This is a genomic window from Candidatus Poribacteria bacterium, from assembly GCA_021295715.1.
GTDB lineage: Bacteria > Poribacteria > WGA-4E > WGA-4E > WGA-3G > WGA-3G.
Genome location: JAGWBV010000009.1, coordinates 1 through 56,890, shown reverse-complemented (window position 1 = coordinate 56,890; position 56,890 = coordinate 1). Strand labels below are relative to the sequence as shown.

50 protein-coding genes are annotated in these 56,890 nt (G+C 48.3%); 27 read left to right on the top strand and 23 right to left on the bottom strand.

The window, feature by feature from the left end:
• Positions 1 to 205 precede the first annotated feature (205 nt).
• The 12 genes from moeB (at position 206) to J4G07_04660 (ending at position 12,664) form a co-directional block, all read left to right on the top strand.
• On the top strand, positions 206 to 1,393 hold the full coding sequence (gene moeB, locus J4G07_04715; GenBank protein ID MCE2413282.1) for a molybdopterin-synthase adenylyltransferase MoeB: 1,188 nt from the start codon (positions 206 to 208) through the stop codon (positions 1,391 to 1,393).
• Between the two features lie 49 nt (positions 1,394 to 1,442).
• Entirely contained in the window at positions 1,443 to 1,685 is a 243-nt protein-coding gene (locus J4G07_04710) for a zf-TFIIB domain-containing protein (protein ID MCE2413281.1), read from the top strand.
• A gap of 143 nt (positions 1,686 to 1,828) precedes the next feature.
• Positions 1,829 to 2,533 carry a hypothetical protein gene (locus J4G07_04705; protein MCE2413280.1) on the top strand — a complete coding sequence of 235 codons (705 nt, stop codon included), beginning with the start codon at positions 1,829 to 1,831 and terminating at the stop codon, positions 2,531 to 2,533.
• A 224-nt stretch (positions 2,534 to 2,757) separates the two neighbouring features.
• Positions 2,758 to 4,461, top strand: a complete 1,704-nt coding sequence (locus tag J4G07_04700) for a CRTAC1 family protein (GenBank protein MCE2413279.1) — start codon at positions 2,758 to 2,760, stop codon at positions 4,459 to 4,461.
• Between the two features lie 262 nt (positions 4,462 to 4,723).
• Entirely contained in the window at positions 4,724 to 5,341 is a 618-nt protein-coding gene (cysC, locus tag J4G07_04695; GenBank protein ID MCE2413278.1) for an adenylyl-sulfate kinase, read from the top strand.
• Between the two features lie 60 nt (positions 5,342 to 5,401).
• Entirely contained in the window at positions 5,402 to 6,220 is an 819-nt protein-coding gene (locus J4G07_04690) for a phytanoyl-CoA dioxygenase family protein (protein MCE2413277.1), read from the top strand.
• A 154-nt stretch (positions 6,221 to 6,374) separates the two neighbouring features.
• Positions 6,375 to 7,328 carry a fumarylacetoacetate hydrolase family protein gene (locus J4G07_04685; protein MCE2413276.1) on the top strand — a complete coding sequence of 318 codons (954 nt, stop codon included), beginning with the start codon at positions 6,375 to 6,377 and terminating at the stop codon, positions 7,326 to 7,328.
• Between the two features lie 155 nt (positions 7,329 to 7,483).
• The gene (locus tag J4G07_04680; protein ID MCE2413275.1) at positions 7,484 to 8,608 is read left to right on the top strand and encodes a DSD1 family PLP-dependent enzyme; all 1,125 of its coding nucleotides are present in this window, start codon (positions 7,484 to 7,486) and stop codon (positions 8,606 to 8,608) included.
• Positions 8,608 to 8,928: a YbjQ family protein gene (locus J4G07_04675; GenBank protein MCE2413274.1), complete on the top strand. Its 321-nt coding sequence runs from the start codon at positions 8,608 to 8,610 to the stop codon at positions 8,926 to 8,928. The genes J4G07_04680 and J4G07_04675 overlap by 1 nt, the downstream gene beginning before the upstream one ends.
• Before the next feature lie 102 nt (positions 8,929 to 9,030).
• Entirely contained in the window at positions 9,031 to 10,215 is a 1,185-nt protein-coding gene (locus tag J4G07_04670) for a hypothetical protein (GenBank protein MCE2413273.1), read from the top strand.
• 29 nt (positions 10,216 to 10,244) lie between these two features.
• The gene (locus J4G07_04665; protein MCE2413272.1) at positions 10,245 to 11,804 is read left to right on the top strand and encodes a PQQ-binding-like beta-propeller repeat protein; all 1,560 of its coding nucleotides are present in this window, start codon (positions 10,245 to 10,247) and stop codon (positions 11,802 to 11,804) included.
• A gap of 14 nt (positions 11,805 to 11,818) precedes the next feature.
• Positions 11,819 to 12,664 carry a hypothetical protein gene (locus tag J4G07_04660; protein ID MCE2413271.1) on the top strand — a complete coding sequence of 282 codons (846 nt, stop codon included), beginning with the start codon at positions 11,819 to 11,821 and terminating at the stop codon, positions 12,662 to 12,664.
• Between the two features lie 129 nt (positions 12,665 to 12,793).
• Here the strand turns inward: J4G07_04660 and J4G07_04655 are convergent, their stop codons facing one another.
• A complete protein-coding gene (locus tag J4G07_04655) occupies positions 12,794 to 13,825 on the bottom strand; it encodes a DUF3500 domain-containing protein (GenBank protein MCE2413270.1) in 1,032 nt (343 codons plus the stop codon).
• 335 nt (positions 13,826 to 14,160) lie between these two features.
• Here J4G07_04655 and J4G07_04650 point away from each other — a divergent pair, with 335 nt between their 5' ends.
• The 3 genes from J4G07_04650 to J4G07_04640 all read left to right on the top strand — a co-directional run bounded on the left by J4G07_04650 (position 14,161) and on the right by J4G07_04640 (position 17,566).
• Entirely contained in the window at positions 14,161 to 14,742 is a 582-nt protein-coding gene (locus J4G07_04650) for a sigma-70 family RNA polymerase sigma factor (protein ID MCE2413269.1), read from the top strand.
• Positions 14,743 to 14,762: 20 nt separating this feature from the next.
• On the top strand, positions 14,763 to 15,383 hold the full coding sequence (locus J4G07_04645; GenBank protein ID MCE2413268.1) for a zf-HC2 domain-containing protein: 621 nt from the start codon (positions 14,763 to 14,765) through the stop codon (positions 15,381 to 15,383).
• Positions 15,384 to 15,487: 104 nt separating this feature from the next.
• Entirely contained in the window at positions 15,488 to 17,566 is a 2,079-nt protein-coding gene (locus tag J4G07_04640; protein MCE2413267.1) for a tetratricopeptide repeat protein, read from the top strand.
• A 98-nt stretch (positions 17,567 to 17,664) separates the two neighbouring features.
• Here the strand turns inward: J4G07_04640 and J4G07_04635 are convergent, their stop codons facing one another.
• The 20 genes from J4G07_04635 to J4G07_04540 all read right to left on the bottom strand — a co-directional run bounded on the left by J4G07_04635 (position 17,665) and on the right by J4G07_04540 (position 39,799).
• Positions 17,665 to 17,925, bottom strand: coding sequence for a hypothetical protein (locus J4G07_04635; protein MCE2413266.1), 261 nt, complete (start codon positions 17,923 to 17,925; stop codon positions 17,665 to 17,667).
• Positions 17,926 to 18,112: 187 nt separating this feature from the next.
• Positions 18,113 to 19,591, bottom strand: a complete 1,479-nt coding sequence (pncB, locus tag J4G07_04630; GenBank protein MCE2413265.1) for a nicotinate phosphoribosyltransferase — start codon at positions 19,589 to 19,591, stop codon at positions 18,113 to 18,115.
• The gene (locus J4G07_04625; GenBank protein ID MCE2413264.1) at positions 19,588 to 21,957 is read right to left on the bottom strand and encodes a VCBS repeat-containing protein; all 2,370 of its coding nucleotides are present in this window, start codon (positions 21,955 to 21,957) and stop codon (positions 19,588 to 19,590) included. The genes pncB and J4G07_04625 overlap by 4 nt, the downstream gene beginning before the upstream one ends.
• A gap of 320 nt (positions 21,958 to 22,277) precedes the next feature.
• Positions 22,278 to 23,675 (bottom strand): PD40 domain-containing protein, encoded by a 1,398-nt coding sequence (locus tag J4G07_04620; protein ID MCE2413263.1) that lies wholly within the window; start codon positions 23,673 to 23,675, stop codon positions 22,278 to 22,280.
• Positions 23,676 to 23,868: 193 nt separating this feature from the next.
• Positions 23,869 to 25,764: a CRTAC1 family protein gene (locus J4G07_04615; GenBank protein MCE2413262.1), complete on the bottom strand. Its 1,896-nt coding sequence runs from the start codon at positions 25,762 to 25,764 to the stop codon at positions 23,869 to 23,871.
• Positions 25,761 to 27,119, bottom strand: coding sequence for an acetyl-CoA carboxylase biotin carboxylase subunit (gene accC, locus J4G07_04610; protein MCE2413261.1), 1,359 nt, complete (start codon positions 27,117 to 27,119; stop codon positions 25,761 to 25,763). Before accC ends, J4G07_04615 begins: the two co-directional genes overlap by 4 nt.
• 135 nt (positions 27,120 to 27,254) lie before the next feature.
• The gene (locus J4G07_04605) at positions 27,255 to 27,773 is read right to left on the bottom strand and encodes an acetyl-CoA carboxylase, biotin carboxyl carrier protein (GenBank protein MCE2413260.1); all 519 of its coding nucleotides are present in this window, start codon (positions 27,771 to 27,773) and stop codon (positions 27,255 to 27,257) included.
• A 125-nt stretch (positions 27,774 to 27,898) separates the two neighbouring features.
• Complete coding sequence (gene efp / locus J4G07_04600; GenBank protein MCE2413259.1) at positions 27,899 to 28,456, bottom strand: elongation factor P; 558 nt, start codon at positions 28,454 to 28,456, stop codon at positions 27,899 to 27,901.
• Positions 28,457 to 28,653: 197 nt separating this feature from the next.
• A complete protein-coding gene (gene rdgB, locus J4G07_04595) occupies positions 28,654 to 29,298 on the bottom strand; it encodes an RdgB/HAM1 family non-canonical purine NTP pyrophosphatase (protein ID MCE2413258.1) in 645 nt (214 codons plus the stop codon).
• Positions 29,273 to 30,031 (bottom strand): ribonuclease PH, encoded by a 759-nt coding sequence (gene rph, locus J4G07_04590; protein MCE2413257.1) that lies wholly within the window; start codon positions 30,029 to 30,031, stop codon positions 29,273 to 29,275. Before rph ends, rdgB begins: the two co-directional genes overlap by 26 nt.
• A 135-nt stretch (positions 30,032 to 30,166) precedes the next feature.
• Entirely contained in the window at positions 30,167 to 30,379 is a 213-nt protein-coding gene (locus J4G07_04585; protein ID MCE2413256.1) for a hypothetical protein, read from the bottom strand.
• Positions 30,369 to 31,286 carry a phytanoyl-CoA dioxygenase family protein gene (locus tag J4G07_04580; protein MCE2413255.1) on the bottom strand — a complete coding sequence of 306 codons (918 nt, stop codon included), beginning with the start codon at positions 31,284 to 31,286 and terminating at the stop codon, positions 30,369 to 30,371. The genes J4G07_04585 and J4G07_04580 overlap by 11 nt, the downstream gene beginning before the upstream one ends.
• Positions 31,287 to 31,345: 59 nt before the next feature.
• Entirely contained in the window at positions 31,346 to 33,505 is a 2,160-nt protein-coding gene (locus tag J4G07_04575; protein MCE2413254.1) for a BatA domain-containing protein, read from the bottom strand.
• An 88-nt stretch (positions 33,506 to 33,593) separates the two neighbouring features.
• Positions 33,594 to 34,583: a DUF58 domain-containing protein gene (locus tag J4G07_04570; protein ID MCE2413253.1), complete on the bottom strand. Its 990-nt coding sequence runs from the start codon at positions 34,581 to 34,583 to the stop codon at positions 33,594 to 33,596.
• 139 nt (positions 34,584 to 34,722) lie between these two features.
• The gene (locus J4G07_04565; GenBank protein MCE2413252.1) at positions 34,723 to 36,690 is read right to left on the bottom strand and encodes a SpoIIE family protein phosphatase; all 1,968 of its coding nucleotides are present in this window, start codon (positions 36,688 to 36,690) and stop codon (positions 34,723 to 34,725) included.
• A 108-nt stretch (positions 36,691 to 36,798) separates the two neighbouring features.
• A complete protein-coding gene (locus tag J4G07_04560) occupies positions 36,799 to 37,140 on the bottom strand; it encodes an STAS domain-containing protein (GenBank protein MCE2413251.1) in 342 nt (113 codons plus the stop codon).
• 199 nt (positions 37,141 to 37,339) lie between these two features.
• Entirely contained in the window at positions 37,340 to 37,771 is a 432-nt protein-coding gene (locus J4G07_04555) for an ATP-binding protein (protein ID MCE2413250.1), read from the bottom strand.
• 148 nt (positions 37,772 to 37,919) lie between these two features.
• The gene (locus J4G07_04550; GenBank protein ID MCE2413249.1) at positions 37,920 to 38,474 is read right to left on the bottom strand and encodes a hypothetical protein; all 555 of its coding nucleotides are present in this window, start codon (positions 38,472 to 38,474) and stop codon (positions 37,920 to 37,922) included.
• Between the two features lie 54 nt (positions 38,475 to 38,528).
• Positions 38,529 to 39,119, bottom strand: coding sequence for a 4Fe-4S dicluster domain-containing protein (locus tag J4G07_04545; GenBank protein ID MCE2413248.1), 591 nt, complete (start codon positions 39,117 to 39,119; stop codon positions 38,529 to 38,531).
• A gap of 47 nt (positions 39,120 to 39,166) precedes the next feature.
• The gene (locus J4G07_04540) at positions 39,167 to 39,799 is read right to left on the bottom strand and encodes a transcriptional regulator (GenBank protein MCE2413247.1); all 633 of its coding nucleotides are present in this window, start codon (positions 39,797 to 39,799) and stop codon (positions 39,167 to 39,169) included.
• A 213-nt stretch (positions 39,800 to 40,012) separates the two neighbouring features.
• Between J4G07_04540 and J4G07_04535 the strand changes: the two genes are divergently transcribed.
• The 11 genes from J4G07_04535 (at position 40,013) to J4G07_04485 (ending at position 53,654) form a co-directional block, all read left to right on the top strand.
• On the top strand, positions 40,013 to 40,819 hold the full coding sequence (locus J4G07_04535; protein MCE2413246.1) for a phytanoyl-CoA dioxygenase family protein: 807 nt from the start codon (positions 40,013 to 40,015) through the stop codon (positions 40,817 to 40,819).
• A gap of 161 nt (positions 40,820 to 40,980) precedes the next feature.
• Positions 40,981 to 42,375: a sulfatase gene (locus J4G07_04530; GenBank protein ID MCE2413245.1), complete on the top strand. Its 1,395-nt coding sequence runs from the start codon at positions 40,981 to 40,983 to the stop codon at positions 42,373 to 42,375.
• A gap of 251 nt (positions 42,376 to 42,626) precedes the next feature.
• Positions 42,627 to 43,448: a phosphoenolpyruvate hydrolase family protein gene (locus tag J4G07_04525; GenBank protein ID MCE2413244.1), complete on the top strand. Its 822-nt coding sequence runs from the start codon at positions 42,627 to 42,629 to the stop codon at positions 43,446 to 43,448.
• 160 nt (positions 43,449 to 43,608) lie between these two features.
• Entirely contained in the window at positions 43,609 to 45,987 is a 2,379-nt protein-coding gene (gene purL / locus J4G07_04520) for a phosphoribosylformylglycinamidine synthase subunit PurL (protein MCE2413243.1), read from the top strand.
• Between the two features lie 179 nt (positions 45,988 to 46,166).
• Entirely contained in the window at positions 46,167 to 46,955 is a 789-nt protein-coding gene (gene purQ / locus J4G07_04515; GenBank protein ID MCE2413242.1) for a phosphoribosylformylglycinamidine synthase I, read from the top strand.
• 129 nt (positions 46,956 to 47,084) lie between these two features.
• Positions 47,085 to 47,519: a hypothetical protein gene (locus tag J4G07_04510; protein MCE2413241.1), complete on the top strand. Its 435-nt coding sequence runs from the start codon at positions 47,085 to 47,087 to the stop codon at positions 47,517 to 47,519.
• Between the two features lie 197 nt (positions 47,520 to 47,716).
• Complete coding sequence (locus J4G07_04505) at positions 47,717 to 48,235, top strand: hypothetical protein (GenBank protein ID MCE2413240.1); 519 nt, start codon at positions 47,717 to 47,719, stop codon at positions 48,233 to 48,235.
• Between the two features lie 14 nt (positions 48,236 to 48,249).
• Complete coding sequence (locus tag J4G07_04500; GenBank protein ID MCE2413239.1) at positions 48,250 to 48,657, top strand: HNH endonuclease; 408 nt, start codon at positions 48,250 to 48,252, stop codon at positions 48,655 to 48,657.
• A gap of 90 nt (positions 48,658 to 48,747) precedes the next feature.
• Complete coding sequence (locus J4G07_04495) at positions 48,748 to 50,523, top strand: UvrD-helicase domain-containing protein (protein MCE2413238.1); 1,776 nt, start codon at positions 48,748 to 48,750, stop codon at positions 50,521 to 50,523.
• Positions 50,524 to 50,585: 62 nt separating this feature from the next.
• Positions 50,586 to 52,511 carry a hypothetical protein gene (locus J4G07_04490; protein ID MCE2413237.1) on the top strand — a complete coding sequence of 642 codons (1,926 nt, stop codon included), beginning with the start codon at positions 50,586 to 50,588 and terminating at the stop codon, positions 52,509 to 52,511.
• 126 nt (positions 52,512 to 52,637) lie between these two features.
• Positions 52,638 to 53,654 (top strand): Gfo/Idh/MocA family oxidoreductase, encoded by a 1,017-nt coding sequence (locus J4G07_04485; protein MCE2413236.1) that lies wholly within the window; start codon positions 52,638 to 52,640, stop codon positions 53,652 to 53,654.
• 249 nt (positions 53,655 to 53,903) lie between these two features.
• Here J4G07_04485 and J4G07_04480 read toward each other — a convergent pair whose 3' ends face one another.
• Entirely contained in the window at positions 53,904 to 54,122 is a 219-nt protein-coding gene (locus J4G07_04480) for a type II toxin-antitoxin system HicB family antitoxin (GenBank protein ID MCE2413235.1), read from the bottom strand.
• A gap of 182 nt (positions 54,123 to 54,304) precedes the next feature.
• On the opposite strand from J4G07_04480, the gene J4G07_04475 reads away from it, so the two are divergent.
• Positions 54,305 to 55,333, top strand: coding sequence for an SMP-30/gluconolactonase/LRE family protein (locus tag J4G07_04475; protein MCE2413234.1), 1,029 nt, complete (start codon positions 54,305 to 54,307; stop codon positions 55,331 to 55,333).
• Between the two features lie 14 nt (positions 55,334 to 55,347).
• Here the strand turns inward: J4G07_04475 and J4G07_04470 are convergent, their stop codons facing one another.
• Positions 55,348 to 56,748 (bottom strand): amidase, encoded by a 1,401-nt coding sequence (locus J4G07_04470; protein MCE2413233.1) that lies wholly within the window; start codon positions 56,746 to 56,748, stop codon positions 55,348 to 55,350.
• Positions 56,749 to 56,890 lie beyond the last annotated feature (142 nt).

Sequence of the window (56,890 nt, the reverse complement as noted above, 5' to 3'; positions counted from 1 at the left end):
GGGAAGAAAGAGACAGAAAGTATCGCCTTTTCTATCCCTATTTTACCACATTCTTATGGTTTACTCAATATGACTTCAAAATAAAACATTGACAATATCGCGCCATTGTGATATAATTGTGCAAATGCAAGAGGCAAAAAAATTAATGGAACAAGAATATGAAACTCGCAATCTTCATATTCCTTGTCGGCAGGAGAAAAATTTCATGAAATCCTATAGTCAAATCGTTGAGGAAGCGAAAACAGAAATCCCTGAGGTAACCGTCGACGAAGTAAAAGGCGAACAGGAAAAAGACAGCGATTTTGTGCTACTCGATGTGCGTGACGAAGATGAATATCGCGCCGGCTATATCCCGAACGCCGTGCACGTCACACGGGGAATGCTGGAATTCTCGGTTGAAAACTACATCCCAGATCGAAACCAAAAAGTTATCGTCTATTGTGCAGCAGGACTCCGCTCTCTTCTCGCTGCCAAATCCCTACGCGAAATGGGGTACACCGATACCATTTCTCTTGCGGGTGGATATCGCGATTGGATGGCAGCGGGTTACCCGACAGCACAAGATAAACCGATGAGCCATGAGCAACTCGATCGCTACAGTCGCCACTTTATGCTCACTGAGGTTGGGGAACACGGACAAGCAAAACTCCTCGATGCTAAAGTCTTAATGGTCGGGGCAGGCGGTTTAGGCTCCCCCGCAGGCGTGTATCTCGGTGCTGCCGGTGTGGGTCATCTCGGTATTATCGACTCCGATGTTGTGGAACTCAGTAACCTCCAGCGTCAGATACTTCACCGCACAGAATCTGTCGGCACACCAAAGGTTCAATCCGCGACAACGACAATCAAGTCACTGAACCCGGATATCGACATCACGCCGTATAACCTCCGCCTGACCGCAGATAACGTTGAAGAAATCTTCTCGGAATACGACCTCATTGTTGACGGATGCGATAACTTCGCGACACGTTATCTCGTCAACGATGCCGCTGTGTTGATGAACAAGCCGATTGTCCACGGCAGTATTTTCCAGTTTGAGGGACAGGTATCGCTCTTTAAACCGCACGAAGGACCGTGCTACCGATGCATGTACCCAACACCGCCCCCTCCGGGCATGGTGCCCAGCTGAAGCGAGGCTGGTGTCCTGGGCGTGCTCCCAGGCGTAATTGGCGTTATGATGGCAACCGAAGCAATTAAATACATTATCGGTATCGGCGAATCCCTCATCGGTAGGCTCGTCCTATACGAAGCACTCGGTATGACCTATCGTGAAATGAAAATCAACCGAGATGAGAACTGTCCACTTTGTGGGGATAATCCCGTCATTACAAAGTTGATTGATGATTATGATGCCGCGGCGGAAAATCCTGATACCTTTGCCCCCGCCGCTGATTAACCCTTAGCACTCGATCTTGTGATCGAAACGACTCCGCGGAGGGAAGTATATGCTACCTTGTCCTGATTGTAATAATCCGTTGACGCAGTTTCCGATTGAAAAAGATGATGTAGATCTCGTCAGTTGTGACGGCTGTTACGGTGTTTGGCTTGTGTATCCGGGTGATGATCTTGAGCGTGTGGATAACGTCACTTTTGATGACCTCGTTGAAGTCTACGGCACCGAATACCCCATTGATGTTGACCCAGGGACGGTCGAACTCCCTGAAGAAGTCGAAGACGCGCTCATGTAACGTACAGAATACACACTGTTTTCTATCACAGTGGAAGCGATTTTCAAATCATTTTACGAAACCAAATGTAGAAAAAAGTAGCATGTTTTTTTCTAATGTGCTATAGTAACTTTAATCCACTCTTCTAAGGAGGTTTGTTGTTAATGCGAACGATCATTTTATTGGCGATGCTGAGTCTCATTGTTTCACCGGCATTCGCACAAAAATATATTAGTTGGGAAGCGGAGAACTTCAACGATTCAAACGGCACAAAATTTGAAGTCTTTAATGTCCCGACCGATCACCCCGGTAACGCCGCTGAAGGTGTAGACGATTACAGTGTTACAGAAGCATCCGGTGGTGCTTACATCGGTTCACACAACGGCGTTACAAACGATGGTGGGGACTGGGTGAAATATGAATTCACAGTCGAAGCGGACGATTGGCACTTCTGGGGACGTGTAATTGCTCCGTCAGTCGGCGATAATTCTGCCTACTGGGCATTCGATACCGCTGATGGGGATATCGAATCTGCCAATAATGCCACGATGAATATCTGGGACTTCTTTGAAGTAGAGTCTCTCCGGGTTAACTATACAACCGATTGGGTCTGGTTCCGGTTGAATACGCGCGACGGTCCCTTTGAGGGAACCGAACTTGTCCAGCACGGTGACGATCCTGTCCCCGTGGAATTGGACGCGGGTGACCACACACTCCACATCGCGCATCGCGAAGACGGCACATACTTCGATAAAATTTTCGCGACAACGGATGTTGAATTCGATCCGAATGAAACCGATCCACAGACCGCTGTTGAAGCGCAAAACAAACTCACGACAACTTGGGGTGCGCTCAAAGGCGGATTCTAAGGTGAACAAACACTTAAAAGCACCCACTCGTTGGGTGCTTTTATTTTTAACAGGCAGAACTTACGCCCACTCCTCTTTTGTAGCACAAACTTTATGAAGTTTCAGAAAATATTTCGATATTTCGATGAGAGACGATTCTCAACCGCGGCGCGTCTGTAATCCTGAAAATCCTTGAATCCAGTAAATCCTGATTCAGACAATTACTATCGCACATTACGGAAAAATTGAAAAACGACTGTTATCTCTCGCCCGCTCCCAAAACAGGGACTCTCCCACTCATCTCCCTGATACTCATCTGCTATACTGTGAGTCCGTCCGCTGCTGAAACGACACTCCACTTCACTGAGCAGACGCAGCAAGCAGGTATCCATTTCAAACACACTAACGGCGTATCCAAAGAGAAATACCTACCGGAAACGATGGGATCCGGTGGACTCTTTTTCGACTACAATAACGATGGACACCTCGACATATATCTCGTCAATAGCGGCGCACTCAGCGGCGCGTCTCAACTTTACAGAGACCCTAACCACATGAACGTCCTCTATCGTAATGAAGGTGATGGAACATTCGTTGATACCACAGCAGCAGCCGGACTTCAGCAAAACTACGGTTACGGCATGGGATGTCTCGCGGCAGACTACGACAATGACGGCGATGCCGATCTGTATCTCACGAACTTTGGTCGGAATCAACTCTATCGGAACGATGGGGACGGTACCTTCACCGATGTTACGTCGCACGCCGGGGTTGGGGACGGCAACTGGAGTGTTAGCGCGTCCTTCGGAGATTTTAACCTCGACGGACACCTCGACCTTTATGTAACAAACTATTTGGATTATCAATTAGAGACCGCCCATGCGTGCTTTCTGGGAGGTGTTCATATTTATTGTGGTCCCCATGAATACCCGGGTGCGCGTGATACACTTTATCGGAACAACGGGGATGGCACATTCACAGACGTTACGACTCGCGCCGGCGTTCGCAACACCGGTAAAGGGTTAGGGGTGCTCTTTACAGACTATAACAACGACGGTTATCCTGACATTTTCGTTGCGAACGACGCTGTTCCCGATTTCCTTTACCAGAACAACAAGGATGGCACATTCACAGATGTCGCCATCACCGCAGGGGTCGCCTATAATTCAGAAGGTCGTGCAACAGCGAGTATGGGGATCGCTTCCGGCGATTACGATAACGACGGCGTTCAAGATCTCTTCGTTACGAATTTCTCTCTGGAAATCAATAGTCTCTTCCGCAATAATAATGACGGTTTTTATACGATGACAACCTTTGAAGCAGGACTCGCTGATCCAGGTTTCTCAAAACTCGGATTCGGGACCGAATTCATTGATGCAGATAACAACGGCTCTCTGGAACTTTTCGTTGCAAATGGGCACGTGTGGGACAACGTATCAGAGATTACGCCATCGCTCTCCTACAGGCAACACTGCCAGATTTTTGGGAACACAGGAACAGGAGAATTCAAAGATTTATCTGAGACAGCGGGTCAGTTCTTCAAACGTCCCATTGTTGGGCGCGGTGTCGCTGTTGGTGATTATAACAACGATGGCGCGATGGATATTCTTATTACCTGTTGTAATGAATCCCCTGTTTTGCTGCGGAACGATTCCCAAGTCCACAACTCTGTGAAAATTCGTCTCGTCGGGACCGGAAGCAACCGCGATGGAATCGGTGCGAAGGTGTGGGTTCATACAGATGAAATGACGCTCTTCAGAGAGCTAACGTGTGGTGGAAGTTACGCCTCTGGTAGTGAGCGAACGCTCCTTTTCGGCATCGGTGCCCAGAAAACGATTCAATCGATCGAAGTAAGATGGCAAAGTGGACACACCCAAAAGCTTGATTTCTCAGATGCCGAGAGTCCCGTAAACCAAATTATTCACGTTGTTGAAGATCCATTGAACTAAGTCCATTTCCATAGATATGAGTTCCCTTCATCGGATCAAATTTGGGTAGGACTTACGCATGCCATCCCTCGTCTTTAGCCCCAGATGAAGTTTAACAAAATTAGTAAAATCCGATTGGAATCGGAATATCGAGAGTTTCGGTGATTTATGTTGACTTTATCGATTTCTACGCGTATAATTGTACCGTAATTACCCTTGATTGTAGGGGCAAGTTCGGAACGCCTCAATTTTATGAATCCTAAAATATGTGAGGAATAATCGATTGGCTCAACAGAAAGCAACCAATATTACGTGGCACGACGCGAGTGTCACGGCAGAAGATAGAGAAAAATTGCTGAATCAGAAAGGCTGTGTGATCTGGTTTACAGGTCTCTCCGGTTCAGGTAAATCGACGTTAGCAAACGCCGTTGAACAGGTATTACATCAACAACAGCATCACACCTACGTCTTGGACGGCGACAACGTCCGCCATGGCTTGAATAAGAATCTGGGTTTCTCACCCGAAGATCGCGAGGAAAACATCCGACGCATCGGTGAAGTGGCGAAACTTTTTGCAGATGCCGGCACCATCGTTATGACAGCCTTCATTTCGCCCTATCGCGCCGATAGAGATCAGGCAAGAGAGTTGATTGCTGCAGGTAGATTCGTTGAAGTTTTCGTGGAGTGCCCGCTTGAAGTCTGTGAAGAACGCGATACGAAAGGCTTATACAAAAAAGCGAGGGCTGGAGAGATTAAGGAGTTTACGGGCATTAGTGCGCCTTACGAACCCCCTGTTGATCCAGAGGTCACGGTGAATACAGCTGAGCTTTCGCTTGAAGAATCCGCGCAGGTTGTTGTCTCATCTCTTGTGAAAGCCGGTTTAGTTCCGAGTGGAAATTAGACGAGAAACAGAGATAGACGGTTAACACGAAAAATGCCACGCAGAGAGGGAGACCTGAAAATGGAATCAGTTATCAGGAACTTCAATGAGAACGGGTTCGCTATCCTGCGCGGCGTTTTGGAACCCGTAACGCTTGAGGCTGTTAAACACGAGTGTGAGGCGTTAGTCGCTGAACTGGCATCGCGCCGGTATGCGGAAGGAAAATTGACAGACACCTATCCCGATGCCGCTTTTGAAACCCGTCTCATTCGGCTCTACGAAAACTATCCCGACGAAAGCCCAACTATTTTTCGCCCGGAACTCCATCGGGAAGGCTTTTTCGGTGTGTTCGCACACCCCGCCCTCCTTGAACTCGCTGGCATTATCCTCGGTCCAGAGATCCGATTATACCCTAACTACTCGGTGCGTCCGAAGCTACCGGAGAACAAACGAACAGAGGTCCTATGGCATCAAGATGCCGGTTATACCTCAAAAAAGGCGGATGTCTTGCGGATGATGAATGTCTGGACGCCTTTAGTGCCAGTCAACGTTGAAAACGGGTGTATGGAATTCATTCCCGGAAGCCATAAGTGGGGTGTCGTTCCACACGAAAAGGACGAGTACTATCTACGCATACAAGATGATTATATCAAACCCGTTGAGGCGGATGCCGTCCGTGTTCAAATTCTGCCGGGGGATGTCGTCATTTTCAGTAATCTTCTGTTCCACCGCGGGTTACCGAACCGCGCTTCACATATCCGATGGAGTTTAGATTGGCGTTATCAAGATGCCACACAACCGACGCTTCGGACGACCCAAGGGCATCTACTCCATTCACACACGATGCCGGATGCAATCGTTAAGGATGCAAAAGCTTGGGCACAACTCGAATTTTCCTAACCGCAAGGTAAAATTAAAAATCCGCAAGGGAAAATTAAAAATCTTTGAATCATGAACCGATGTGCGTAGTCCGTAACGAAGTGGAGGACGGATCTACGGAGGGGCGCGTTCCCCATCTAACCCTACTGACCGAACCGCAAGGTAAAATTAAAAAATGAAACTTATTCAATTTCATCTACCGAACTTAGGCAAGCGAGTTGGGATTGTCACCCGTGATGAAGAAGTGATAGACGTAACGAGCGAGGAATCACCCGGTGTCTTAGAGGTGTTAGAGCTTGCTGACAGGGAACAGATAAGCGTTGGTGTCATACTTGCCGACATCCAAGAGAAAGTGGCAACACCCCCACCGATGCAACTCCGTGCACTTCCAGAAGCAGGAAACGAACCGACCGAACCCGAAGGGCTCACGCTCAAAAAATTAGATGTCGCCCCTGATGAAAATGTCCCACATCTCCTATCCCCGATTGATTCGCCTGAAGTGTGGGGATGCGGGGTAACCTACAAACGGAGTGCGGACATGCGTGATGACGACAGTGAACAGGACATCTATAGTCGTGTCTATTCCGCTGACCGTCCAGAAATATTCTTCAAAGCGACCCCCACGCGATGCGTCGGACCCAACGGCTTTATCGGCATTCGAAGCGATTCTGCCTTGACAGCAACCGAACCAGAACTCGCCTATGTGCTTGGTAACAACGGTGAAATCATCGGTTATACCCTCTGTAACGACGTATCCGCATGGGACATTGAACGCGATAACCCGCTCTATCTCCCACAATCCAAAGTGTTCTATGGATGCTGTGCACTCGGTCCCATGTTCCTAACACCCTCCGAAGTGGACGATCCCTATAACCTTGAGATGCAGTGCACCGTTCTTCGTGATGGAGACGCTATCTATCAAGGTGAGGTCAACACGTCTCAAATCAATTGGAAGTTTGAAGAACTCACCGAATTCCTGATGCGGGATAACCCGATTCCGTTTGGCACTATCGTTTCAACAGGCACGGGCATCATCGTCCCGAACGACTTGCCGCTTGCTCCAGATGATACTGTCAAGATAGAAATTGATGGGTTCGGCACGCTGTCAAACCCTGTTAAGCAACTCTAAGAGTCTGCATAACGTCTGGGATTAATAGGCGCGGGGTATCTGCCTCGTCAAAATTAGCAAAAGAAAGCAGCCTGCAACACCGGCGCAGGCGGATATACGGAAAGACGCTTTATGCATCAAACCCACCTGACCGAACCGCAAGGAATAATTAAAAAATGAACACCAACACTGAACCTTTCATCGGCATGCACAAAACGGAATTAGACACGCCGGCGTTGCTCATTGATCTGGACAAAATGGAAGCCAACATACAGACAATGGCGGACTACTTCAGCACAGTAAACACAATGCTGAGACCTCACGTGAAGACGCATAAAACCCCTATTATCTCGCACAAACAGATTGCCGCGGGTGCCATCGGCGTTACCTGTGCGAAACTCGGTGAGGCAGAAGCAGTCATCCACGCTGGCGTTCGAGATGTGCTAATCGCGAACCAAATCGTCGGTTCACATAAGATTGCTCGGCTCATCAACCTCGCGCGGCACTCAGAGATTATGGTCGCTGTCGACAATCCTCAGAACGTGCAAGCCATCTCCGATGCGGCTGCCGCTAAAGGCGTAACCATCAGGATGTTAGTGGAAGTGAACGTCGGCATGAACCGATGTGGTGTTGAATCAGGTAAACCGGCATTAGAACTGGCAAACCAGATTCGCCAAAGTTCAAGCCTGAAGTTTGAGGGGTTAATGGGTTACGAGGGGCATACCGTTGCAAAGCCAGACCTGAAGGAACGAAAAGCAAACGTGCGGGAAGCCATGCAACATCTGATTGACGCGAAACACTACCTCGAAAAGCATGGTGTTGAGGTTTCCATCATGAGTGGTGGTGGCACCGGGACCTTTAACATCACGGGAAGTATCCCAGAGATGACAGAGGTCCAAGCGGGTTCTTACATCTTCATGGATTCCACCTACCGAAACGTAGAAGGTGTCGGAGATCAATTCGACTGTTCGTTGTCTGTATTGGCAACAGTTGTGAGTTGTCCAGACCCACATCGAATCATAGTAGATACAGGCTTGAAAGTGCTTGCAAAAGAGTTCGGGGTTCCGCAACCGATCGGTATAACAGGCGTAGAGATGACAGGACTCTCTGAAGAACACGGCACTTTAAAAACTGTTGGGCAGGGGTCCGATACCAATGTTTCCCTCACCCCGGGGGATAAACTTGAAATTTTACCATCACATTGCTGCACAACGGTGAATCTCCACGACAGATATTACGGCATCCGCAACGGGATTGTCGAATCTGTGTGGAACATCGCAGCGAGAGGAAAATCGCAGTAATGATTACGACAACCACAAACACCATTGAAGGCAGGCAGATTCGACAATATCTCGGACTTGTTACGGGTGAAGCTATCATGGGGGCAAACGTTTTTAGCGACTTTCTGGCAAGTATCACAGACTTTGTCGGTGGCCGTTCAGGAGCCTATGAAAGTAAATTCGGGGAAGCCCGTGAAACCGCTCTCCAAGAATTGGAAGCAGAAGCACAGCGCAAAGGTGCTGATGCTGTCGTCGGTATTGACATTGATTACCAGGTTCTTGGTGCCAATAACGGTATGCTAATGGTGACAGCGACTGGAACGGCTGTCAAAACGGAATGAACTTTCGTGGGAGGGGTTTGTAACGCCGATTTTCTTTGGGATACGCGTATCCCAGGAAAATATGGAGAAAAGCGATTCTTTACCGCAAGGAGAAATTAAAAAATGAGAACACCCCATTCTATCTTTAAATTAAACACCATCCAGAAATTTGGTTACCTTTCCAGTTTGCTTGTTGTGACTTTCCTCATGCTGATACAGGCACCAGTAGAAGGTTACATCGCAAAACGGTACACCATCAGGCAAATCGTTGCGGAAAGCACCAATGTCGTATTCGGGACGGTCTCGGAGGTTAACGTCGAACGAAAAACTGCGAAGGTTAAGGTCGAAGAAAACCTTAAAGGCACGAGCGAATTTCAGGAGATTCGGATTCGGTTCGATGTCTACAAGGGAGAGGCAGACCACAGAGACGAGATTATCCATTTCCTGAAAGCAGACGAACCGATTATTGTCTTTTACCTGAAAAAGGGTGGACGTATTGATAGTCTCGCACATACAAGAGGAAGATGGTTCCAAACCCAGGTCACGACGAAGAACAAGGAACGCACAGAGTGGGGCTGGTGGCTCTTTACGCACTTTGAGAAATACCTCAACAGAGACAAGGTCTCAAAGCGAGATTCAACATCCGATTTTCAAGAAGAATTGCGTAACTTACTCAGTGGCGACGCGTTGGAACTCCTGCTACTCAAAACGGATAGATATGACGCAGAACCTCGCGCGATCGGTGAACTTGATGCAGTAGCAGACTTCGATCTCGCTTATCATGCGACGACTGACCGGAATCTACCGACCCTCAGCGAAGCAGACATTCTATGGATCGGATTCCGCTCACTTTCCGAAGGGAGATACCGGCTTAACAAGAAACAGGAGAATCGGATTAAGGAATTCGTGAAAAACGGGGGTATTGTTATCGCCTCTGGACAGGATAGTGATAAGGAACGTCCCTGCGGTAGTGGTTGGCTACCCGAACCGCTTACGGGCGTGGAAAGCCCATCTCGGAACGATTTTCAAACCACCCGCTACGCTGGTGAACTCTTTAAGTCACCGAACCGTATCCGATCAGGGCAACTTTCACTTGATGATTCATGGAGGGGATGGAACGAAAAATATGAGATCCTCGCGACAACTAATGCCGGTAAAGAGATCGTCGTCGCTAAGTTGAAACACGGCAAAGGGATGTATCTCGTTACGAACCTCCGCAACCAGAGCGGGTCGCAGGTCTCTAAGAACCGTCGAATGCTTGAGAATTTGGTGCATTTCGCTGTCCGATTTTTGGAAGAATCCGAATAGCGGGGGGAAATCAAATGAGAAAAGCGAAATTGAAACAGAGAATAAAGAATAGCCATCGGTTTCCGATAGCCATTCTACTGGGTCTCCTCTTTATTTTCTTAGATACCTCTGCAAAACCTGCACACGCAGTCATTCCGCAGCTGCTGGGACCGCTCACAGCACTGCTAAGCATCGTCCCGCAGATCCTTGCTTTTGTTGGTGTTGCACTTATCACTGGACTTGTGTTCGCACGTGACACGACCAAAATGCTTTTCTATAAATTCCGGGACTTTGCAACTGCCCATAAAGTCACCGCCTCTGTTCTAAGTATAATTTTCCTCGTTGGATTTGGTTGGGGATCCTATACATTCGTTCGGATGACCTTAGTTCCAATCGCATCATCCCCTGAAGCAAAGGTGCACAGAACGGAAATAGGGAACACACAGGCGAACAGGTCTTGGTCAAGTTTCCGAGGTGGAAAAAGCCGAACTGGGCATGTGGATACCCTCTCAGGACCAACGATCGGAACCCCCGCATGGGTTTTCAAAGATGAAGAGCCGATGGCGGTTGACTTCTCCTCATCTCCAGCGGTTGTTGGCAACCGACTCTATATCGGTTCCGCGCACGGCTCAATTTTTTCGTTAGGCGGCGCGACTTACTGTATTGATACAGAATCGCAGAAGATTCTTTGGCGGTATACTTCTCCGACCCCAATATTTTCATCGCCTGCAGTCGCTGGTGGTAGGGTTTACATCGGTGAGGGGTATCACCACGACAGCGATTGTCACCTCCGATGTCTTGATGCCCGCACGGGTGAACTTATCTGGTCGTTCCAAACAACGAGTCACGTTGAATCAACGCCATTCATCAGTCAGGGGAAACTCTATTTTACAGCAGGTGCTGATGGGGTCTACTGTATTGATGCATTAGAGGGAGAACAAATTTGGCACTATCCAGCCGTTCACGCCGATATGTCGCCTGTTTTGCATAAGGACAAGGTTTACTTCGGCACAGGCTATGGGGATTATAAGATTTATGCTGTTGATGCGCAAACAGGGGCTGAGATATGGTCAAAACAGATGCCGTATCCTGTGTGGGGAAGTCCCAGTGCAGATGAAGATATAGTCTTTTTTGGGCTTGGAAGGGGTAACTTTTCGGATAGTGATCCGATACCCGCAGGTAAAGTTGTTGCTCTCGACACAGAAACTGGCGACATCGTATGGGAACATGAAGCAGAAGATGCCGTCCTAACGGCTATTTCCGTTCAGAACGGTTACATCTTCTTCGGTTCGCGTGATGGGTATGTCTATTCTCTCCAGTCAACAGATGGACAACTCAACTGGAAAACTAACCTCAGTGGACCCGTTGTTTCCTCACCGGCTGTAACGATGGATACTATCTATGCGGCAACGAAAAACGGATACATCTACGCGCTTTCCACTGACAATGGAAAGGTGCAGTGGGAATTTGATACGGGAATAATTAATAGAAACATAGAGCTGTATTCGTCCCCTGCAGTTGCCAACGGCTCGCTTTACATCGGCTCAAGCGACCGATATATTTTCTGTTTTGGCGACGATGATACTGATAAAATTATTGGTAATCGGTAATCAGGAGCAAGAAAATGAAAAAGTATATTTTAATCGCAACGGCTCTACTCATTTTAATCTCAAACACGATAACATACGCGCAGTGGCGTAGTAAAACTCATGACGTTTACAATGCGTTTACAATCCCACCGGGTGTTGACATTAAGATAGGTGATTTCAGCGAGTATTGGGAAGGGGTCTTTGAAACAGTTAAAGGGACCGATGGAACTATTTTCTGTGGTGTCGAATACTCTGGAAATGTGTTTGAAGAGCACAATGGTGGAAAGTGGAAAGGACCCGATGACCATCAAACCTGTTTCGCGATTCTCTGGAAACCCGAGGCAATTTATCTCGCGATCGCCGTTGATGATGACGAACACGAACACGCTGCTGCCGCCGCGTGGAACGGTGATGGTGCGCAACTTGCCTTTGAAATGAGTGGCAAACGAACCGCTGGACAGCAGATGTTTCTCTACAATGTCGGCTTAGATGATAAAGCGGAAAACATTATCCAAAATGCACTCAATGAGAATCCCGGCGGTGCAGGTATCGTCCCAGACGAAGATATCGCGGTTGTCCGAAACGAGGATGAAAAGGAAACTTACTACGAAATTAGATTCACAGCCGAGGAGCTGCAGGTAAAAGGTAAGAAATTCAGCGAAGGCTTTGAATTCGGACTCGGTATCTGCGTGAATGATGGGGATAGAGAAGCAGGACAAGAGGGACAGAAGGGATGGAGTGGGTGGTATACCCATTCTATTGTCTTCGGAAAGAACTCGGAGCATACGGGTTTGGTCGTCCTTACCGATGAACAACTTGCCGTTGAACCCGCCAACAAGTTAGCCACAACATGGGGGCAGCTCAAGGCGATTCACAATTAGCAAGCAGCAGTCAGCAAAGACGCAAGCGTTACAAAACGCCCTCTTTTCTTACCGACTGCTGAGAGGTTTTTCGCAGAAAAACCGACCTGACGGCTGACTGCCATTTCACCGACTGCCGATAGCCGATCTCTAATGATCGTGATGGTCGGATTTGTGATAGTGTAACCGCAACAGATCCACACCAAAATCGTCTGCGATGTGCCGCCACACGGAATGGATGTGGTTCGCATTGTTCTGCGTATTGTCATACTCTACAAAGAAGAATGGACCGTGTAGCCTATAGTAGTGTGGTGTCTTCGGAGACTCTCCTCCCGCCCAAGCGAAATGGATATCGTTAACACTCCCCTCGCGTAATTTTCGGAGTTCGATGTGCGCGACTTCATCAGGGAGTCTGTCGATGTATTCATGGACGAGGTTCATCAGGAGTTCGCGCTGGGATGTTTCCATAGATTCTGCGGCTAATCCCTCAACAGCCTCAAACTCAACTTTAGGCACGTCACGGGTCAAAATATCGGAGGGTGCATCTGCGTTGATGATTGTTTGCCCCTTCTGTGTATCATTCAGGCTTGTAAGGAGTTGGCGCGCCATATCTTCCTCGGCGGAAAGTACTCTTAATCCCTTTTTGTCACCTTGGGGTACCTCTGCCGGATTCGAGCCGAAGAAAGACGGATTCGGCGAAATAAGTTCACGATTGACAACGGTAAAATTGAGTGAGACATGGTGCCCCTCAGCACGCCATCCCCATGCGCCATTACCGGTCGGATCGCCGAAAACGGTGAAAAAATAGAGTCCAGGATCTCGGACCAATCGTGCCTCGCCAGCGGCTTTTTCAATCTCGCCAAGCGTTGTTTCCAAATTAATAATTGCACGGGCTTTCTGGTAACCCTTCACACTCAAGCCGCTTTGCATGAGAGCGAACGCCGCTTCCTGCTGCTTTGTATTGAGTTCATTGAGAGAAACGCCTTCCCGTTCCCACATTTCGATCGGAATGTAGTGCCACCGGAGTCGTTCATTCCCATCAAATGGAAGTGCTGTCTTTTGACGGAGTGCAGGCGTTAGTGTATCCAAAAAGTTGCCTGCTGCTTGTGCCATCTGTTCCGCTGTCGCCGAAGCGGGAATAAACAAAGGCTTATGTTCGGGATCGGTATGTGTGTGTGCCATTTTTTAATTTTTCCTTCCGGTTCGGTCAGATGAGTTCAGGATTTGACATGCCTTCTCGTAGACCCAGCGCGCCCGTTGATTGCACTTACGCGCTTTCGCCAAAGATTGTAACAGTCATAACGTCAACTGTAAATAGTATCGCAAAATCTACAAAAAGAGTCAATACCTTTTCTCGATAAAACTGAATGGCTCTGTAGCAGAATAAGATTCTTGACAATCGATCATAAATTTTGTAAACTTATTTAAACCGCTTCCGTTTAAGAAGTCAGAGAGAATAGAGATGTAGATTTGGGCGCATTTTAGCCCCAGCGGGCGGCATGTTTATAGCGGGAATTATGGACAAATTGATTGACGATGAAATGTTAGTTGCCCAGTTTCAATCCGGTCGCCAAAACGCTTTTGATGAGTTGATGAAACGCTACAAAGCCAAGATTTTCTCGTACCTTCTGCGCTCTGTCAGAAATTATGAGGATGCCGAGGATATCACCATCGAAGTTTTTTTTAAGGCATACCGCGCCCTTGACAATTGGCAACCGAAAGCCAAGTTTTCAACCTGGCTCTATAAAATCGCGTCCAATCTCGCTATTGATTATCACCGCACGAAAGGGCGGCATCCTGTCTATGCCTTGGAGGATATGGAAATCCCTGAAGCGAACCTCGTTGCCACCGATCTGCACAGCGACCCTGTCCAGCAAGTAGAAGAGCAGGAACGCGGACGTATCATCCGTGAGGCGGTCGATCAGCTCTCCCCGAAACAGAAAGCCGTCTTTATGTTAAGTCGATATGAAGGTTTACAACTTAAAGAAGTCGCTGAAACGCTGGATATGGCGGAAGGAACCGTAAAGATTCACCTTCACCGTGCAGTAAAACGTCTACAAACATTGTTGCGTCCCCTCTGGGAAAATAATGAAATTTAAAGAAAGGAGAAGCATTTATTATGCCTAAATGTATAAAATCCGAAGGGCAAGCGGTTGATTACGCTTCTAAACTTCTGCCTCCAGAAGAAGAAGAGCCCTTCGAAGTACACCTCAAGGACTGCCCCGACTGTACCGAAGCAGTTCAATCTTTTCGTGCTGTCCTACAATTGACAGACACGGCACAAGCAGAATTGCGTGTGCCTGAACTCGCTTTACAAGACATTGAAATGAATGTGTACAAACGTCTCGCCGCGGCACACGAACGAACGCTGCTTTCGCGGGTGCGCGCATCCATCCCTAACTTCGGTTCCTTCTTCCACTGGTATAGAACTGCTGCTGCGAGTACTGTTGTGATTGCCTTGATCACGATCGCTCTTCTATGGGGAGAACTCTTTTCACCAGAACCCGAGCAGTTGTTGCCTGATACGCAATCCGCTGTCGCCCGGATCGAACAGTATCGTCAGCAGGACATCCAACGGAATTTAGAAGAGGCGTTCATCACACATCATCTCCGAAATGATGCGTGGGAAACAGAAAGCCGGCTCCATCGGATGAAGGAGCACGCGCATGGGACCAATTGGCTGAAGGTTGCAGATGCCCATCTTCAGAACCTGCAATCCGGAACCTTAAACACGCCATAGCGGAATAACAAGAGCATTTTTAAATGATTAACACCTGGCCACCACTCCTTTTTAACGGCTCGCAAAGTGTTAGAGACAGCGGTTGGATCCATACCCGGAGGCCAATGAGAAAAAAATGTGGAAGCAGCTTCCTTGCTCCAGTGGAGCAACAGGTCTATAGAGGACTTATATTTCTCTCACACGTGCTGCTGGTTATTCTCCTCTGTCCGTTTGCTTATGCTCACTTTGAAGAGGTGCACGTCTTAATTCAGGCAGGAGACTACACCGAAGCCAATGATAGACTGGAGGCACTCGCGGAATCTGCCAAAGACATTACTGTAAAAAGTTGGTGCTACTCCCAGATTGGCGAGATCCACTATAACTATACGCACCAGTATACCAGAGCAATCGAGGCTTACGATAAAATTCTAAAACTGTCGGAGGCACGCCAGCACGATGATAGTGATGGCGTGACCTCCGAAGAGAAAAATGGGCTTGCTGCCGAGGAACTCTTCCTCGCCATTATCAAAAAAGGTGATGTCCATAGCCGTATGGGCAATTACCATGACGCTATCCAAACTTACGATAGATTGATTAAACTTGCACCTGCCTCGCATTTCGTGCATAAAACCGGTTTACGGAAGATACGTGATATTAACAACGCACTCTCTGACCTAAGGGAACAGCAGCGTATTGCGATCCAATATAATGGCACACCCCTTGCCGCCATCGCTCAATTTCAGATCGCTGAACTCTATCGGAATCATTCCCAACTCAATCAGCCCGAAAAGGCAATTGAGGAATATGCATCACTTCTACAAGCACATCCTGATACGATTATGGCACCAGAAGCGAGGTGGCGCATCGCACATTTACGGCATACCGTTCTGAACCAATCGGCTTTAGCAATGGCAACCTACAGAAAAGTCATTGAAGATTACCCCACGAGCAATTTCGCTGCGGAGGCACTCTTCCAAATGGCAAATATCCATCGCACAGCCGAGAAGCATTCCTTAGCAATCCCCATCTTTGAGAAATTGAAACAGAGATACCCGAACTTCTGGAATATGCATGCCGTTCTCTATTGGACAGGCGTTTGCTATGAAAAAACTTTGAATTATCCGAAAGCAATAGAGGCTTTTGAAACGTTTCTTCATGCCTATCTACCGCAACTCGATCCGGGGTATTTAGGACAGATCTCAATGCATGACAAAAGCATACCTGAGGTGAAAGCGCAGATCGGTAGGAAAATAGAGGAACTCGCAGAAGAGATGTCGGAAACGGAATTAGAGCGGTTGAACAAAGCGAGTGCAGATCGAGACTTCTCTGAAGCTTTAAGTATCGCTCGACATCTCATTGCCACAGCACCGCATACGCCGCAAGCAGAACAGGCGGCGGAACGACTGCCGACACTTCAGCAGCTTACAGCCATCGAAATTCTCCGTGAGAAACTCCAAGACCAAAACTTGGCACCCATAGAGGCTGCGCGTACACGGTTGCAAATTGGGACTATTTACGAGCGGAAGCCGTTACAGGACTATCCAAAGGCGATTGAGGCATATCAAGAGGTATCGAAACACCACGCTGATTTGACACATGCCGCCGAGGCACTCTATCGCAGCGGACTCATCTACGCTGAGCAACTCTCTATGCATAATGAAGCAATTCAGGCACACAAAAAAGTTATTGAAACGCATCCGAACACCTTGCAAGCAATGATGGCAAACTTTCAGTTGGGTGAACTCTACAGAAAACTGAACCGCTACAACGAAGCACTGCATGCCTACGAAACGACGATTGGATATCCAGAACGGGATCGCTACCTCGCGGGGGGATATAAGGACAGTTTCTCCGATAGGGCACAGTTTCGGATTGGACGTGTCCATTACGATGACAGACGCTATAGCGAGGCTCGTTTCGCTTTCGAGGAATTCATTCAAAACCGGACACAGTCGCCACGTCTCGCCGCCGCTTACGTCTATCTCGCCACTATTTGTGAAAATCAAAGTGAGCCTGCACAGGCAGCTTACTATTACAAAAGGGCAGAAAGTCTACTGACGGACAATCCTGTGCAAATGGCGATGCTCATAGAAGAAGCGAGTGCGATCGGAGATTTACATGCTACTGATTCGGATGCAGTGATGCGGTTTATCAAAGAAAATCGAAAACGGCTTGGAACAGAAAAAGCAGAACCTAATCAATAGCGATTAGCAGTCAGTATTTTGTTTTGGAATTGGCGGGTGTTGATTGTCTGAATCAGGATGAGTGCCTAAAGTTTTTAGCACGCCGCTGCTCGTGTTGGTTACTTCCATAGTGCCACTGCTATCGCGACCCCGAGAGCAACAAGAGCAATACCAGTGGCTATCCAATTTCGAGCAGACTCCCATCCGGCTTTACGTCCTTTGATTTCAGCGACATCTACCTCAACATTCAGAAGCCGACTATCAAGGGTCTCAAATTGCCTCGTGTGTCGTGCATCCATTTCAGTGAGTTGTTGCGTAAATCGGGCATCCATTTCAGTTATCTGCTTTGACAACAATTCGTATAATTCTTGAGGGGTCATTTTATTTTCTCCTTTCGCATGGAAATCCCGATGTTTATTCTATATGTTAAGGAGCATGCTTAATTATATGGGGGCGTTATCTTTCGATCCATATCCCATTATAACGCATTAACTACATTTTGGCAAATCCAAAGTTGTGAAATTATATCATCACATGAATTTCGACTTCCACACGGGGATATGCAAATCAACTCCTCAAAACCGAATCTAACTCGACAGGATAAGGTTTTGCCTCCGTTAAACCTTTATGGGAATCCAGCAATTTTTTGAGTTCTGCGGTTGTTCGTGTTTGGATGTCATGCAGATTCGGAAAATCATATACCAACGCCCCGTCTCGGATAATCGGAATTAGCAGGGGCTGCCCCTCAGAGATAGGTTCATCCCAGAGTGTTATGCAATCCCTAACGTAATTCCCATCTGCATCAGCACTGCGATAGATCTGCTTTTTGCCCGGTATCGTGGCTTTAGAGGGTTCATCAAGCGACTGTTTCCCGACAGGTCTGCCGTCACTTTCGACCAACTTGTAAACACCACTGAGCGCAGAGGTTCCGCCTTCACCAGTGATTGGATCGAAATTAGCACCCGTCGCGAGCCGTGTGCCTACGCCGAAACTATCGATCGGTGCACCGTTTTTGAGCAGCGTATCTATCTGGAATTCATCGAGTTCATGACTCGCGATGATTTGGACATAATCGAGTCCTGCAGCATCAAGGATACGGCGGACCTCTTTACTGAGCGTTAAGAGGTTGCCGCTGTCCAATCGGATGGCGCGTAATCTTGCGCCGCGTCCCTCCATCTCCTTTGCGACAACGCAAGCGTTTTTCGCTCCTTGAAGTGTATCATACGTATCAATCAGAAGAGTGGTATTGTTCGGAAAGGTTGTCGCGTAATCGCGGAAGGCTGCTAATTCGGTAGGACGTTCGGAGATGAACTTATGCGCCATCGTCCCAACGTAAGGTATATCGAAATATTGTCCAGCAAGCACTAACGATGTCCCGCTCGTGCCCCCGATGAAAGAGGCACGGGCGGCAAGGATTCCTGCATCTCTGCCGTGTGCTCGCCGCGCACCGAAGTCGAATACCGGTCTGCCTCGTGCGGCTCCTACAATCCGTGACGCTTTTGTGGCAATCAGCGTCTGAAAATTCATGACACAGAGCAGATATGTCTCAAAAAGTTGGACATCCCTGGAGCGACCCGTGACATTGATAATGGGTTCATTCGGAAAAACAAGCGTGCCTTCAGGGACAGCAAAAATGGAACCATCAAAGCGGAAGTCTTTAAGAGTGGCAAGATATTCAGGACTCAGATCACCCCGTCGTGCCAACCAATCAAGTGTGGCATCAGTGAAGCGTAAATTTAAAACGTAATGAATAACCTGTTCCAATCCAGCCGTTATAAGATACTCACCTTGCGGGATTTCGCGGACGTAATAGTTCGCCGTGCAAGTGTTAGACCTCTCTGGTGTATCGCTCTGGGCATTGAAATCTGCTTGCCCCATTGTGAGTTGATAGTAATCAACAAAAAGGGACATATTATCTTCTATGAGCAAGGCGGATCTCGGTGGGGAAGACTGGAAGACTGGAAGACTGGAAGATTGGGGGGCATCCATCCTTCCATCCTTCCCCTCTTCCAATTTTGCTCCTTCCTTCCGTCCAATGGATTTCATAGGTCCTCTCCCTCGGTGACAACGAGTCTCTGGTTGACAGACAGGTTCCGATGCGTATCCACTTGACCAGAGGGCCAGATAATCTCAAGAGTATCGACTTTCCTGTGGGTCCCAAGCCCGATCTCAAGTGATAGACTATTGGTCGATCCAAATCCACACCCGCCACTGACTTCTCGGTAAACTACATCATCACCCATGCGAAGGGTGACTTTAGCACCAATCCCGTCCCGATTACTTTTGGTCCCGACCAACTTTAGGGTGAGATAGTTGTTTCCAGTCCCAGTGTTGCGATAGAAGAGATTATGCCACTGGTCACCGATAAACGCGCCGCCGACAGGAACATAGATGTCAACATCACCATCCGTATCAATATCACCGAAAGTTACGCCGTGTCCTTTTCCGATGTTCCCTAACCCCAGAGCCACCGTCGCATCGGTAAAAGTGCCATCACCGTTGTTACGGAAGAGCGCATCCCGTTCGAGGCGTCCCATCTGTGGCGCGCCCGTGGCAAGATATATATCAAGATACCCATCACTATTGATGTCCCCGAAGTTTGCGCCCATCGCGCCATAAGCGTGATAGAGTCCAGATTCACGGGTGACATCTGTAAAGGTGCCATCACCGTTGTTGCGATAAAGCACTTGCCGATCAGCGTCGTGTGTGGCAGTTCCTGTGATTTGGCCCGCGATGAAGGCTTGAAAAGAGCCTGAGTTAGAGATGAAAATGTCCAGATCTGCATCGTTATCTACATCTAAAAAGAAGGTAACAAAAGCGTCCGTAACAGGGAGGTTCATACCTGTCGTCGGGGTGACATCGGTGAAAGTGCCATCGCCGTTATTGCGGTAAAGTACATTGGATTGTCCGTAGTTGATGACATGCAGGTCGATGTGTCCATCCTTATCGTAATCCCCCCAAGCGGTTCCAAGAGAATTGCCCGTATCTGCGACACCTGCGGCTTCTGCTGTATTTGTGAACGTGCCATCGCCATTGTTACGATATAAGACATTCGCCGCACCATCACCGATGACACCGTTAGCAATATAGAGATCGAGGTAGCCATCGTTGTCGTAATCCCCCCAAGCGGCACAGAAACTACTCTGCGGATCCGCAACACCTGCGGTGTGTGTGACATCGGTGAAAGTGCCATCGCCGTTGTTGTGATAGAGCGTGTTCTCTTCCGCACCCGACCAACCGCCACGCGTGATGTAGAGATCCGAATAGCCATCGTTATCATAATCGGCGAAAAGTGAACCCCAACCGCCTCTCGGATCAGCAATACCAGCTTCATTTGCAGTGTTCGTAAAAGTGCCATCGCCGTTATTACGGAAAAGCGCGTGTGGTTGATACGTGCCAACAGCGACGATGTCTAAATCTCCATCATTATCATAGTCCCCCCAAGCACTGCCGCGCCCGCCATCGACTTTGTCCATTTTTAAGTCGGGTGCCATATCGGTGAATTGGCTTTTGGATGGAAGATTGGAAGATTGGAAGACTGGACTTCCACCTTTCCCTTCTGCTTCCACCCTTCCCTCCTGCTTCCATTCCCTTTGGATTTTAAATTCCTCTGGCAATTCCTCTGGATAACCACCGAGTTGACTATATGCTGTCCATAAGTTCCATAAAGTTTCGGGATCGCGCGGTTTCAGGCGGAGCGATTCCTTGAAATTCTCAACGGCTTTTTCAGGCGCGCCGTGTCGGAGATGATAGACACCGAGATAGTAGTACGCACCCGAATGCCGACGATAATTTCGGATAATATTTTCAAACCGTTCAGCGGCTTTGTCTGCTTCACCGAGTCGAAATTCGGCTAAACCGAGTTGGAGCATCGCCTCCAGATTATTCGGTTCGAGTTCCAGTACCTTTTCAAACTGTCTTTTAGATGCAGAAAGATCCGGGACAAGCATCTGTTGTGGCGCGCCTAAGAAGTAACCGAGTCTGATACGCGCCTCGGTATCGTCAGGATTCACCTCCAACGCATTGGTGAGCGCAGTCGTAGAATCAGAAAAGCGTTGTTGATAACTGTAAACCTGTGCCAACGTTAGATACGCTTTGGAGAGTGTATCTTTCGCTTCGGGAACCTGTTTAACCAATTCTATCAGCGTCTGCAACGTATTTTCAGCACGAGCAAATTTTTGTTGTCTAACATAAGTCCGTGCGAGCAACATGCGTGCATCGTGGGCATTGGCATCAATCTGCAGACACGCCTGAAACGCTTTCTCCGCTTCCACGAAGTTATTCATGTCCAGCGCGTCTATGCCTTTCTGATAGTATGCCATGACTTGAGGATTCACATCACGCTGCGGTGCATCCGTATTGCATCCGATACTGATGAGGAAGATAAGGAAAATATAAAAAGTCGATCGCATATCTGTTTTCTTTTCTGAATCAGGATTTTCAAGCTTATTGAACCTACGTGGTTGAAAGTTCTCAGTGTCGCATTTGGAAGGTCTCATCTGCGATTGTTAGATTTCGCTATACATAGCACTCTGCTGGAGTGTGAGAGCTCGGAGCCTCGCTTTCTATAGGCATAGCACTCCACTTGAGCGCGGGAATTTGTCTGTCATCAGCTTAGCGTGCTGCTACAAGTGGTTGTTAAAATGATAACAAGTTTCAGGGGAAAGTCAAGGGGAAATGGAAATCGGGGTTTATGGAGAACCCACCGAGCGTGCCTACTACTTTTAAGAAACTATAAATCCGCCAGTCTCGCCTTCAACGCCTGTATTTGGATGGGTTTGGTTAAATCCATGCGATAGATCCGCATGTGATCCGAACGATCGGAACTAAACACAAGCGTTTTTCCGTCCTTTGAGAGACTCGGTTCAAAATGTGCCCCGATGTGATTCGTGAGTTGGGTCTTGTTTGTGCCGTCGGCATCCATCGTCCAGAGCGTGTAATGGTTATGCGCGTTCGAGACATAGATAATCCGTTTGCCATCCGGACCGAAAGTCGGATGGTAATGCGAACCTGTAGTTCCATAAGTCAATTGCTGGACGGTGCCTCCGTCTGCGTTAGCACTGAAAATGTGGTAGATGTCATCTACCATGCCCGTAAAAGCGATTTGCTTCCCATTGGGTGCCCACGTTGGATGCCCGTCATCTACATCGTTATGTGTGAGCTGCTTCATGTTTGTGCCGTCAATATGAATGACATAGATTTCTAACGTATCGTTGTTCTCGGTGCTTCCGGGTTCGCTTTCGGTTCCTTGCGCAGGTACTTTGGATTCAAAGGCGATTTGTTGCCCATCGGGTGAAAAGACAGGGGCGCGCTGCGCCCCCTCTATATCGATGAGCGGACGTTGGTTTCTTCCATCGACATCCATGAGGTAGATCGTCGCAGTCCTCGGGTCGGAACCACTCGCCTGGACAGATGGAAGCATCATACCGCCACGTGTGCGTTCTGAAACGAAGGCGATCGATTGACCATCCGGTGAAAAAGCAGGCATATACTCATCAAGTTCATCAGTATGCGTGAGCTGCTGTAGCGTGCGGGTCGTGAGATCCATGAGATACAACTCAGCGTTCTGGAGGCGATTTGAAGCGAAGGCGAGCCATTTTCCATCGGGTGAAATTGCGGGACTATAATCGTCGGTATACTTTGCAGTAAACGTCATCATATTCCCCTTTTCAGTGAAGGTCTGCTCGTAATCATCGCTGCCTTCGGTGCGAATACGTTGGACGTGGTAGGCATCTCCTGTGAGACCCGCTAACTGAAGGAGAATTTCCTTTTTTGGGGAACCGCTCAGCAGACTTTGAAATTCGGTGCGCGCGAGAGAACGGTTTCCGCTGTGCCAATAGACGCGCCCGAGTGCGAGTGCTATTTCCGAACGTTTCGGTGCCAACTTTGTTGCATTTTTGAATGCATTGACTGCTTGCGTAGCATCACCTAATCCTTCATGCGCTAAACCGAGCTGATAGTAAGCCTCGGCATTGGATGGACTTTGCTTAAGTGCCGCCTGAAACTGCTGAATGGCAGACGTAGCGTCGCCTGTTTCAAGAAACGCTTTGCCGCGCTCAATAGTGGGATCTCCACCACATGCGAGCAGGATTAGAAACATAGAAATGAATAGATAGAAATAGTTTCTCATTTTTTATGGCTATCGGCAAGGATGGCGGTCGGGGCGTTCTGCTGCGCTCCACTCTCAGCGGTCGGCTTTCAGCAAAGAGGGTTCTCTTAAACGATGAACTCTTTACCGATACCCGAGAGGTTTTTTCGGAAGAAAAAACCGCCCCAACTGCCGACTGCTATTTTTCTGACTGCTGACCGCCGATGGCTAATTGCTATTCCTGTGTTATATGGATTCTTTGGTTTGTTGGGACATTATGGAGTTTCTGCGTCTTCCCGTTCTGCCAAGTAACCTGTAACGTCTCAATCTGTGTGGCGTTTCCCACGCCGAATTCCGCGACGAGACTGTTGGAGGACATGTAACTCTCACCGGCGTAAATTTCTCGGATCTGCGTCTGATCTGCCGTTTTCACTCGAATTTTCGCGCCGATAGCATCCCGATTCGCGCCCGTTCCAACGAGCTTGACATAGACCCAATTGTTGCGGTTTCCGCCCTCATTACGCAGTAATGTCGGTGGGGCATGGTTGTTGACGATGAAAATATCGACATCGCCATCGTTATCATAATCTCCAAATGCTGCCCCGCGACCGACTCGGAGAGGGAGTGCCGCAATTCCCGCCTCTTGACTGACATTGCTGAATGTCTCGTCTCCATTGTTTCGGAACAACATATCAGGCTGAGGGATAAGCACCTCTGGTCGTCTGAGTTCTTGAAAGGTGCTACCGTTCGTTACAAAGATATCCAAGTCCCCATCGTTGTCGTAGTCAAAGAGCGTAGTGCCCCATCCGATCTGTTTGATGCTCTCTTCAGCAAGCAGGGAGGTGTAGGATTCATCTACGAACCGTATCTGTTCAGTTCCGACATCCTCTTTGAGCAAGTTTCTATAGAGGGCATTCTCCTCGTCCACCCAATGGCTCATAAAAAGATCGATATCACCGTCAGCGTCGTAATCACCAGCGGTGAGTCCCATCGAACCGCGGAAATCTGCTGCCCACGACTCCGCACTGACATCCGTGAATGCACCGCCACCATCGTTGCGATAGATATGGTTCGTGGTGGTATCATTTGCAACATAAAGGTCCAGATCGTTATCGTTGTCAAAGTCGCTAAAGACGGCTTGCATGCTTCTACCGCCTCCTGCCGCGATTCCCGTTTCGTCGGTGGCATCGGTAAAAGTGCCGTCCCCGTTGTTTCGATAGAATACGTTATCCTGTGGTTCAAAGACGTGCGGATTCAGAGCACTCGGCACAGGTTTTCCAGATTGTAGGGACTCTTCCTTCATCTGTTCTAATTGTTCTAAGTCATAGATGACATAGTTGCAAACGTAGAGGTCCAAATCGGTATCGCCATCTACATCAGCGAAGGCGGCACCTGTGCTCCACAATTCGCATCCGACACCAGCAGCTTCCGTTACATCACTAAAAGTGGTGTCCCCGTTGTTCCGATAAAGAACATTCTCACCATAGTTGGTTAGGTAAAGATCAAGGTCGGCATCACCGTCGTAATCTGCGAAGACGCACCCCATGCCGTAGCCTTGATGCCCAACCCCCGCGGTGTGCGTGATGTCCGTAAAAGTGCCGTCCCCGTTGTTCCGATAGAGAGCATTTGCGTTTCCCTTATGACCCTCTCCATCTTGTGTAAAGGGACCGGGAATATTAACAATGTAGAGGTCGATGTCTCCATCGTTGTCTATATCGGCGAAGCCTGCCCCAGAGCCCATATCTTCTGGAAGTAGGCTGGAACGCGTGCCGCTCGAATGCTGAAAACGGAGGCCAGCTTCATTCGTGGCATCAACAAAAGTAGCCGCGTTTAGCGTCATGGAGACCGATAGCATAGAGATCGCAAACACTACGAAGAAGGCATACACGTGATATTGGCTGTCGGAAGAATGGTTGTCGGTGGAATAGCATTGTCCCGCAAGCCCACACGCGGCTTGCGTCACGATCAGGTCGGGTTTCTCCGAAACCCTTTCAGCAGTCAGTAAAGAGGTGTTTTTGATAGGGTGTTTCCCCTCGTTTAAGTTAACTCTCTTGCTAATTGCTGATTGCTGATTGCTAATTGCTAATTGCTGACGGAAACTGATGGCTGATGGTTGATGGCTATTTTTCATGTTTCCAAGAAATTGGTAAAAATGGTTCCGCTGTGAAAACGTTCATCGTTGAGGATATTCTGGAAGAGCGGAATCGTAGTCTTAATACCTTCAATTTTGAATTCAGACAATGCACGTTTCAACCGTGCAATCGTCTCTTCTCGATCCTTGCCCATTGCGATGAGTTTTGCCACGAGTGAATCGTAGTGCGACGGAACAGTATACCCCGTGTAGAGGTACCCATCAACCCGAATACCGATGCCGCCCGGAGGATGGTAGGCTGTGACAAGTCCCGGTGAAGGCATGAACTGATTTGCTGGGTCTTCGGCGTTAATTCTGCATTCAATTGCGTGTCCTTGGATGTGAATATCAGATTGATTATAACCGAGTTCCTCTCCCATCGCAAGTCGAATCTGTTCTTTGATGAGATCAATGCCGGTGATACTCTCTGTGACAGTATGTTCGACTTGAATCCGTGTATTCATTTCTAAGAAATAGTAATTCTCATCTTTATCCACAACGAACTCAATAGTTCCTGCATTTGTGTAGCCAATCGCTTTTGCGGCTTTTGCAGCGGCTTTACAGATATCGTTGCGCAGTTTCGCTGGAATCGAGGCAGCAGGTGCTTCTTCCAAGAGTTTCTGTTGTTTACGCTGGATAGAACACTCTCGTTCACCTAAGTGGACAACATTGCCGTGAGTATCGCCGAGGATCTGAACTTCGATATGTCGTGCTTCTTCAATCCATGTTTCAAGATAGACATCCCCATTACCAAAAGCCGCCTCACTCTCTGCTTTCGCAGTGTGAAAAAGATTCAGTAGGCTCGGTTGATTTTCGGCGATTCGGATGCCCCGACCACCACCACCTGCGACGGCTTTGATCCCGACTGGATATCCGATTTTCTCAGCGAGCTGCGCTGCCTCCTCGGCGGTGTCAACTGTTCCTTTTTTGTTGCTTTTACGCCGACCGCGCTGGCTACCGGGTACAAGTTTCAGTCCTGCTTTAGCCACAGTTTCGCGTGCCTTCACTTTGTCACCCATCGTGGCGAGATCTGTGATGGAAGGTCCGATAAACTTTATCTGATGCGCCTCACAAATTTCCGCAAACTGCGCGTCCTCAGCAAGGAAACCCGCTCCAGGATGGATCGCGTTGACATTCGCATAATCTGCAACAGTGATAATATTGGAGTATTTGAGATAACTCTCCGTTGAGGGGGGCGGACCGATACAGATGGCTTCGTCAGCGTATTTAACGTGTAGTGCATCTTCATCAGCGGTTGAGTATATCGCTACCGTTTTAATCCCCATGTCTTTGCAGGCACGGATGATCCGGACAGCGATCTCACCGCGATTTGCTATTAGTATTTTTTTTATCATCTTCTTTTTTATCGTTGTCAGTTAAAGTTGTCGGTGGTCGGTTAAGAGATTGTCGTTTAACACATCCTTCTTGTGACCGATAACCGAAAGGTTTTTCGTAGAAAAACCGCACCGAGAACCGATACCCATAAAGCCCTATGTTTGTTTCACTCGGAACAGGGGTTGTGAATATTCAACCGCCTCGCCATCTTCAGCGAGGATCTCTAAAATTACACAATTGAATGGAGCTTCCACGGGATTGTAAGTTTTCATGACTTCAAGGACGGCAACGGGTTCACCCGTTGCAACGATGTCCCCAACTTTTACAAAGGGTGGTTCATCAGGGGCAGGGGAGCGGTAGAAGCGCGAGGGCATAGGGGCACTGATGAGGGCATTATGTGCTTCCGCGCCACCTTCGGCATCAGGCGTTTCTACAGGAAGCTGCGGCGCCCCTACTGCTACATTCGTCTCTGCGGGACGTAACGGAGGCTGTTCATATCCGCCGGGATTCCCGCGATGTCTGGAAACCTGGACCTCGAACTCGTTGTCCCGGACGCGGACTTCCGAAAGGTCGGTGCGGACGAGAATTTCTGCTAATTGTTCAACAATTTCTAAGACATCATTGTTGTTTTGTTCAGCAGATTGAGATTTATCCTTCGATCTGTTTTGGCGCATTTCTTTTTTCGCAGTCGGCTATCGGCTTTCAGCCATCAGGGACCTTGGCGACGTTTTAACTTCTGCGAGAAGGTTATCCAGTTGCCGACGGTAACTGACGGCTGACGGCTGACCGCTGATTGCTACTATATCCTTTCTACATATTTTCCGGTACGCGTGTCAACTTTGATACGCGTTTCGTTCTGAACAAACAAAGGAACATTAACGACACCGCCCGTCTCAAGCGTGGCACGCTTTGAACCACCGCTGACAGTATCCCCTCGTAATCCTGGATCGGTCTCAACAATCTGAAGTTCAACGAAGTTCGGAAGTTCAACGGCAAGTGGGATTGCCCCTTCCATTTTAACGGTGACCGTTTCACCCGCTTTTAGGTACTTCAAGTCATCTCCGATGAGGTCTACAGGGAGAGTGTGTTGTTCAAATGTTTCGTTATCCATAAACCACAATACCTCTCCATCCCGGTACATATACTGCATCTGATGGTCCATGAGCCTGACGGTTTCGACATTTTCATTAGAACGGAACGTTCTGTCCAAGACGGCACCGTCGGAAATCCGTTTGATTTTGGTTCGTGCGAAGGCACCACCTTTCCCTGGCTTGACGTGGTCACAGCTGACTATGGTATAAATAGTATTGTTGAGTCGGATAACCAACCCGTTTCGTAAATCGTTAAGTGCTGCCATTTTCTCCTCATTTAAATGAATCGCAAAGCGTTAAATCCAGCGATTGGATCCATACCGGTTTTCGTTGAAAAGCCGCCTGCACTGTTGTTGCAGGCTGCCATCGCTTCTTTTATTTTCTCTTGATGATTGCTCATCTTTCTATGATTGTTCGGCTTAACCGGAAGCCACCGTAAAACGAAGTGGAACGGTGCCCAGATTTAATAATTTAATAATGCGATTGCCTGTTCCAACGCCTTTGCTCTGTGACTCATCCGGTTTTTTATTTCTTCTCCTAATTCCGCGAAAGTCTGATTATAACCATCAGGTACAAACACGGGATCGTAACCGAAACCGCTCTCTCCCACTGGATCATGCCTGATGTGTCCCTCGCAAATACCGAGCACCACTTCAGGTTTGGGATTCGGCGAAGGCACGCCATCACGATGATCGTTATCGCGTGACCTTCGAGGATGTACCAGTGCAATCGCAGCGATGAATCGTGCCCGCCGATTCGCGACACCGTCAAGCGCCTGAAGGAGTTTCGCAATCCGAGTTTCATCTGTTGCGTCTTCTCCCGCCCAGCGTTTGGAGTTAATACCTGGCGCGCCGCCGAGAGCGTCTACCTCCAGCCCCGCATCGTCAGCGAGCGTGAGATGGGACGTATATTCAGCAATAATAGATGCCTTCTTAACGGCATTCTCCGTATACGTTTGCCCATCTTCAATTACCTCTGGGGCATCTGGATAACTTTCCAAAGAGATAACCTCGATCGGATAGGCACAAGACCTATCCCTACTACCGCAGAGCATGTTCGTGAGTTCTCTGACTTTTCCTTGATTACGCGTCGCCAATATGAGCTTCATCTAAATTCTCCAATATCATCCGATTCTGGAGTCGGATAAGTTGTTGTATACCTCCAACGGCGAGATCCAGCATTTGGTCATACTCGTTACGCGAAAAGGGTTTTTCCTCCGCAGTGCCCTGTATCTCAATAAATTCTTCGCTTCCTGTCATCACAATGTTCATATCAACGTCCGCTGTTGAGTCTTCTGTATAGCAGAGATCTAACATCGCTTGACCATCGACGAGTCCAACACTTGTAGCGGCAATGTTGTCAGTAATAGGAAGATTTTTAATCCTTTTGGTTTTAATGAGTGCTTGACAGGCATCCCAGAGGGCGATGAAAGCACCCGTAATGGATGCAGTGCGTGTCCCACCATCAGCCTGAATAACATCACAATCGACCCAAACTGTCCGCTCTTCCAAGGCGTATAAATCTACAGCGGCACGTAAGGAACGACCAATAAGACGTTGGATCTCCTGTGTTCTCCCAGAAACACCGCCACGGGTTGCCTCACGTTGCATCCGTTCGGAAGTGGAGCGGGGTAACATGGAGTACTCTGCCGTCACCCACCCCTTATTTCTAATACGCTGATCACGCATGAAACGCGGCTGTTGGTCAATCACAGAGGCAGTGCAGATAACACGAGTATCTCCGGTTGCGACGAGCACAGAGCCTTCGGCATGTTTGATATAGTGTCGTTTGATTGTGACAGGACGCAGCTCATCTAATGCGCGTCCATCCTCTCTTACCATATTTCTCTTTCCTATTTTTCTTTAGCCATCAGCAGCCAGGGGGATTTTTTCAAAAAATCCTTTCAGGGGTCGGTAGGAATGGTTTCCATCAGTCGTTTAACGAAAGCCTCTTTACTGACTGCTGATGGCTGATTGCTATTCTAAGGTTTCGAGCAACGCTAATGCTTTTGTATAACTTTTCCGTTCAAGATAGTGCAGAAGCATCTTAGGTGCTGTCGGCGCGAGTTCCTGATGCAAGGCATCAATTTGTTCCAACTGTTCCAATATATCCTCACCTGTCTCAATCCGCTGCATCATAGTTTCCAACGCTTGCCTAAGGTCGGAAAAACGTTCAATTTCAACTTGCATCTAATGACTCCAGTTCATCAACGGCTTTGCAGGTTCGCAAATGGACGTTTTGTGGTGGATCATCATAGCCTTTCCATGCGTACGGATCGACACCAGAGACCGGAATGACACATCTCCGATCAGCACTGGCGGGACGTTCTCCATCTTGAATTGACCAAGGTAACAGCGACCATGAATTGCAGTAATGGTTCACCAAAACCCTGCGATATGTATCTCCACGATTTTTACGAGAGCGGTGGAGTAGATAACCGTTAAAGAACACTAATGTGCCAGTTGTAACTTCGACGGGCACCTCATCTGTGTCATCAAATCCGTAACTCTCCCAGGCGAAATCGAATTCATCTGGGTTCTCGTGGTATCTCTGTGGATAGAGATACCCTCGACGATGCGAGCCGGGAAGGACCCATAAACAGCCATTTTCTATCGTTGCATCGTCCATGGCAGTCCACGCACCAATCAAGGAGCGATCGCGAGTCGGAATATAAAATTCGTCCTGATGCCATGCCTGCCCTTGAAAATCGGGCGGTTTCACAAAGAGCATCGACTGCATACACTTGACGCTTCCGTCCCAGTGGGGTAAGTGTGCAGCAGTTATCTGGCTCAGAATACCACAGATTTTCGAGTGCTTGACGTACTTCTCGATAACTGGGCTGACAAAATGGGGTTGATGAATGCACAGGATACGTCCAATGGCCTCGTCATCGCTCATATCCTCAGGAAGCGGTTGGAGGCTTTCACACGGGTATCCACCTTTGGCAAGCGTAATAGTGTCCTGCCGCAATTCCTCTACCTCATCCAGAGAAAGCAGATCTGGGACAATCAGATACCCGTTATTGATAAAAAATTGGACCTGCTCCTCAGATACGATTTGTGGTACCTCAATCGGTGCACTCGGTTCAAAGTTCATTTTTTAATCTATTGCTCCTGTACGCAAGCCGACAGATTTGCCGATTGCTGGTTGCTATTCTAAACACGGTTCGCGAGGAACATCTCTGTTATTGCTAAAGCAAAAACCGCAAACATAAGATAGATCCATACGTTTTGATTATTCTCTACATCTTCATTGTATTGCGCCACCAGTTCTGTCGTCGGTTTATCTTCGCCTGACTCGTCAGCTGTGCCTTTCAGCATACTTGCAAGCTCCTCAACATCACGTGCCGCAAGATTGGACTCGGTCGTATCGACGTTGACGACAAAGTATTCCGTAACCTCTGTACCAGACCTATGAACGGAATAGATACCGGGTATTGCTGTGTCCGTATATAAAACACTACTTTGTAGCGTATCTTCTGCTGCAGATGTAACATCTTTGTTTTGTCCCAAGCGTATCTCAACGTTGTTCGGATTGAAAATAGCGACTTCTCTGTTCTCCCTTACAACTTCCTTCCCAATCTCAGAAACTTTCAGTTCGACATAGTCTCCTACATGGTAATTGGGTAGCGTTTCTGCGTCCTTAAGTGCGAGATACTTAATGGATTCATGAAGGAAAGGTAAATAAACCGCGCGAATCGGTAGATCGTTCCATTCTCGGTCTATGGTCGAGGTAAAACAGAGCACACGTCCCATGTTTCCGTAAGGCTTTTCAAAGAGCGCAGGGCTGCCATCATCATAAGAAGCAATGACAGTCGCATTTGCCGTGGGTACCGCCTGAAAAATTCTATAAAACCGCGCTTTACCAAAATCACCATGGTTCGGTTCCTTGAACGGCGCGAAAATCGGGTGTTCGTACTTCACTGTCGCAAGGACGCGGAATTGCTGACGATCGAAAGCGTCGCCGACGGGTTGGACGAAGTTACAGGGCATCAAGCCTGTCTCACCACCAAGACGTTGTTCATAGACATCAGGGTCTATATTGTCACCCACTGTCAGAATCAATCCTCCGCCTGAAGCAACGTAAGTCGTCACACGCCTGGCTTCGTTAGAAGAGAGTTGTGCCACGTTGGCAAGCACCAGAACATCCGTGCGATTGAGTATCGCCGCGTTTGGCACCGAACTCGATTCGGTAAAATCAATCGGCACCGCATCACGACCCGCCGTTAACGCCATTTTCATGAAAAATGTTCCCATTGTCTGATGGGGGCTTTGCGTCCGCGGTTTGTCACTCACCGCATGAACCTTGATTGACCGCAAACTTTGTAAAGTGAAATAACGTTTGTTGTCAACCTGAAGCGCATCTTCAGGCAGTTCAACCCAACCCGTATGTGTTGCCTCATCTTGCCCGCTATCAAAACTGGCGATTCTGAAAGCAGCATCCGCGAGGTCGTCCGGCTCAATGTCAAGTTGGACGGTGTGGATCATGTTTCCATCTACGAACAGACGAACCGGTAGATTTTCAACTGCCTCGTCGCTGAAATTACGGACGCGTGCAACCAGATAGGATGCTTGCTGTTCCTTCAGGACAACAGGGGGTATATTGAGACCTGTTATCGCGAAATTGTGCGGTTGTTCAGGATGGACGTCAATAAACTGAATTTGGACATCAGGGTTGAGTTTGTCCGTTTCAATGAAGTTTTCCCATCCCCGCTTTTGCATATCCGCTATCACATAAATCTGTTTTTCACCGATAAGAATAGACGCAAGTATTTCATCCGCGGTTTGCAGGGCATCTAAATAATCTGTCGGTTTATAAGTGGCTTCTGCATTGTTCAAAGCCGTTCGAATGTGTGAAAACTCTGAACCGAGTGGGGCAACGACGCGGGCATTGTCCGAAGAAAGAATAAGGCAAGCGGCATCGGTTGCGTCAAGCCCATCGAGAATTTTGATGCCCTCCCTTTTGGCATTTTCAAATACCTCCTCATATTGCATGCTATAGGAGGTATCGAGAATAACAATTGTGTTTCGTTTTCCACCCGTTTTCTGGGCAATAATTGGAGCTTCGGCGAAGAAAGGTCGTGCAAATGCAAAACCGAGAAGTGCCAACATCAGAATACGCATCAGCAGAAGCAGTAGCCGTTTCAACTTATGCCGTCTCACGTTGGTTTGATGCGACATCTCGATGAAACGGATGGTACCGAACACCAATTGTCTTGCACGTTCTCGGTTCAACAGATGCAAGATGAGTGGAATTGAGGCACCAACAATACCTGCTACCGCGAATAAAGGAGCTAAGATTCCTAATCCAAACATATTTTAAGGATTGTCAGTTATCAGTTGTTAGTTATTAGCAAGAATTCTCTTTGCCGACGGCTGATAACCGAAAGCCGAAAGCCACAAATTAGAGAACCCCTTGCCGCTTAGCGAGATAGGATGCCAACGCTAAATCGATCGGTGTTGCTGTTGTTATCAGGTTGTAATCAATATCCGATTGCCGTAGCGCAAGCCTATAAGTATCAAGAAATGTGTTGAAATTATTCAAATAACTCTCCTGAATCGCTTGCGGTGTTGTGATAATCTCAGCATCACTTTCCGAATCGATAAAACGGATAAGTGCCTCCGAACTCCTTCCTGCTTCAAAGTCAGCAAATGCAAGTTCCTGATGTGCGAGAACATGAAAGACGATGACTTCATGTCCCTCGTAGCGCAGGTGTTCCAAACCCTCGATAACTTCTGACTGCCCATCTATATCACCGTCATCGTAGAGGTCGGAGACGAAGAGGACTAAGCCGCGCTTGGTGAGACGTTCGGCGATTTGATGCAAGGATGTCCCCATCCGTGTGCTTTTTGCGGTCTGTAACGTCTCCAACGTGAGTAAGATCGAATGCAAGTGCGATGTACTACTTCGAGCGGGAAGGTATTGGCGCAGTGTATCATCAAAGTACGCAAACCCAACAGCATCCCGCTGCTTCGCCATAAAATAGGCAAGTGACGCGATGAGGAAACTTGAGTATCGTAACTTTGTTAGTTTTTGTCCCGTTCTGCTCTCCTCTATGGTTGGATCATCCACTTGTGTCTCATCCACCGGATGCAACATAGATTCGCTTGCGTCCAAAAGGAGGTAGCAATTGAGATTGGTTTCTTCTTCAAATTGTTTGATATAGTAACGATCCGTGCGAGCGTAGGCTTTCCAATCTATATGTTTGGTATCGTCTCCCGGCATATATTGTCGATATTGCGAGAATTCGACACTGAACCCGTGATATGGGCTTTTGTGGAGTCCGGAGATAAAACCTTCAACGACAAATTTTGCAATCAATTCAAGATTCCCGATTCGGGCGAGGATTGCTGGATCTAAAAAGGAGCGTCCGACTGGTGGACTTTGCTGCATGCGTATTCTCTCAGTATAGCCGTCAGCCGTCAGGACGGGTTTTCTCCGAAAACCCTTTCAGCAATCGGTAAAGACGCAAACGTTTCAGGAACGTTTCTTTCTTTGCCGACTGCCGACTACTGATGGCTGGTTGCTATTCTCACTGTTTCCTCAAAATAAGTAGGGTAAGGTCATCAAACTGATCGGCTTCTCCCTGAAACCTCATAACTGCGTCGTGAAGATGTTTGAGGATACCCTCAGCATCAGAATCCTTGCACGCTTTGGAATCCTCTACGAGTCGGTCCTCCTCGTAATACTCGTCGTCAACATTCTCGGTTTCTGTGACACCATCTGTATAATATATAACGACATCACCGCTTGTGAGTTGAACATGCTCTGCTTCATACTCAGCGATGTTTGAAACCATATCGTTCGGGAACATCCCGAGTGGAATACCGCCAATATCTTCACCCAACCACTTATAGGTGCCATCCTTTTTAATGAGCAGTGGCGGATTATGTCCTGCATTCATCGTCGTCAGGATGTCCGTTTCTGGGTTAAGATGACTGTAGAAAAAGGTAGCGTATTTCTCTTCTGTGCCACTGGCATAAAGGAGTGAGTTCAGTGTCAAAGCCATTTCGGTAAGTTCAGCGTACAAGGCAGGCACACTTGGGGCGTTTTGCTCTGAATCTTTCTCGGTGGAGCCGTTTCCACGTGACAATTCAGAGATAAGCCCAGCACGTAGAGTTGCCATGAGAAGTGCCGCTTGCATGCCCTTTCCTGAAACATCTGCAATTGCGAGTCCCCAATATCCGGTCGGCAAGGCGATACAATCATAATAGTCGCCGCCAACGGGACCGCGTGGCTCATAATGTCCTGCGATTTCGTATCCCGGAATGTGAGGCAGCGTCTCCGGAATGAGGTTCACTTGTATCTTGCGAGCTTCCTCCATTTCCGCTTGTAACTGGCGCGCCTCCAGTGCTTCCTGATGTAGGTGCGCGTTTTCAATAGCGACACCTGCCTGTTTCGCAAAAGAATCAAGAAGGATAACATCCTCATCGGTAAAAGGTGTGATCATACCCCCGCGTTCCTCTTTATCACCAACAACGAGGATTCCCAGAATGTCACCGTCGCGTCCAGGAATAGGGACCGCCATCAAATTCTTTCCTCCGAAAAGGGTGTCGGATGTTGGTGAACAGTGCCCCGGCAATCCTTCCTTGACAACAGATTTCAACATGTCTACAGACGTTGTTTCTAAGGATACAGGTCCCTCTTCACCAGACGGAACATTGTCCCGCAAGTCTATAGAGACTTGCCCTGTCCCGTCAGCGTCGGAATCGGCTTTGGGATTTTCAACCAATGTTTCTGGAAAAGTGTAGTGCATCTCAAGTTCTTGGCGTTCCGGGCGCGAGAGCATAAGTGCCCCAGCGTTAGCATCTAAGAGTGAAACAGCCTGGTGCACGACTTGTTCTGAGGCAGCTTCAGGTTGTAGGAGCTGGCAGATTTGCGGGGCACTTTCCGCGAGCATGAACAATCGAAATTTTTCGCTTTGAATGCCCTCCACCATTTGCGAATAAGCGATGGCGATCGAGATTTGGTGCGCAAGGGTTGTTAACAATTCCATCTCCCATGTTTCCAATGTCTCTCTGCCCAAAAAACTGCCTAAACCAATCATTCCGAGAAATTCATCTTGAATTTTTAGGGGTATCCAAAGACGTATGTCAGTAGTTTTGACGAAGTTAGCTGTCCGAGCGAAGAAGGACTCAAGACATTCTGGGAGGTTTGCATTCTCAATGAATGGATGTTGCAGCAACCCCTCGATTTCGCTTTCTTCAACGGTGATAGGTAAAAATGTGTGATCAGGTGATGCCGCAACGACTTCGAGATTCTGCCGCGTCCGATGGTAACGGAGGATCGCGCCGCGTGTGACTTGCAAAGTTCCAAGCGTGATTCGGAGATAGGTTTTACTTGAATGATTAAAGTTGCTGTGTCCGGAGATTAACGTTTGTCCCAGATGCTCTAACTCGGACAGACTGAAAATAAGCCGCTCCATCGTCTGCTCCGCGGTATTTTGGGTCTGATGGGCTTGCAAACTGTCTCCTGACGTAAGTTTGCTCGGATCTTTCATAGTGCTCCATCCAAATGACATTGGTTTTTATTTACTGTTGTCTTCTGTTCCCTCAAACATGTACTTAATGCACTGGAACATATTCTCCCCAAAAGGTATCCGTGGAGGTTATAGGTTGGCAATAGCAGATTCTTCGTCTGGGAAGATGCCTGCGTATTTGGCAATTGCCATCATACGGAATGTGCGCTCCTGTGTGGCAGACAACCCACAAAAATTCAGGGAGCCTTCGCGTTCAGTGAGTGCCTCTATAATCTCAATAAGTATAGATATACCAATGCTGTTAATGAGTGATGTTTTTTCAAGGTTAATTACGAGTTGCGTACAACCATTCTGAATGAGTTCCTGTGCTTTCTCGGAGAGTTGCTCTCCGAGGGCATCATTCAGATATCCCGCTGTTTCAATGACCGCGTGCTCTTTCGCCTCGCGAATTTGAATATCAAATTTGTCCAACAAATCGCCTTCCTCCTTAAGTTCTTAACATGGACTTGCGAACTGACCCAAAATAGAAACGTGATATATTAGAATAACGTGTCGTTATAGCAGTACATTTAACACAATTTCGTGAATTATACGCAGTGGGTTCAAAATTTCACTGTAGATATATTGTCCCGCAAGCCTTTAGGGGTTTGCACAATAACGACACAGCAACCTATTGGGAGGATTTCTTTTTCGTGAAACTAACAGTAGTCCCGTTCGGGCTGCTTTCTATAACCACTTCATCCATTAAAGCTCTAATAATTTGTAAGCCTCTTCCGCGCTTACGTAAATCGGGGTGCACAGTTGGCCTACCAAGTAAGCGGGTGCCGTCCAGTGTATCTGCGGTTATACCGACGCCTCGATCTGTAATTTTGACCTCCAGTCGATCGTCTGTAACCAAAAACTGAATATGTACTTCCTTATCCTCGCTTTGACTATGTTCAGAAGCGTTGATACAAGTTTCAATGATAGCAAGTTGAATCTCTTCTACTGCATCTTCGTTGAAGTCCTTCATTTCTGCGAGGACAGAACCAGTTTTCGCCGCGGCAAGTTCCATGTCAGGGTACATCGGTATAGTGAGGAGTACTTTGTGTTCATTTGACACGCTCATTTTCCCTCCTTGCTATGGCTTGCATTTATATTAAAAAGCCTATAAAATTCGTTCACCTAAGTTGGCACTTTCCGGAAATTAAAGGTTTATGAAAAACTTGATTAAACATAATACTATATTTTTTGAAATTATGTCAAGAATTTTATGGTGCGAGCGATTTTGTTTCATCAACAATCCAGCGGGCATCTGCTATGCGTGCAGATGCCTCTGATAATTCCGGTTGGTAGGTTGCAAATTTTACCATATCACAATTGGTAAGCACTTGCTGGGTTTTTTCAATATATGGTGCAGCTATTTCAGCATTTAGCATTGCCTGCAGCAATCCTGTCGTTGTCAACTCCAACGCCGGAATCTGATAATGGGCGTCAATATACTGGCGGAGGACATAAGCAATTTGGGTATGATAGGTCTCCATGTCGCCATGCTTCAACCAATCCGATGTCTCAATCGCCGCCAGTTTTTCGTATGCGACCTCGTGTGCTAACGGTGTGTCATTCTTATCCGGTACAGGGGGAGGCAGGGGTTGACGACGTTTTTGGAGAGAGTACCACAGCAGGATAGTTCCAAAACCGAGTATAACTATGCCACTGATGAAGTAAGGCAGTAGATGCTGCGACATTTCTAAGGGCGGTTTGATATCGCGTAGGTCTTGTCCTCCTAAAGTCCCCTGCATAAGTATTTGTATAAGTACAGACATATTTCTTTCGGAAAGGTGCGACGGACAATCAGATATATCCGAAACCAAGACATCTCACGCAGCGATAGGCCGAATAACTATCGACTTTGGTGAAGTTGGACAGGCGTATTGACAGACCCCACATCCTGTGCATCCGGCATCAATAACCTCTACAATGCCATCTGACGTGAAATGAATTGCCTCCTCGCCAATCGGACACGTATCGACACAGTAAGTACAATCTACGTCTTTCGTCCGAAGACAAGTTTCAGCACTGAAAACCGCCAAACCGATTTTAATATCTTCGGCATAAACGGTTTGCAAAGCACCGCTCGGACAAACATACATGCACGCCAATGAATCACAGATGACGCATGGCTGTTCCTCAGGATCGATATAAGGTGTATTCGTGATGTCGGTTTGAGAGGTTTGTAAAGGGAAAATAGCGTTTGCAGGACAATTCTTGACGCAGTTGCCACACCGATGACACTTTTCTAAAAATTCCGCTTCAGGCAATGCCCCCGGAGGTCGAAAAAGCGGACGGTTCCTCGGTTCCTCAGCGGGCAAAGGATCACTTATCCGGTCATCAAGAAATTCGGCGACCGGTTGGATAAGTTGGTTCAAGGCTTCCTTAAAAAAGCCGCGTCTCCCCGTTTCATCAGGCATCTTTAGCTTCCATCCCTGAGAGTCGTGTCCCGCGTTCGCACAGCACTTTATTCTTCGCTGGCTTTAGGAATTCGGTAACAACATTTATGGCTTCCCTGCATAAGATGTTCCACCCGAACGACTTTCGCCCCCAAGGATTGTCGGAAGAGTGCTGTTTCAATCTCGCAGACGTGCGGGTACTCTTGGGCAATCAAGGCAATCGGACAATTATGTTCTGTTAAGACGTAATCGTCTTCATTTTCGTCAAAACGTGCCATGTACCCTTCTTCATCACGGATTTGGGCAAGTTCCATGACCCGTTCGGATAGCGTTTTTCCTTGGAGTCGTTGTTGATACGTCTGTAACTGTGATTTCATCCGACCTCGAAAGACTTTGTTGATGAAACCGGGTCCGTTGAATTTGGCGACTTCATGCATCAATCCAACAGCAAAGTTGGCGTAAGTCGTGGGGAAGAGACTATTTGCCGCATCGGTCAATTGATAAATATAAGGTGGACGGCCACGCCCCTGCTTTTCCCGGTAGTGCTCGACCAACCCCTCTGTTTCAAGTATGGCGAGGTGTTGTCGGACTCCCATCTGACTGATGTGCAATGCCTCTTTCAACTGACCGATAGTCATGCCAGCACGCATTTTCAGCAATTGCAGGATTCGCATTCGGGTTTCGCTCATTTCACAATTCATGTGATTTCCTCGCAGGATAGTTTACAAACATTATTCTATTTCTCGCTTTTTAAAATTATATCACAATTGGACTTACAAATTCAACATAATTCAACATACAACTGGATACCTGGACTATTTTTTCTTTTGTCTATTTATCGCGTATGTGATACAATTTTGTAAAGGCTTTATCGAAAAGCCGATCGTAATAGGACGGAAAGGAGAAGACGGAGAATGCAGAACGAACTCACCGAATCACAAATTAATTTTTATCAGGAAAACGGATTTCTTGTCATTGAGAACTTTCTGGACGCTGAGGAATTGGCAGAGTGGCGACGTTGCACCGATGAATCCGTTGAGGAACGACTCGGAAACTCAGTCGAATTTATGACGAACCAGATGGATGCCAAGCAGTTTTACGCACGTGTTTTTACGCAGTGCCTTCGCCTGTCAGACACACACGCTGGCATGCGGAAACTGGTGCACGATCCGAGACTCGGTAAGATGGCAACGCAGTTAGCGGGTGTCGATGGCATGCGCATTTGGCACGATCAAGCACTGATTAAACCGCCCCACGGGAATCCCACTGCATGGCACCTTGATGTCCCGTACTGGTCCTTTGATTCACGAGATGCTGTCTCGTTCTGGGTTGCGCTGGACGATGCCACGCTTGCGAACGGATGTATGTGGTATCTCCCCGGTACCCATAAAACAGCCCGTTTTGATAACGTTGGTATTGGAATAAATATTGGTGAACTGTTTAACGTATACCCAGAGTGGAAACAGATTGAACCGCAATGTGCCCCGTGTCCTGCAGGCTCTATTGCCTGGCACAACGGACTCGTTGCACACGGCGCAGGTGCGAATATGACGATCCACCACCGTAGAGCGATGACATGTGGTTTCATGCCCGATGGATGCACTTTCAACGGAAAGCGAAACATCTTGCCCGAAGACTATTTCAAATCTCTTGAAATTGGTGATGTCCTTAGCAACGACAAACAGAACGCGCTCATTTGGCATAAAGACCAAGACGCTTAAGGGGTAAACCCTGATTTCCTACAAATATCTGATGGTTCCCATTTCACCAAAAACCAAGCCTGTAACGAAGTGGAGGGTTTTTGCTCGGGGGTTCTTCAGCTCCCGAGAGGAGAGTGATTAAGCCCAAGCCACATCGTTTAACCGCAAGGAACATTTAAAAAATGGCAAAACAGCCAAATATTGTATTAATGGGAGTTGACTCGCTACTCGCGACACACATGAGTTGCTACGGGTATCACCGATTAACATCACCGCACATCGACCGGTTTGCGGAGGGTGGCACCCTCTTTGAGAAAACTTATAGTCCACACATCCCAACAACGAGTGCTTATGCATCAATGCTAACTGGGTTAGATACGTTCAGCACGCAGGTCGTCGCGCTACGGCACCAAGGACCCCTTCGCGAGGAAATTAAAACGCTGGCAGAAATCCTCCGAGATGAAGGCTACGATACGACTTGCGTCGGGTTCGGCGGTCCAAGCGCACGTGGGTTCGACACCTACCTTGAATATTCTGGATGGGGACCTGACGAAAGCGGTCGAAGTCCGAAAGCTGAAAATCTCAATAAAACAACCCTCCCAGAACTGAATCGACTGATTGATCAGAGCGACGAGAAACCGTTTTTCCTATTCCTGCGCCACATGGATCCTCACTCCCCGTACCTACCGCCTGCCCCTTATGAATGGATGTTCTATCACGGGGACGAGTGTGATCCGAGCAACACCTCTATGGAACCGGTGATGGCGTTCAAACCGTTTTGCGATTACTTTGCCTCATGGATGCCACCGGGGATTACTGATAAAGATTACGTCATTGCGCAATATGACGGCGCAATCGCTTATATGGACGCATGTATTCAGACGCTCTTTAATGCTCTTGAAACGCAGGGCGTGTTGGACGAAACCATTGTCGTTATCAATGGAGATCACGGCGAAACCCTCTATGACCATGAATGCTGGTTCGATCATCACGGTATCTACGATGTCACTTTGCATGTGCCGCTCATTATCCGTTATCCAGGGCGCGTGCCTGCCGGAAAACGGGTTACCGGATACAATCAACATAAGGATCTCGTGCCGACACTTCTTGAATTAGCAGATATAGAAACAGACATCGCATTCGATGGACAGAGCCTTACGCCTTTAATGAACGGTGAGATAACCTCTTACGACAGTGAGTTCTATATTACAGAATGCACGTGGATGCGGAAGCACGGTTGGCGCACCCCTGAATGGAAACTCATCGTTGCACTTGAACCGGACTTCCACTTCAAGCCTCCTGTCGAACTCTACAACCTTATCCAAGACCCCGATGAGAATAACAATCTCGTTGACGAACATCCAGATATCGTCAATGTGCTCGAAACACGAATGAAAAGCTGGATTCTTCAGCGGGAACAGGAGACAGGCTTGACGAATCCGATTATGACACAGGGCGACTGGCACGGGCACAAAGGTGTCGGACCGTTCAAAACCTCCGAGCAGGCATACAATACGATGCACATCGGGGATGCAGGAGCAGCGGCACGTTTACAGGCGAAATCTCGGGATGAATAGCAGTCAGCAGTCGGCTGTCAGAGGGCGGGGTTGCAGTACCTGTCCGCAAGCTTATAGTCCGTAATGAATGGAGAGGTATACGGAAACGGACTGTGTAAACTAAGCACCCCTAACCGAACCGCAAGGAAAATTGGGATGTGTTATCTTCATAGTACTAAAAACATAGCCTGTAATATAATGGAAGGCGGGTCTACGGAGAAAGACTTTCAATATCCAATCCACCTGACCGAACCGCAAGGAAAATTTAAAATATGCCAGATTATAGACGAGATCAGGTCTTAGAACGCCTGAAAACAGAATTAGATAAAGACAAACCCTTACTCGCAGTCGGTGCGGGAACAGGTATCACTGCGAAATTTGCTGAACAAGGGGGTGCCGACCTGATTGTAATTTACAATTCGGGTCGCTACCGGATGTCGGGGTTCGGCTCCTGTGCTGGGCTTTTGGCTTACGGGGACGCGAATGCTATCGTCATGGAGATGGGCGAACGTGAAGTTCTCCCGGTTGTTAAAGAGACTCCTGTTATTGCTGGGGTTAACGGCACAGATCCAACGCGTCGGATGAGCAACTTCCTCAAACAGGTCCGCGATGTCGGTTTCGACGGCGTTAATAACTTCCCCACTGTTGGCGTGATCGACGGAACTTTTCGCGTAACGCTTGAAGAGACGGGAATGGGCTTCTACAAAGAGGTAGAAACAATCGGGATCGCGCACGAGATGGATCTTTTCACTATCGTCTATGTCTTTAACACAGAAGAGTCCGAAAACATGGCAAAGGTCGGCGCGGACGTGATCATCGCACACATGGGAACGACGATAGGCGGCACTATCGGGGCGGAAACGGCTTTCACGCTCGAAGATGCAGCGGTGCGCGTCCAGGAGATTTGCGATGCTGCAAGAGCCGTGAACCCAGATGTTATCTGTTTAGCACACGGCGGTCCCATCTCGAAAGCACCAGAGGCGGCGTTTATCAACGAGAAGACGGATGCCGTCGGCTTCGTGGGGGCTTCCAGCATTGAACGGTTCGCCTGTGAAGAGAGTATTCCGCGGGTTACGGCTTCCTTCAAGGAATAGATACAAGACTTCCGCGAGTTTCAAGCAATTGCGGATTCTCCAGAGCAAAATTAGCCAAACCCGTAGCCTGCATTCTCACTGAGAAGCAGGCGCAGATGGATATTTAGGAAGGCGTGTTAAAGCCCAAATCCAGTTGTTCTCCCGCAAGGTAAAATTAAATATGGTCAAAGAAATAGAGATTTTAACTGCCGATGACACCGAGTTGATGCGTATTAGCCGAGAAGGGACGTTGTCCTTGAGTTTGAACGAGATGCAAACAATTCAAACCCACTTCGGAACCCTCGGACGCAATCCCACCGATGTAGAAATAGAGACCATCGCCCAAACGTGGTCTGAGCATTGCGTTCATAAAACGTTCAAAAGCACCATCCTCTATTCCGAAGAAGGCAAAGCCCCAGAGCAGATTGAGGGTTTGTTTCCAACCTTCATCCAACGTGCGACTGAGGAGATAGCAAAGCCGTGGTGTGTTTCTGTCTTTTCAGACAACGCCGGTATCATCGAATTCGACGAGCAATTCAACCTCGTTTTCAAAGTCGAAACACACAATCATCCGTCAGCGATCGAACCGTATGGGGGTGCCGGGACTGGAATAGGCGGCGTAATTCGTGACTCGCTCGGTACAGGACTTGGTGCGAAGCCGATTCTTAATACGGATGTCTTCTGTTTCGGGATGCCGGATACACCCTATGCGGAACTACCAAAAGGCTCGCTTCACCCGAAGCGTGTATTTAAAGGGGTTGTCGCTGGCGTGCGCGATTACGGCAACCGGATGGGTATCCCTACGGCGAACGGTGCTATCCTTTTTGATGCCCGTTATACCGCAAATCCCCTCGTCTTCTGTGGAAATGTCGGTTTAATACCGAGAAACAGATGCGAGAAATCCGTTGAACCCGGTGATCTGGTAGTTGCGATCGGTGGACAAACAGGGCGCGATGGAATCCACGGTGCTACCTTCTCCTCCGCGGAATTGGACGATACGTCTGAAAGCCTTGGTAGTGTGGTCCAGATCGGCAACCCGATTGTGGAAAAAAAGATTGTTGATGCGTTGTTACAGGCGCGGGACCGAAATCTTTACCGCTCCATCACCGATTGTGGTGCTGGCGGGTTCTCGTCTGCTGTGGGAGAGATGGGAGAAGATATAGGGGCAGAAGTGCACCTCGAACGTGTCTCTCTGAAGTATGAAGGGCTTGCACCATGGGAAATCTGGCTCTCGGAAGCACAGGAGCGCATGGTCATCGCTGTGCCACCTGAGAATTTAGATGAACTCATGGAAATATGCGAGGCAGAAGTCGTTGAAGCCACAGTCCTCGGGACCTTCACAGATACGCATAGATTACAGGTTTTCTATGAAAGCACAATAGTTGCCGACTTGGAGATGGAGTTTCTGCACAACGGACTGCCGATGCCTGTGAAAGAGGCGGTTTGGGAGCCGCCGAAGCACCCAGATATGGCATCGCGAGATGAAGAAACGGTAAATTATACCAATGACCTCGAACGCCTTCTCGCAAGTCCAAACATCGCGAGCAAAGAATCCGTTATCCGGCAATACGACCACGGTGTCCAAGGCGGTATGGTTATCAATCCGCTTGTCGGTGTGGAAAACGACGGACCGAGCGACGCATGCGTCACAACTCCCGTCTTAGGTAGTCGAACCGGTGTCATCGTTGCGAACGGCATCAATCCGAAATATAGCGACGTAGATCCGTATCTCAGTGCAGCAGCAGCGATTGACGAGGCTTTGCGGAATATCATCGCTGTCGGGGGAACGTTAGAAAAGACTGCGTTATTGGACAATTTCTGTTGGGGGAATCCGGACAAACCTGACCGGCTCGGTGAACTCGTCCGTGCAGCGAGAGCCTGTTATGACATCGCAACTGCTTACGGCACGCCCTTTATTTCCGGTAAAGACAGTCTCTACAATGAGTACAGAGATACCACGACCGGTGAACAACGCGCCATCCCTTCGACACTCCTTATATCCGCTATCTGCGTTATGCCCGACATTCAACACGCCGTCACAATGGACGTGAAAACGCCGGGAAATCTCATTTATGTCGTAGGCAATACCTATGCTGAGTTAGGCGGTTCGCACTACTTCAACATCCACGGGTTTGTCGGAAACACTGCCCCTGCTATTCGTCCAAGTGAAGGGAAGTTGACGATGGAACGTCTCAGTACTGCTATCAACAGTGGATGGGTGCGCTCGTGCCATGACTGTTCTGAAGGCGGTATCGGTGTAGCGGTGGCGGAAATGGCATTTGCAGGTGGCTATGGAATGTCTCTGAGTCTTGACGACATACCTACAGGTGAAGAAATTGATGCCGACGATTTCCTCCTGTTTTCAGAATCAAATAGCCGCTTTCTTGTAGAGGTTGAACCGCACCACCAACGTGCCTACGAAAACCACATGGCGGGAATACCGATCGGCTGTCTTGGCACCGTTTCAGATACATCCGAATTTGTTATCAAAGGAAAGAATGGACGCTCGATAGTCGAAGCGTCAATTGAGAATCTCAAATCTGCCTGGCAGGATTTTTAATTATGTACGTCTGGGCTGCTGCGTCCGTTGTCCTTGCAGGTTTTTGGTCACGTCGCAACTGGATTTGGAAACATGCCCCTACAAGAAAACAAGTCTGAAACGAAGTGGAGTGCGGATATACGGAAAAAACGCTTGAAGCCTCCAACTGACCTGACCGAACCGCAAGGAAAGTTAAAAATATGAAACCAAAGGCACTCATTTTACGAACAGCAGGCACGAACTGCGATGCCGAAACGGATATGGCGTTCCAACTCGCAGGTGCAGAGACAGCATTGGTGCATATCCAAAATCTCATATCAGGTAGAGTTAACCTTGCCGACTATCAAATTCTCGCGATCCCCGGTGGATTCTCCTACGGCGATGATATTGCGGCGGGTATCCTATTGGCGGTCGAGATGAAACACAAACTCACAAACGCGCTGAATCAATTTGTCGCAGATGGTAAGTTAATAATTGGCATCTGCAATGGGTTTCAAGTGCTTGTGCGAACAGGCTTACTGCCCGGGAACGATACCTCAGAGATGGCGCAGCGCTCGACATTAGCGATGAATACCTCAGCGAAATTCGAGTGTCGGTGGGTGGATCTGGAAACGCAAGAAAGCCCATGTGTCTTTACAGAGGGAGTCAAAGCGCGGGTTTATCTCCCCGTTGCGCACGCTGAAGGTAGATTTACTGCACCAGCGAATGTGCTGTCAGAATTGGAAGCGAACAATCAGGTCGTGTTTCGATACGCCGAGAGTAGATACCCTGACAATCCGAACGGTTCCGATAGCAATATTGCAGGAATCTGCGATGCAACAGGCAAAATTTTCGGATTAATGCCCCATCCAGAACGGTTCCTAACAAAATGGAACCATCCCCGCTGGACACGGAAACCTGCTAAAACTCAGGAGATCCGTTCCGATGAAGGCGACGGATTGGTTATCTTCAAAAATGCGGTTAATTACGTCAAATCGAATCTTCTGTAGGAACGATCTCTATATCGCAATTCTCGCCTTTATCCGTTTTTTCAGTCATCATCTCTGGATAACTTCTAAGTTAAGCGCGAGCCCGTTTTTGACTTCGGAAAAAACGGATCGAAACCCCGATAATAAAAAATGCCAAATAAGTTATATCGGCGTCTACTCCCATTCTATATGAAATTGCCTGTCTTTTGGGCATTTATAATTCTTTCGGTGTTAGGACAACTGCTTTGGGCGTTTGTCGTTTCACAGGATGTCCGGATTGACATACGGTGGTCGAGTTTCGGCTACGGTTTAGGGATCGGTTTAGGTTTCATGCAGGGGAAGTGGACCTCTCGTCTGTGGGATCAATCGTATCTACAGGTGTTGAAACGGCAGATAACCTTCTGGGAAGCGAAAGGTGCGAAACTGCTGACCTTTTACACCTGTTTGGCACTCGGTTTACCCATTCTTTGTCCCTTCCTCATCCGCTCGCTTGAGACGTTGGTAGGCATCCAATCCTATGTTTTCGGCTTTATCGGTGCAATGAATGTAGCACTGCTGTTATGGGTGCGGCGCATGCCGAAGTAGTATATGGTAAACCAAAAAAATAAGCAAACCTCGCCGGTGCAGAGTGTACAATTAATTCTAAAGTTTACCATAAATGGAATAAGAAAAACCTCTTGGTAGAAGCAACTCCTGTTGAACGTTGGTTGAAAATTCGTCACAGATATGGTAAACTTTATGTAAGAATGGGCAGACTCAGAACGATTACTGGAGAATTCAACATGCGTCCGGTTACAATTTCCTTACCAGATTACCTCTATGAAAAATTGGCACAGCAAGCTAAAGTGTCTGATACCTCCCTTGAAGAACTGGTATTGTTTCAACTCAAGCGCGACGAAGCAAGAGGTGCTGCCCTAACCTTTTTACAAAAGCGCGCTGGTAGATGCTTAACGGTAAGAGAACCTATTCTTAAACAATCAACACCGCCTACTTGGGTCGTTCCCATTTTCACCAACGTCGCGCCTCCTGTCGAAGTTGGTGAGATACTCGTTGATGCTAATACCGGCGAAGTTTTAAGCACAGAGATGGATGTGGCTGGAATGATTAAGAAGGGACACGTTAGTTTTGGGTTTAAGTCTCTCGCTATTGAAAAACAGGAACGTTTGGCAGAACTTCTCGCATTCAACAATGAAACAGTGTTAGAATCGGAAGCGAAAAAAGAAATGGAAGCACTCCTCGCTGAAGAGCAGGAACTCCAAATCCAAAACCTTGAAACATTGGAGAGACGGCTTTTATCATAAGCGAGGCGTGATATATGCGTATAGGTAATCCGTTGCGCAGGTCTGTGGCAAGCCGCGCAAATGAACGGTGTGAGTACTGCCACTATCCAGAACAATTTTCCCCTTCCTCCTTTCAAGTTAAGCATATTGTGCCAAGATCGGCAGGCGGACCGACAGAACTCAACAATCTGGCACTTGCCTGTTCACACTGTAATGCACACAAAGCTACGCGCGAAAATGGGATTGACCCACTCACAGGAACGGATGTTAGACTTTTCAACCCCCGGATTGATGGCTGGACAGTTCATTTTCTTTTAAATCGAGAGACTGGAGAGATTGCAGGACAAACATCAATAGGGCGAACAACAGTCGAAGTACTCCTAATGAATGCTAAACAACCGATTCGAGCGCGTCGGAATTTGGTAAAACTCGAAGTGTTATAAAAACCTCAGAAAAACAGTCATCCGATGAGTGTTGATTCTTGAAATACTTCCGATACCTTCGGAGATTTTTCACTTAAACTGTCCGAAAATATGAGACTTGATAGAAACCAAGAAAAAGCCGTAAACCACATTACAGATCCCGCTATCGTCATCGCAGGACCCGGTAGCGGTAAAACGACAGTCGTAACAGCACGGATCCTGAACCTTATCCAGACGCACAAAATCCTACCTCCACACATCCTCGCGATTGCCTTTAATAGAAAAGCAGTTGAAGAAATGGAGACGCGTATTTGGCGTAGCTTGCAAGCCAAATCTTGCTTGACAGAAGAGCGAGAACTCACGTCGTCACAATCCTCTGATAATACCGAAACACACATAAAGCCGAAAATTCGGACACTTCACGCTTTCGGTAAAGACATTATCACTGAAAACTATGAGCGCGCCGGATTTAATCATGAGCCTGAGGTATGGACGGGGCAGATAGATAAAATCATCGCACAAGAACAGACGCAGATTGAACGGGAAGCCTCCACCACCTCAGTTGCCATCTATAAAATAGAGAGCAAAAGCACCGGCAGATGCTATATCGGACAAACGACAAACCCAGAGCGACGACGGAAGGAACACTTTGACCACTCATCAAACGACAGACTTCGACAAGCGATCCGATCTGAAGGAGCGTCACAATTCAGTTTTAAAGTGCTTGAATCGTTGCCGGGCCAACAGGCAAATCGCCGCGAAGCACACTGGATTGTGTTCTATAGAAACCGTGAAGGTGTGTTTAATCGCGCCGATCCGTTGCGGGGGCAGTACAGCAACCAACTCATTCTCGAAATGTTCTGCCAGCATTTCGAGATTCCATACAAAGAACATCTTGATAGAGATCCTGACTTTGAGAACCTGCGCGATCGCTTCAACGACATAAAAGAAACCGTTATGCAAGCGAAACGGCACGTTACCGAAGGCTTGTTTGACCCAACAACGCTTGATGACCCCGTAGCACAAGCATTTGCCGTAAAATATGAGACGCTCAAAACCGAGGGAAACGCTATTGATTTCGAGGATATGGTTATCCATGCCGCAAACCTACTTGAAACGGGTCCGGATCTTCGCCAAACCTACCGTGATAAATACCCATATCTTCTCGTTGACGAATTCCAAGACATCGCACCCGCCGATTTCCGACTGATTTCACTCTTATCGGAGAACCTTTTTGCTGTCGGCGACGACGACCAAGCGATTTACGGATTTCGTGGTGGCGATTCCGAAATTATGCAGGAATTTACCGCTCGTCAGGATGTGGTAAAATATGAAATTACGCGGAACTATCGCTCCACGTCAACCATCGTTGAACACGCAAGAGCCTTGATTGAGCGTAACGAGCCTCGAATCAGCAAAAACCTTCGTGCCCATAATCCGCTACAGCAGGAAATAAAAATTGTAGAGACAACCCCTGAGACTGTAGAAATCATCCTACGCCGTGAATTGAAATCATCTCAAGAAACCGCTGTTTTGGCGCGCACCAACTACGAAACCGACCAGATTCAACAAATGCTTTCCAAGCACGCGGATCCTGTTGAAGTGACGACGATCCATAAAGCCAAAGGTAGGGAATGGGAAAAGGTTATTCTCGTCCATAACACATTGGAGCGTCGTTTCCCGCGTCGTGATAACAACCTTGCAGAAGAGCGTCGTGTCTTCTATGTTGCGATGACGCGTGCCAAGGTGGAATTAGTCGTACTCGGCGGGACGTGTCCGTTCGTGCCAGAGTTTGAGAAAATCCGCAAGAATACTGGTTACTATCTCCGACAGTTTGCGTATTGGCGTGCCAGAAGGAAACTGAAAAAAGAGGGAGATGTAAAATAGGAATTGTGCTATAATCATCGGTAATAAATTGCTCCATTACAAATCCTAAGTCCAGTCCCTCTATGGCAAACGCAACACAAAAAAATCAAAATTCCCATCCGGGCGTAACGGTTCGCGCCATCATACTCGGTTTGCTACTGATTCCAGTGAATACCTACTTCATCATGGCAAACCACCTCAAATTCTGGAGCACCCTCCCAACGACGATGTCCCTCATCTATAACGTGATTATCACGTTGATGGTGCTCATCCCGTTCAATCTTTTGCTGAATCGGTTTCTACCACGGTTTGCTTTGAGACAGGGTGAACTTTTAACGGTCTTTGTGATGCTGTCGCTCTCCTCAGCGATTGCAGGACACGATATGATGCAAACCGTTATCCCAACGATATCCGATGCGTTCTGGTTTGCAACCCCTGAAAATGAGTGGAAACAACTGTTTTGGCGGTATCTTCCTGCGTGGCTCACATCTAATGATATGGCAAGCCTGCAAGCGTTCTACGACGGAGAGAGTACTATTTACAGAATGGTGCATCTGCGGGGATGGCTGCGTCCGATTCTCTGGTGGACTCTCTTTCTGACCGTCCTGATCTGGGTGATGATCTGCTTGGACGTTTTTCTCCGAAAACAGTGGATTGAGCATGAACGGTTGACGTATCCCATCGTGCAATTGCCATTAGAAATGACAAGGCTTGACGGACGGCTTTTCCGATCACCGATGATGTGGCTTGGGTTTTCGATTGCAGGCGGTATCAACCTTATCAATGGTCTTCATGTGCTTTTCCCTGAAATTCCTGAAATCCCGGTGCGGCACGCTGAACTGGGTCAATTCTTCACACAGAAACCGTGGAGTTCAATGGGATGGACCCCGGTTTATGTCCGTTCGTTTGCTGTTGGACTCGCGTATCTGATGCCATTGGAAATGTCATTTTCAATTTGGTTTTTTTACTGGTTCTGGAAAGCACAACGGATACTCGGCAGCGCGCTCGGTCTTGACGTAATGCCGGGATTTCCTTATGACTGGCAACAGGTGATGGGAGGGTATCTTGTGCTTGCATGTCTCGCAATTTGGGGCGGACGACGCTACTTTCTTAGGATTCTCAAGTATATCTTTCGGTGGCGTAATTCACCCGGCGACATCGACGACAGTAGAGAACCGATACGCTATCGCTGGGCGGCAATTGGGTTAGTCTGCGGTTTGTTTTTCCTATTCGCTTTTTCACGACAAGGTGGAATGGCATTCTGGACAATCGGACTCTACTTCTTAATCTATTACCTGTTAGCGATGAGTCTGACGCGTATCCGTGCTGAAGTCGGACCCCCGACGATACGGACGTATGCAACACCTCACGATATCCTCACAGATATTTTTGGGACCCGATTGATTTCGCACGGTAGTTTAACGATGATGCGTCTCTATCTAACCTTCAACCGTGGGTCACGCGCCCATCCGATGCCACATACACTTGAAGGCTTCAAACTCGCAGAGGAAACAGGCATGCGTTCCGGCAGACTCATCGTAGCGATGATGTTCGCCGCTGTGATCGGGATTCTGGCATCGTTTTGGGCGTATCTTGTGGTCGGGTACAACATCGGTGTTGTGAGTGATCTCGGCACAGGTGGTTATAACCTTTTGCAGAGTTGGATCTACCACCCAGTTGACACCGATGTTCCTGCCGTGATTTTTATTGGTATCGGTGCACTCTTCACTGGTTTTTTTTGGTGGCTGCGAACGCTGTTTCCGTTCTGGCCCTTCCATCCTGCTGGGTATATGGTCGCTGGTGAAAAATCAACGATCGGTCGGCTGTGGTTTTCGATACTCATCAGTTGGGGTGTCAAAACAATCTTGCTGAAAGTGGGTGGGATTCGTCTCTATCGCAAAGCGTATCCACTCTTTTTAGGACTAATACTCGGCGAATTCATGGTGGGTGGCGTATGGGTCCTGATTCGACTTGTTACAGGAATGCCGATGTATTCATTTTATAGATAGCCGTCAGCAATCGGCTGTCAGCAGTCAGAAAGAGTTTTCTTGTGGCGGAGAAAGGGATAGCAACTACCACATGAGCTACTGATGGCTGAAAGCCGAGAGCCGACAGCCGAAAAAAGGAGATAAAATATGAAATTGGTCGTTCTTTCCTATAGTCACCACGGGCGCAGTATGGCACGCACGGCGCATGGACTCGGACACGAGATTGTAGGTGTCATGGATGCCGAAGCGGAACCTCGACAACAGTTGTCAGACGATTTTCAATGTCCGGGATATGAGATGGCAACAGCATGTCTTGACGCAAGCAAACCCGACGCGGCACTCGTTGCCGGAAAACACATCGAGATGCCGGATCATGTACAGGCATGCGTAGACCGGCGTATCCCCTACCTCTTGGACAAACCGTTCGCGGATTGTGCGGATCGGCTGCGTCCAGCCGCTGAAGCCTCTGAAAAGCACGGCGTCTTCAGCGCGCTTGTGCTACCGAATCGTGCGAGCCGAATCGTGAGCGTCGTCAAAGAGATGGTCGCTGATGGAAGTCTCGGGGACCTCGTCCTCTACAATAGCAGATTGAACAACGGACCCCCGTCCCGTTACGATCCGACACCTTCGGCGTGGCATAGCAATCCGAGTATATCGGGTGGCGGTTGTTGGGCAGTCGAAGCGGCACACGGTATCGATACATTCCTTCAATTTGTCGGCGATCGAGAAATAAGAGTCGTTGGTGCGGTCATGTCCAACGCCATGCATAGCCGTGGTGTGGAGGACAGTGGTGTGGGTGTACTACGAACAGAAGACGGTATCACGGGCATAATTGAATCAGGTTATAACTATCCGTCAGGGACGCGCGGTGGCGATCATTTCTTTAGATTCATTGGAACGAAGGCATCTGTATTTGAGCAGTACGGTCGCAACGGTGAACCTCTGATTGAAGTGCATACAACCGAAGGGGTCCGGTTCAGCGAGGACATCTCGCATGGGGCAAGGATTCAAGGTGTGATGAGTGCTGCACTTGACGCAATCCGAGACGGTGGCACCTTCGAGCCGACGGTCGTCGATGCGGTGTGTATCCTTGAAATCCAAGATGCTGTTTACGCACATGCCCGACAGGATGTGATAACCCACGGTCCGCATCCGATGGGTTAATAACCTTCGGGATGTGTGGTAGGATCCTGTCCCTGAATAAATACAAGGGTTACACGGGACTCCTTGCTTCGAGGAAGCGGAAGGTCCAAGCTTTTACAAATTTTTCTCACTAAGAATTTGTTCAATTCCCGGTGCCTTGCACAGGCGCGACCTTCCGGGTTTGGCGATTAACATAGATGGTATGGTTACCACCTTCGCGAAAGAATTCACAACCATTCTTTTCAAGATGGCGAACGAAATCGCGTCTTTTCATAAACGCACAGAAATAGGCTCCCGAATGACATCTTGTAACTCCGCGATGTCTTCTTCCGCAAGGGCGCGATTCGCCTCAAGTGTCAGTTCGATAGCCTCTCGGAGATTTGCCCTCGTTTCTTCAAGCGTTTTACCTTGTGTATTCGCACCGGGCGATTCTTCGACAAATCCGATGTAACCCTCTGGGACTTTTTTGAAAACTGCGTTAAATTTCATCTTCGTAGCCTCTTTTCGTATCACTATATCATGGCTAATACTACACTGATAGTATACTTGATAGTTAGATTAAAATGCAATTTTTTTACAGAATTTCTGTTGACAAGGATGCATAAGTAGCGTATATTTTTTGCACACGCGCCGGGATCGTTGTTCACGGTTAGCAACAAAGGAGATTAAATATGCCGAATCTAAATATGTCACAATCTCTCATATCTGCTATTGCTGCAGGTTTAGCGTTAGCACCTGGGTTGATTGGGAATGCCGCCAGCCACAATGCCATCTTTGCCCCAGATGCCGAACTTAAAGAACTTTTCAACGGCGCACATTTTACGGAAGGTGTCTCCGTCGCGCCGGACGGGACGGTCTATTTCAGTGACATCACTTTCACCGATCAGACGGATATGCAAGCCGGGAATATCTGGAAACACAATCCAGAGACCGGAGAAACAACCATTTTCCGTTCTCCCAGTGGGATGTCTAACGGCACAAAATTTGACGCACACGGCCGCTTGGTTGTCGCAGAAGGCGCGGATTTTGGGGGACGTAGGATTACTCGAACAGATATGACGACTGGTAAAAGCGAAATTATTGCCGGTCTCTATAACGGAAAACCCTTTAACTCGCCGAACGACCTGTCGATTGATGAGCAGGGACGCATCTATTTTACAGATCCTCGGTACGCAGGAAGCGAACCCGTTGAACAACCCATTTTTGGGGTCTACCGGATTGATCCAGACGGTTCTGTTCATCTCGTCGTTACAGATGCGGGTAAACCGAATGGTGTAGCGGTGTCCCCAGACCAGCGAACCCTTTACGTTATTAGTCACGACAACGGCGCGATGGGAAGCTTCCCCGATGAGATCCCACTGCTTAATGGACGTATGGCACTCCTCGCTTATGACCTCTCACCCGAAGGCACAGCAACTTTCCGAAAAGTGCTGGTTGACTATGCCCCACAAGACGGTCCGGACGGTATGGTGGTTGATGCTGAAGGAAATCTCTTTGTGGCAGTGCGTGATGATACCCGCCCCGGAGTCCGCGTGTACACACCTGAAGGAGAGGAACTGGCGTCCGTCAAGACACCTGATAAACCCACGAACGTCGCCTTTGGACGCGGCAAAACAAGCAAGACGCTCTATATAACCGCAGAAAATTGCCTCTACAGCATCGAAACGATGAAAGAGGGGTATCACCTGCCACAGAAGTAACGTCGCTGTTCTGCTCATACATCGGGATGGAGGTCATGCCATGGTGTGGCATTCTCATAGGCATGCCCGACCTGACACAACAACGGCTCTGACAAGTGTTTTCCAACAAACTGAATACTCAACGGTAACCCTTCGCTATTCATGCCACACGGCACAGATAGTGTCGGTGCGCCGTTGTAGTCATACGGCACAGTGAACCGCTGGAATTTCGGATCCCGAGCATCATACCGTCCGTACAACATCTCAGGCGTGACGGGGTGTGGGGGTGCTGACATTGACGGACAAACCAGCACATCGATCCCCTCAAACACCCGCCTGAGATGCCCTGTGCAGGCGGCTCTCAAATTGTTTGCCTTGGCATACCCCGCGCCTGTCACATTCGCTCCCATATCAAGCCAGCCTTGAAACCAAGGACCATAATCATCCCGTTGGGACGGGTAGGTAGCTGCGTGTGCTAATACTGCCTCTGTCGAACACAGCGTGGGCCATGCGGTGACGTATTCATCTACATCCGGCAGTTGTACTTCAACAATTTCAGCACCTTGATCCGCTAAGACTTCCACGCCAGCACGAACGGCTTCAGCGAGTTCAACATCGATGTTGTTCGTGGCATAGTTTTCATCGAATCCGACGCGAATACCTTGGAGGTCCTGCCCAACTCCCTCCAGCATATTCGGGACAGGATTCGGCAGAGAGGTCGGATCATTCGGATCGAACCCAGCGATTGCTTCAAGCATAATCCCCGCATCAGCAACACTTCGCGTCATTGGACCGACATGGTCCATCGACTCTGCGAGCGCGAGCACGCCATAACGACTGACTCTCCCCCACGTCGGTTTTATTCCCACAATACCACACGCCGCTGAAGGGAAACGGATGGAACCGCCTGTGTCGCTGCCGAGTGAGCCGAAACACAATCCTGCCGCCGTCGCGACTCCAGAACCGCTCGAGGATGAGCCTGTCCATCGGTCTGGATTCCATGGGTTTTTGGGAATATCAAATTCAGGGTTGTAACCTCCCATCGCGCCCTCGGTCAGGTTGAGTTTGCCAAGCAGCACCGCACCCGCTGCTTCAAGTTTTTCGATAACAGTCCCATCAAACGATGGAACATGATCCGCGAGTACTTTCGCCGCACCCATCGTGCGGACACCCTTCGTGAAGCAGAGATCCTTCACCGCAATCGGCACACCGTGCAGGGGACCGCGATACGTCCCAGATTCAATCTCCCGCTCTGCCGCCTGCGCGGCAGTCATAGCGGAATCCGCCATCACCGTCGCATAACTCTTCAATCGACCGTCAAGTTCGTCGATACGTTGCAACAGTGCAGTCGTAATCTCCACAGGTGATACCTGTTTTGAGGCTATCGCTTCCGAGATCTCGGTAATCGTTTTGAAGTGAAGTGGTGTTTCAGCCATGTTTTTCCTCGTTTCTGAGTTCCTTAATTCAAATCACTCACACGCGGGCGCCCTAAGAGACGCATCAACCGCTCGTCTGCATTTTCCAGAGCGTCTTTAGGGACAGGCACGCCGTTGCAGAGACTAAACCGCCAATATGCCC

Bases quoted from the DNA above. Each gene is read 5' to 3' on its own strand.
- J4G07_04685 (MCE2413276.1), top strand. From the start codon at position 6,375: ATGAAACTTATTCAATTTCATCTACCGAACTTAGGCAAGCGAGTTGGG.
- J4G07_04690 (MCE2413277.1), top strand. From the start codon at position 5,402: ATGGAATCAGTTATCAGGAACTTCAATGAGAACGGGTTCGCTATCCTG.
- J4G07_04605 (MCE2413260.1), bottom strand. From the start codon at position 27,773: ATGCGCCAAAACAGATCGAAGGATAAATCTCAATCTGCTGAACAAAAC.
- J4G07_04615 (MCE2413262.1), bottom strand. From the start codon at position 25,764: ATGAAAAATAGCCATCAACCATCAGCCATCAGTTTCCGTCAGCAATTA.
- J4G07_04550 (MCE2413249.1), bottom strand. From the start codon at position 38,474: ATGTCTGTACTTATACAAATACTTATGCAGGGGACTTTAGGAGGACAA.
- J4G07_04525 (MCE2413244.1), top strand. From the start codon at position 42,627: ATGCCAGATTATAGACGAGATCAGGTCTTAGAACGCCTGAAAACAGAA.
- J4G07_04640 (MCE2413267.1), top strand. From the start codon at position 15,488: ATGAGAAAAAAATGTGGAAGCAGCTTCCTTGCTCCAGTGGAGCAACAG.
- J4G07_04705 (MCE2413280.1), top strand. From the start codon at position 1,829: ATGCGAACGATCATTTTATTGGCGATGCTGAGTCTCATTGTTTCACCG.
- J4G07_04505 (MCE2413240.1), top strand. From the start codon at position 47,717: ATGCGTCCGGTTACAATTTCCTTACCAGATTACCTCTATGAAAAATTG.
- purL (MCE2413243.1), top strand. From the start codon at position 43,609: ATGGTCAAAGAAATAGAGATTTTAACTGCCGATGACACCGAGTTGATG.
- J4G07_04565 (MCE2413252.1), bottom strand. From the start codon at position 36,690: ATGAAAGATCCGAGCAAACTTACGTCAGGAGACAGTTTGCAAGCCCAT.
- efp (MCE2413259.1), bottom strand. From the start codon at position 28,456: ATGGCAGCACTTAACGATTTACGAAACGGGTTGGTTATCCGACTCAAC.
- J4G07_04620 (MCE2413263.1), bottom strand. From the start codon at position 23,675: ATGAGAAACTATTTCTATCTATTCATTTCTATGTTTCTAATCCTGCTC.
- J4G07_04650 (MCE2413269.1), top strand. From the start codon at position 14,161: ATGGACAAATTGATTGACGATGAAATGTTAGTTGCCCAGTTTCAATCC.
- J4G07_04635 (MCE2413266.1), bottom strand. From the start codon at position 17,925: ATGACCCCTCAAGAATTATACGAATTGTTGTCAAAGCAGATAACTGAA.
- J4G07_04710 (MCE2413281.1), top strand. From the start codon at position 1,443: ATGCTACCTTGTCCTGATTGTAATAATCCGTTGACGCAGTTTCCGATT.
- accC (MCE2413261.1), bottom strand. From the start codon at position 27,119: ATGATAAAAAAAATACTAATAGCAAATCGCGGTGAGATCGCTGTCCGG.
- J4G07_04580 (MCE2413255.1), bottom strand. From the start codon at position 31,286: ATGAACTTTGAACCGAGTGCACCGATTGAGGTACCACAAATCGTATCT.
- J4G07_04530 (MCE2413245.1), top strand. From the start codon at position 40,981: ATGGCAAAACAGCCAAATATTGTATTAATGGGAGTTGACTCGCTACTC.
- J4G07_04645 (MCE2413268.1), top strand. From the start codon at position 14,763: ATGCCTAAATGTATAAAATCCGAAGGGCAAGCGGTTGATTACGCTTCT.
- J4G07_04480 (MCE2413235.1), bottom strand. From the start codon at position 54,122: ATGAAATTTAACGCAGTTTTCAAAAAAGTCCCAGAGGGTTACATCGGA.
- J4G07_04675 (MCE2413274.1), top strand. From the start codon at position 8,608: ATGATTACGACAACCACAAACACCATTGAAGGCAGGCAGATTCGACAA.
- J4G07_04475 (MCE2413234.1), top strand. From the start codon at position 54,305: ATGCCGAATCTAAATATGTCACAATCTCTCATATCTGCTATTGCTGCA.
- rph (MCE2413257.1), bottom strand. From the start codon at position 30,031: ATGGTAAGAGAGGATGGACGCGCATTAGATGAGCTGCGTCCTGTCACA.
- purQ (MCE2413242.1), top strand. From the start codon at position 46,167: ATGAAACCAAAGGCACTCATTTTACGAACAGCAGGCACGAACTGCGAT.
- J4G07_04660 (MCE2413271.1), top strand. From the start codon at position 11,819: ATGAAAAAGTATATTTTAATCGCAACGGCTCTACTCATTTTAATCTCA.
- J4G07_04485 (MCE2413236.1), top strand. From the start codon at position 52,638: ATGAAATTGGTCGTTCTTTCCTATAGTCACCACGGGCGCAGTATGGCA.
- J4G07_04545 (MCE2413248.1), bottom strand. From the start codon at position 39,119: ATGCCTGATGAAACGGGGAGACGCGGCTTTTTTAAGGAAGCCTTGAAC.
- J4G07_04470 (MCE2413233.1), bottom strand. From the start codon at position 56,748: ATGGCTGAAACACCACTTCACTTCAAAACGATTACCGAGATCTCGGAA.
- J4G07_04495 (MCE2413238.1), top strand. From the start codon at position 48,748: ATGAGACTTGATAGAAACCAAGAAAAAGCCGTAAACCACATTACAGAT.
- J4G07_04585 (MCE2413256.1), bottom strand. From the start codon at position 30,379: ATGCAAGTTGAAATTGAACGTTTTTCCGACCTTAGGCAAGCGTTGGAA.
- J4G07_04500 (MCE2413239.1), top strand. From the start codon at position 48,250: ATGCGTATAGGTAATCCGTTGCGCAGGTCTGTGGCAAGCCGCGCAAAT.
- J4G07_04655 (MCE2413270.1), bottom strand. From the start codon at position 13,825: ATGGCACACACACATACCGATCCCGAACATAAGCCTTTGTTTATTCCC.
- J4G07_04510 (MCE2413241.1), top strand. From the start codon at position 47,085: ATGCCAAATAAGTTATATCGGCGTCTACTCCCATTCTATATGAAATTG.
- pncB (MCE2413265.1), bottom strand. From the start codon at position 19,591: ATGAAATCCATTGGACGGAAGGAAGGAGCAAAATTGGAAGAGGGGAAG.
- J4G07_04625 (MCE2413264.1), bottom strand. From the start codon at position 21,957: ATGCGATCGACTTTTTATATTTTCCTTATCTTCCTCATCAGTATCGGA.
- J4G07_04570 (MCE2413253.1), bottom strand. From the start codon at position 34,583: ATGCAGCAAAGTCCACCAGTCGGACGCTCCTTTTTAGATCCAGCAATC.
- J4G07_04535 (MCE2413246.1), top strand. From the start codon at position 40,013: ATGCAGAACGAACTCACCGAATCACAAATTAATTTTTATCAGGAAAAC.
- J4G07_04680 (MCE2413275.1), top strand. From the start codon at position 7,484: ATGAACACCAACACTGAACCTTTCATCGGCATGCACAAAACGGAATTA.
- J4G07_04670 (MCE2413273.1), top strand. From the start codon at position 9,031: ATGAGAACACCCCATTCTATCTTTAAATTAAACACCATCCAGAAATTT.
- J4G07_04490 (MCE2413237.1), top strand. From the start codon at position 50,586: ATGGCAAACGCAACACAAAAAAATCAAAATTCCCATCCGGGCGTAACG.
- J4G07_04575 (MCE2413254.1), bottom strand. From the start codon at position 33,505: ATGTTTGGATTAGGAATCTTAGCTCCTTTATTCGCGGTAGCAGGTATT.
- J4G07_04540 (MCE2413247.1), bottom strand. From the start codon at position 39,799: ATGAATTGTGAAATGAGCGAAACCCGAATGCGAATCCTGCAATTGCTG.
- rdgB (MCE2413258.1), bottom strand. From the start codon at position 29,298: ATGAAGCTCATATTGGCGACGCGTAATCAAGGAAAAGTCAGAGAACTC.